Below are 57,671 nucleotides of genomic sequence, written 5' to 3'. Positions count from 1 at the left end.
CTGTCGTTTGGCATCCTGGTTGAAATCCCGGACGCCGAACACAGCAAATCGGTGCTCAAGGACATCCTGTTCACTGCATACAAGCTTGATCAGCAGGTGCGTTTCACCCCGGTGTCCGAGGAAGATTACCAACAGTGGGTGGCTGGCCAGGGCAAGAAGCGCCATATCGTGACGCTGTTGACTCGCAAGGTGACCGCCGAGCAATTGCAGCGCGTCAGTTCGATCACCGCCCAATACGGCCTGAATATCGACCATATCGACCGACTGTCCGGGCGCATGCCGCTGGATACTCCGGCCGATCAAGGCAAGGGCTGCATCGAATTTTCCGTGCGCGGCGAACCCGCCGATCCCCAGGCTTTGCGCGCCGAATTCCTCAGCGTGGCGCAGGAGCTGAACGTCGACATCGCCTTCCAGGAGGATTCGCTGTTTCGTCGCAACCGTCGCCTGGCGGTGTTCGACATGGACTCGACGTTGATCGAAGCCGAGGTCATCGATGAGTTGGCCAAGGCTGCCGGCGTCGGCGACAAGGTGTCGGCGATTACCGAGCGGGCGATGGCCGGCGAGCTGGATTTCCGCGCCAGCTTCAAGGAGCGCCTGGCGTTGCTCAAAGGCCTGGATGTCAGTGTGCTCGACTCGATCGGTGCCTCGTTGCGCCTGACCGAAGGCGCCGAAACCCTGTTTGCCGAACTCAAGCGCCTGGGCTACAAGACCGCCATCCTGTCCGGCGGCTTCACTTACTTCGCCAAGCAATTGCAGGCCAGGCTCGGCATCGACTACGTGTTCGCCAACGAACTGGAAGTGGTGGATGGCAAGGTCACCGGCGTGGCTGTCGAGCCGATCGTCGATGCCCAGCGCAAGGCGGACTTGCTGCGTGAGCTGGCCGCAAAGGAAGGCCTTCGCCTGGAGCAGACCATTGCGGTCGGTGACGGCGCCAACGACTTGCCGATGCTTGCGATCGCCGGGCTGGGCGTGGCGTTCCGTGCCAAACCGCTGGTCAAGCAATCAGCCAGGCAGGCCATTTCGACCCTGGGGTTGGATGGGGTGCTGTATTTGCTGGGCTTCAGGGATCGCGACGGACAGGTTTAGTTTGCAATAAGCCCTGTGGCGAGGGGATTTATCCCCGCTGGGTTGCGCAGCAACCCTAGATCAGGCACTGCGATGTATTGGTTGATCGGGGTGACTGCAATCGGGCTGCTACGCAGCCCAGCGGGGATAAATCCCCTCGCCACCAAAGGCTTGCATCACCCTAGAGAGACTTCCACAGCGAATCAAAATCGCCTTCCTTGTCACTGCCATCCCCGCCGGTGCCTGAGTCTTCGGGGTGATAGGCAAACTGATTGAAGCTGTGGGTGCTGGTCACGCGCCGATCCAGCGAGGCCCGTCTTTCCTGTCCGTTGGTATTGATCAATACCCGCTGGCCTTCCTGGAAGGGCAGGCGCGGAGCGATCATCGTGGGCGGCAGGTCGATCGCGCTGATTTCCGGCAGCAGCAACCCCCGCAGATAGTGGCCTTGCTCGTTCTGCTCGCGCGCCAATTGCACGCCGCAGGGCTGGGCATGGGGAGCTACCAGTTCAATGCCCATTTGCATCGCACCGTTGCGCACCTGCCGGATCCAGCGGACCACGGCGATACTCCAGGCCTGGTCGCTGGTGTCACGAATCCCGACCATCTCCCCGGCCTGCAATTGCTCCGGCACTTCCTTCGGCCAGCCGAGGCAGTACCCTCCCGGGCTGTGATTGATGATCGGCAGCTCAAAGGTCGGGAAATGATGCTGGTTGTCGGAACTGGCGCCGTCGTCATCGGCCGGGTTGACCGGATACTCGATTTCCTCGTAGGGCAAGAGGTCACTGTCGCCGGCTGGCGCGGCGTCGAACGCCTGGTTCCAGGTGTCGTTGGTTTTGGTCGGCGAGGCCTCGAATCGGGCCTTGCGCATGGCTGGGTTCTTCAGGATTTCGCTGAAGGAACGTTCGCCCCCAAGGTAATAGTGCAGCGCGCTCATGCCCACGCACAGGGTCAGCGTGCCGTTGCCTTCGGTGCGTTGGAAGCTGCGTTCGGCGGCTTCGCCCCAGGCCGCTTGCAGATGATGCAAGGTGTCGGCACTCATGCCGGCAGGTACCGCCAGGGACGAGTCGCCAGGTTGCGCCAGATGAGCGCTGATGGCTCGCACCAGAGGCTGTGGATCGAACCCTTGCAGGCTCGGTTGCTGTTCGGCGCGAAATTTGGAGCGATAGCGCGGCCCTACGTCCAGTTGTGGTGCGACGGCAAACAGACTGGCGGCGGTGACGGCCGGGTCGAGCTTGACGCTCTGGCTCCACGGCTCCAGCACCTCGGCCAGCCGTGCGATCTGGCTCTGGCGTAACTGGTTGCTGCGCGACGCGCCCAGCAGCAGGGCGACGACGTAGGTCTGCTCGGCATTCAATTGAGGGACCTGGCTGGCCAGCTCATCGCCAACGCTGAGGTGCTGCAATCGGTGCTGGCAGGCGATCCGGTACAGCTGGTGCAAATCGAGCCATAAACCTTCAGGCACGGGGCTGTATAGCTGGCTGGCTCGCAACAGCGTGCCGTCGAGGGCATGTATCGCCCGTTGCAGCGCTGTCGCCAGCAGGCGCGCCCGGTCCTTGGTGAATTTTGGCGAGATGCGCGCGACGATTTGTTTGTATCCCATCGCCAAATGAGTCTGCAGGGCCTGGCTCAGGTTGACGATCTTGCGCGAGCGCTCATCCAGCACGATGGCCTGTTGCAGGAAATGTCGCTCCAGGTGCTTGCAGACGTAATAAACCTCGGGCCGCAACAGTTCGAGCAGTTGCAGGCGATTTTCACTCGGGGTGAGCAACTGGTTCAGTTCACCGAGGGCCTGGTACAGCAGGCGCGCGGTTTCACCGATGTTGGCCTTGGGCAGGTTGCCGATCCAGCGCTTGAGGTCGCGTGGCGTGGCATCGCAGAAGGACAGGCGCGACTGGGTCGGTGTCGAGACGCGCAGTAACTGGAGAGGGCTGGTCTCATTCATGCCGTGGATGGGCTCCGGCGGGAAATGAAGGGAATGTTTCCAACTCTAGCAGGTGTGGGCAAAAGATCATGCTGCGGCGACACCTGGCGCCCGCGGCGTCCACACCGCCGCAGCGCCGCTCGGCCACGCTAGCTTTGCAGACGGCCCATTGACTGGGGATCGTAGGCTTTCATTTCGCCGACGCTGCGGGTGATATACAAGTGGTTGGCCGGGATACTTTTGTTGACGAAGGCGCCAGCGCCGACGATCACGTTGTCGCCCAGCTCCAGGTCATCTGAAATGATGCAGGCATGGGCATGTACCCTGACGCCGTCACCGATACGCAAGAGCGCAGCCTCGCTTTGGCCCTTGATGCCCAGCGTGCAGTTCTGCCAGATCTTGAAGTCTTTGCCGATAACGGCGTGCGAGGTGATAACGATTCCATTCGGGTGCGCGATCCACAGCCCTTCCCCAATGGTGGCGCCGAGCATGATCTCCACATTGAACTGGCGACTGATTCGCTCGTTCAGCAGTTTGCCGCGCCGTCTCCAGAATTTGCTGTCCTGCTGATGCATGGCATAGGCCAGGCGAAACCAGAACAGATAGCGGTACCGGTTGATGCGCTGGCACTTCTGGTAAAGCCGGCGCCATCTGAACGGTTTGTCCAGGCCACCAAGGATTTCGATATGCCAGTAACGTTTGGCTGATCGGAAAATATCAATGAGCATCGACAGCCTCTTTGCAAGACGCAGGGCCTGGTAAAAAACGCTGGGAAAGAATGATTCCGATAGGAAGCCAGAAGACGATCCAATAGACCCCGGGCCTGTTGAATACTGTGTGGTAGTCGAACATGGCCGTCACTATTCCGAAGATAAGCAGAGGAAAACCCGCCGAGCCTATTGGGTTTATCCAGGTTTTTCTGTCAACGGCGCAGATGAAAACATGGATAACGGCCAGTAACAGCAGCGCCGCCCCGACGACCCCGAACTCATAAAAGAACTGCAGGAACAGGTTGTGCACCTGGTTGTAGCATTGGGTTTCCAAAACGCAGATGTCAAAATTGCTCCCCGCGCCGGCCCCGAATAGCCAGAACTCTTCGATGCGGCTCAGCCAGCCAGCCCAGATCAGGTCGCGAAGGCTGAATCCACGACTTTGCTGATCGACAATGACTGGCCATAACCATGCAACTGCCACAAGAAAAAGAGCACCTGTGAGGTACAGCCATTTTCTTGTTCGTGGTGTGTGTTGGAACACCACGCTGGTGCAGATGGCCAGGCCATACCCAAGCCAGACGGCCCTTGAAAGGGTGCAGAACAGGTACAGCGACAGGCCTGCCACGCACGCCATGTAGAAGACTCTGAGCCATGTGCCGCAGGGTTTGGTCAACAGGAGGTGGAACCCGTAGATGCCAAAAAAACCGTAGTACAGCGCAGCGATGATCGGGTTCCTGAAGTTCGCATAGTCGCCATACCCCAGGTTGTACAAGCGCCCGCCCGTAAAAAAGATGTTCTGGTCTTGCTGTACGAAATGAATCACCAGGCCTGCGATTGCAAAGAGTCCTGCCACGGCGAAGGCAAACGTGAGGCTTTTTTCAAGCAGCCCCTCTCGAACCAGTATGTGGACCGTACCTAGGTACAAGGTCACGTAGAGCACGGTTTTGAACTGCGAAAAGGCGGATGTCGATGAGCCGGGGTTCAGGAGTGCGATCAGCAATGAGAAGGCCAGCATCAGCAGGACCGGCCAATAGCGTTTCTGCATCAGGCTTTGGCGCAGGCGTGCGTCGACAATGCACAAGAGCAATGCAGGCAGGAACAGGCTCAGGTTGGAAATCGTCGTGTAGGTGCTGCCGTCGGTGATGAAAAGTAGCCCTGTCAGGTGTACGGTGAATCCGATCATCAGAACTAGCACGGTGTATCTGGTAAAAACCGAACGTGTCATACCTATTCCAGGGGCAGTGAATGGGAGCCAGGGCTGAGTTTCCAAGGCGTGGGGGAGACCGCCGACGATGGCAGCGACTCACGTCGCTGCCTCGGTGGTCAAGCCTTGGGTAATGCCAGTCCTTGACCCATCTGCACCGGCGAGCCGGCTACCAGGTCTTCGGCCCACTTCACTTGATCCGGCCCGAACAGCACGATAGCGGTCGAACCCAGTTTGAAGCGGCCCAGCTCGGCGCCCTTCTCCAGGTGAATCGGCGCACGGGCGGCTTCGTCATAACGGAAGGTCTTGAGTTGGCGCTTGGGCGGTGTCACCAGGCCGGCCCAGACCGTCTCGATGGACGCCACGATCATTGCCCCCACCAGCACCACGGCCATCGGCCCGCGTTCGGTGTCGAAAATGCATGCTACGCGTTCGTTGCGGGCGAACAGCTCCGGAACGTTTTCGGCGGTGGTCTGGTTGACCGAGAAAATCCGTCCGGGGATGTAGACCATTTCCCGCAGCGTGCCGGCCAACGGCATGTGCACGCGGTGGTAATCCTTGGGCGACAGGTAAATCGTCGCGAAGTCACCGCCCATGAATGGCGCTGCGTTGGCCGCATCGCCGCCGAGCAGTTCCAGCACGCTGAAGCTGTGGCCCTTGGCCTGGAACACGCGGCCATGCTCGATCGGACCGAGCTGGCTGACGGCGCCGTCGGCGGGGCTGAGAATCGCGCCTGGGGTTTGATCCAGGGGGCGGGCACCGTCTTTCAGCGCGCGGGTGAAGAAGGCGTTGAAGTGCTCGTAGGCGCTCAGGTCTTCCACCAGGGCCTGGGACATATCCACCTGGTAGCGCTTGGCGAACCAGGCCGTAAAGGCGTTCTTGAACCAGCGCACGCGGCATTCGGCGATGCAGCCGGCGAGGCGCGACAGCAAGTGGTGCGGCAGCAGGTATTGGGAAAGGATGAACAAGCGGTTCTTCATTAAATGTCCTTAGGAATCTTCAAAGCTCGATCGGGGTGTCAGGGTGGTTGCCCCATTCGCCCCAGGAACCGGCGTAGCCTTTGACTCGCGGGTAACCGAGCGCCTTGGCCACCAGATAGGTAAAGCCAGAGCGGTGGTGAGTCTGGCAGTGGGTAATGATTTCCTTGTCGGGCGTAATGCCCAGCTGTTCGAGGATCTGGGGCATGTCCTTGCGAATGCGCAGGTTGCGCGTCGGGTCCATGCCGGCGGTCCATTCGAAGTTCACCGCGCCGGGAATGTGGCCGCCTCTGGCCGCGACGACTTTTTCGCCGGAGTACTCCAGCGGGCCGCGTGCATCCCAGATCGCCAGGTCGGCGGCGCCGAGACGGCCTTGCAGGTATTCGCGCGTGGCAGTGGGTTCGTCGTGCAGCACAAGGCTCACCGGGCCTGCGCCGGGCGCGGGCACTTCAGTGGATACTGGCAGGCCCTCATCCAGCCAGGACAGCAAGCCACCGTCGAGGTAGTGATAATTCGAATGGCCGATCACGTCCAACAGCCAGATGAAGCGCCCGGCCCAACCACCGCCTTCATCGTCATACACCACGTAGACGGCGTCGGGGTTGTGTCCGAGTTCGCCGAACAGCGCCTCAAGGTCGGCTTTTGCCGGCAACAGGCCTGGGGCCGGAGGCTGACCCAGTTGCGTGCGCTTGGGATCGACGAAGCGCGCGCCGGGGATGTGCCCGTTGCCGTAGCGGGCCGCGCTGGTGAGGTCCACCAGAATCAGCTCGGGAGCATCGAGGCGCGGGAGCAGTTCGCTCGGTTCGATTACCAGCGGCAAGCCAGAGAAGTCAGGCATGTGAGGTCTCCTGGGGCGCAAAGGGAAAGGATTGTAGCAAGTTCAGCGGCCGCGGTTCGTGAAGCTGTGCAGGGCGCGCTCGATGCACTGCACGGTTTTACCGAAAGCTTGTACCGTCACATCCGAAAATGGTCCGCCGCCCTGGTCTACCACCACCAGCATAATCACTCGACCGTTACAGGTCAGAGAGCGCAGCAGCAGGTGTTCGCCGCGAAACAGGCTGCGCAGGCCCGCTGGCAGCAATGCCGAATATTGGGCGTTGTTTTGCGGGGTCAGGCGAACCTGGGCCTGCTGGGCAAGTAATCGTTGCAGGATTTTGCTTTGGCTGATGGAGAAGCTCATGGCCGCCGCCTCCTTGGGCAAACCGGCAGTCTGATGCACGCGTACGCTGGTCTGGCTGCGGTCGGCCATCAAGATCATGACCCGGCGCATGCCACATGCCGCTAGCGCATCCCGGGCCGAGGTGGTCAGGTGCATGGCGTTGCGGAATGGGCTCGGTTCCACCAGCAACGCGGCGCATTGTTTGCGCCACTGGCTCAGGTCCTGGGCGCTGGGCGGGGCGGCGGGCAGCAAGCCTGGGTGGACCCGCTTGCTGCCCGGCGGCCAGATCAGCGCCACGGCGGGATGCCAGAGGTCCGGCATGGCGTGCTGGCGCGCGCTGTTGGCGGCCTGTTGGTGAAGCTGTTGCTGAATGTCGTCCATCGGCATCTGCAGATACAGGCTGGTCAGGTATTGCCAGCGGGCACTGTGCGGGCCGTCCCACGCCTGCTGTGCCGAAAGTGCCAGGCCGTTGGCCAGCAGCACGGTGTTGGCTGGCTGATTGAGCCAGCGCCGCAGGGTCGGGTCGTCGTCCAGGCGATTCTGTTGGCGCAGCGGATGCTCACTGTCGCGCGCAATGCGCAGCACTTTGACCAGTTCGCGACGCTCGTTGAGCAGCAGGCGATAGCCCTGCGCTACCCAGACCGGCAGGCGCCAGGTCTCCACCAATGCCAGGCAGATTTTCAGCAGGCTGACGCCGAACAGTTCACGCTCCACTTCGCCAGCTGGCTGGCCTTTATGAACGACGCGCAGCTCCCATTCCCCGAGCAATCGTGGATGAGTGAGGGCCAGCGGCCAGAGCGGTGACAGGAACAGCAGGCTGCCCCAATGGATGTCTTGCCACAGCCGCGCCAGGCGACTGGCAAAAAAACCGTTGGCCTGTTGCGTGGCGTGCTGGCTGATCAATTGCAACTGGCGCAGGGCCAAAGGGATCTGCTGCCCCGGCAGTGAGGGCAGGCGAGCGAGCAGTTCTTCGGTGCGCTTGAGGCCGAGGCGGTTGATCGCCACCTCAAGGTTTTCCGCCGGTTCCGCCAGGGTGCCGTGCGTGTGGTGGTTGGCTTCGCGGATGACGCTCAGGGCCAGCGCGGGGCTGTCCTGCATCAATTCGGCGATGTCACGCAGCGAGCGGCGACTGTCGCCAATCGCCTTGCAGACCAGGTCGTGGCTGGCCTGGGGCACCGGCAGGTGCACGCCCTCGAGCAGCTTTACCCAGCCTTCGAGGGTGGTCGGTCTTGGAGTTGGGACGTTCGTTTCGTTAGCCATGGTTGGACGTGATCATCGCATGGGGTATCTACGCCCGGAACGGGGCAAAATTGGCTTTTCGCCGGAACTGGCTATAGTCTGGCGCAGTTTTGCCGATAAGTAGAAGAAGAGATTTTTCAGCTTCCGAATATGACCTTGAACCCGACTTAAATAAGTACTTTCTATCTATGGCTAAAATTATCGGCATCATCGTCGTGTTCGCGAGCGTGCTCGGCGGATACGTGCTCTCCCATGGCAAGATTGCCGCCCTGGTCCAGCCTTTCGAGGTGTTGATCATCGGCGGTGCAGCCCTTGGTGCATTCCTGCAGGCCAACCCTGGCTATATGACAATGCATGTGCTCAAGAAATCCTTGAGCATGTTCGGCTCGCGTTTCAGCCACACCTTCTATCTCGAGGTGCTGGGGCTGGTCTACGAGATCCTCAACAAAAGCCGCCGCGAAGGCATGATGGCGATCGAGGGTGACATCGAAGACGCCGCCGCCAGCCCGATCTTCGCCAAGTACCCCTCGGTGCTGAAAGACGAGCGCATGACGGCGTTCATCTGTGACTACCTGCGCATCATGTCGTCCGGCAACATGGCCCCCCATGAGCTTGAAGGTTTGTTCGACATGGAGCTGTACAGCCTCAAGGAAGACCTTGAGCACCCGTCTCATGCAGTCAACGGCATCGCCGACGGCATGCCCGGCTTCGGTATCGTTGCGGCGGTATTGGGCATCGTGGTGACCATGGCATCCCTGGGTGAAGGCGATCAGGCGTCCATCGGCCTGCACGTGGGCGCGGCATTGGTGGGTACTTTCTTCGGTATCCTGGCGGCGTACGGTTTCTTCGGCCCGCTGGCCCATTCCCTGGCGCATGACGCCAAGGAAGAACTCAACGTCTATGAGGCCATCAAGGCTTCCCTGGTGGCTTCGGCCTCGGGCATGCCGCCGTCCCTGGCGGTGGAGTTCGGTCGCAAGGTCCTGTACCCGGCGCACCGTCCAAGCTTCGCCGAGCTGGAACAAGCGGTTCGCGGTCGCTAAGCCATGGAAAATAACCAGCCCATTATAGTCAAGCGCGTCAAGCGCATTGCCGGCGGGCACCATGGCGGCGCCTGGAAAATTGCCTTCGCCGACTTCGCCACGGCGATGATGGCGTTCTTCCTGGTGCTGTGGCTGCTGTCCACCGCGACCCCGGAACAGAAGATCGCCATCGCCGGTTACTTCAAGGATCCGATCGGTTTTTCCGAGAGCGGCACGCCCTACATCATCGACCTGGGCGGCTCGCCCGTCCTGGCGCCGGAAAATACCCTCAACCCCGAGGTCAAGTCCCAGCCTCAGCCTGACAAGGCGACTGTCGACGCCAATGAGGCCGAGGGCATGGCCGAGCAGGTCGAGCGCGAACGCCTGGAACTGCTCCTGCAGGAATTGCAGAACAAGGTTGAAGAGAATCCTGAACTACAGAAATTCAAGGACCAGATCCTTTTCGAGATCACACCGAACGGCCTGCGCATCCAGATCATGGACGCCGATAACCGTCCGATGTTCGACTCTGGCAGTGCGCGCCTGAAGCCGTATTTCGAAGACATCCTGCTGGCCATGGCCGATACCATCAAAGCGGTGCCGAACAAGATCAGCATCAGTGGCCACACCGATGCCAAGCCTTACGTCGGCAAAGGCGACTTCGGTAACTGGGAACTGTCGGCCAACCGGGCCAACGCGGCACGGCGTGCCTTGGTGGCGGGCAGCTATCCGGATGAGCAAGTGGCGCGGGTCGTCGGTTATGCGTCTTCGGCACTGTTCGATCGCAAGGATCCGTTCAACCCGGTCAACCGCCGCATCGACATCGTGGTGTTGACCAAGAAAGCCCAGAAAGCCATCGAAGGTTCGCAAACCGACGATCCGGCGCCAGACCCGGCTACGGGCGAGGGCGCGCCGGGTGAAGCGCCTGCATCGCCCGCCACGCCTGGCGCGGCTGCCGATCCGAACGCGCTGCCGGCGGACCAGCAACCAGTGCCGGCCCATGAGTTGCGCGAGCGCCTGAACCTGTTCGACGACGCCGCGCCGAAACCGGCGGAGCCGCCAGCGCAGTGACCTGACTGGCGATCGCAAACCTGTGGCGAGGGGATTTACTTGTGGCGAGGGGATTTATCCCCGCTGGGCTGCGTAGCAGCCCTGTTGTTCATCTACATGGAAAGGGGGGCGCTTCGCACCCCAGCGGGGATAAATCCCCTCGCCACAATCAGTAACTGCTTTCCGGCAAGCTCGCGATGATCGAACGGTAGCTGTTCATCCGTTGTTGATGCACGCGGCCTTCTTCCAGCGCCTTGAGCAAGGCACAACCGGGCTCGCGATCGTGCTTGCAGTCGCGGAAGCGGCAGGTGCCGATCAGGTCGTTGAACTCGATGAACCCGGCTTCGACATCGGCCCGGCTGACGTGGCCCAGGCCAAACTCGCGGATGCCCGGCGAGTCGATCAATTCACCGCCGCCGGGAAAATGGAACAGTCGCGCGGTGGTGGTGGTGTGGGTGCCTTGGCCGGACAGCTCGGACAACGGCCCGACGCGGGTCTCGACTTCCGGCAGCAGGCTGTTGACCAGCGATGACTTGCCGACGCCGGACTGGCCGACGAACACGCTGATGCGCCCGTCGAGTTGCTGCTGCAATTGCTCCATGCCGTTGCCGTGATGGGCCGAGACTTCCAGCACCGGGTAACCCAGATCCCGATAGACCGACAGCAGGGCGTTCAGCGCCGGGGCGTTGTGTTCGTCGATCAGGTCGAACTTGTTGAGCAACAGCAACGGGCGGATGCCGGCGTGTTCGGCCGCCACCAGGTAACGGTCGATCAGGTTGGCGTGGGGCTCGGGCAGCGGAGCGAAGACAATCACGATCATGTCGACGTTGGCCGCCACCGGCTTGAGCTGGCCCCGGCTGTCCGGGCGGCACAGCTCGGTGTGGCGCGGCAGTTGCGCGACGATCACGCCGATGCCCTGGTTGCCGGCCCGCCAGACCACCTGGTCGCCGGTCACCAGCGCCGGCAGATTGGCCCGCAAATGGCAGCGGAATACCTGACCGGCCAACTCGCCTTCCTGGGCCTCGACCTCGACCTGGACGCCGAAATGCGCGATCACCAGCCCGGTCTGCTCAGGGCCCAGGTCTCCGCCCTCCAGGGCCTCGACGGCACTGGATTCACGTTTGGCTGCGCGGGCGGCGCGCTCGCCCTGGATCTTTTCGATGCGCCAGTTCTGACGACGATTGAGTTGGCGTTTGGCCATGGGTGTTCCGTATGAAGAAATGCAGCGAATAGGGTAAAACGGCGGCGAGTTTAGCACGCCCGACCGGTTGCCTAGGCTAAACTGCGCAGCTAAGCCGAGGAGCTCCCCCATGCAAAACCCGCAGAACCTGATCTGGATCGACCTGGAAATGACCGGTCTGAACCCTGACACCGACGTCATCATCGAAATGGCCACCATCGTCACCGACAGCGACCTCAACACCCTGGCCGAGGGTCCGGTGATTGCGATCCACCACAGTGATGAGGTGCTCGCCGGCATGGACGAGTGGAACACCCGCCAGCACGGCGGCTCGGGCCTGACCCAACGGGTGCGCGAGAGCAGGATCAGCATGGCCGAGGCCGAAGCCCAGACCATCGCCTTCCTGGAACAATGGGTGCCAAGGGGCAAGTCGCCGATCTGTGGCAACAGCATTTGCCAGGACCGGCGCTTCCTTTATACCCACATGAAATCCCTGGAAAGCTATTTCCATTACCGCAACCTGGATGTCTCCACGCTCAAGGAGCTGGCCGCCCGCTGGGCGCCAGAAGTGCGAGACAGTTTCCAGAAGGGCAGCACCCACCTGGCCCTGGATGACATCCGCGAGTCCATCGCCGAGTTGCAGCATTATCGCAAGCACTTCATCAAGTTCTGACCGGCACCCAGCGACTGGCGAGATTGTTTTTGTGGCGAGGGAGCTTGCTCCCGCTGGCCTGCGAAGCAGGCCCCAGCAGTTTTCCAGGAAGACTCAATTGTCTGGTTTGCGACTGCTGCGCAGCCGAGCGGGAGCAAGCTCCCTCGCCACAGGGGATCCTCTCAGCCAGGGTCGGCGCCGCGCCCCCTTTTGGTGCCAGCCCAAACTGGCTAGACTGCGCGCCTTCCCGCAAGGACTGCCACCATGCTGCTGATGCTGTATCTGATCGCCATTACCGCCGAAGCCATGACCGGCGCCTTGTCTGCCGGGCGGCGTGGCATGGACTGGTTCGGCGTGGTGCTGATCGCCTGTATCACGGCGCTGGGTGGCGGCTCGGTGCGCGACGTGCTGCTGGGGCATTACCCACTGACCTGGGTCAAGCATCCGGAATACCTGGTGCTGACCACCGCGGCGGCCATGCTGACAGTATTCCTGGCACGCTGGATGCGTCACCTGCGCTCGTTGTTCCTGGTGCTCGATGCCGTTGGGCTGGTGGCGTTTACCTTGATCGGCTGCATGACCGCGCTGGAAATGGGCCATGGCATGTTGGTGGCCTCGGTCAGTGGGGTGATCACCGGGGTGTTTGGCGGCATTCTCCGGGATATCTTCTGTAACGATATCCCGCTGATTTTCCGTCGCGAACTCTATGCCAGCGTCTCGTTCGCCGCCGCGTGGTGCTACCTGCTGTGCGTCTACCTGCAATTGCCCAGCGAGCAGGCGATCCTGATCACCCTGTTCGGTGGTTTCCTGCTGCGGCTCCTGGCGATCCGGTTCCACTGGGAAATGCCCAAGTTCGTCTATAACGACGAAGTCTGACGCTCGGCATGTTGGCGCAGCGCCCATTGCACATGTTCCTGCACCAGGGCTGACGGATAGTCCTGTCGAGCCTTCAACGCCTCCAGCACGGGAATTGTCGTCGGCGCGTTGCCGAGTCCCACCGCCAGGTTACGCAGCCAGCGCTCATAACCGGCGCGGCGTAATGGCGAACCTTCGGTGCTGCTGAGAAACCTGTCCTCATCCCACATGAACAGCTCGGCCAGTTCGGCATTGTCCAGGTTGTGGCGTGGCTTGAAGTCGCCTTCCGCGGACGGCCGGGCGAAGCGATTCCAGGGACAGACGATCTGGCAGTCATCGCAACCGAACACCCGATTGCCGATCAGCGGCCGCAGCTCCTCGGGGATAGCGTTTTTCAGTTCGATCGTCAGGTAGGAAATGCAGCGTCGGGCATCCAGTACGTAAGGACCGACGAAAGCATTGGTCGGACAGATGTCCAGGCAGGCGGTGCATTTTCCGCAATGCTCGGTGCCATGGGGCGAGTCCACCGGCAGCGGCAGGTCGACGAAAAGCTCGCTGAGGAAAAAATAACTCCCGGCCTTGCGGTTCAACACCAGGGTATTTTTGCCGATCCAGCCCAGTCCAGCCTGTTCGGCGATGGCTTTTTCCAGTACCGGTGCGCTGTCGACGAACGCGCGATAGCCGAAGGGGCCGATGGCTGCCTGGATTTTTTCTGCCAATTGCTGCACGCGTTTACGGATCAATTTGTGGTAATCGCGGCCCAACGCATAACGCGAGACGTAGGCTTTTTCCGGTTCGCCAAGCAATTGCGCCATTCGGGTGTCGCCCGGCAGGTAGTCCATGCGCAGGGACACCACCCGCAGCGTGCCCGGAACCAGTTCTTCCGGGTGCGAGCGTTTGCTGCCGTGGGCGCCCATGTAATCCATTTCGCCGTGGTAGCCGGCTTCGAGCCAGCGTTGCAAGTGCTGCTCATGCTCGCCAAGGTCCAGGCCGCTGATGCCGACTTGCTGGAAACCCAGCTCGCGGCCCCACTCCTTGATGGATTGGGCGAGAGCGGGGAGGTCTGTGGGAATGGCAGGCATGAGGCGAGAGAAACCGGAGCTGAGATGCGTATAATTCTGCCAGACATCGGAGCCCGAAGACGCATGCCGCAGACTAAAGATGAATTTCCCGACGCGCTGTACAGTGCCGCGCAAGTCCGGGCCCTCGACGCGCAACTGATCGCGGCGGGTACCAGCGGCTTCGAATTGATGCAGCGCGCCGCCCGCGCCACCTGGCGAGCGATCGTCCGGCGCTGGCCTGAAGCCAGCGAGTTGACCGTATTCGCCGGCCATGGCAACAACGCTGGCGATGGCTACCTGGTGGCGACTTTGGCCCGGCGCGCCGGCTGGTCGGTCCGGGTACTGGCGGTAGGCGAGCCCCGGCGGTTGCTGGGGGATGCCGCCAATGCCCATGCCGAAGCCGTGGCGGTCGGTGTGCCGGTGGAACCCTGGTCGGATGATTGCGAATTGCGCGGTGTTCTGCTCGACGCGTTGCTCGGCACCGGGGCGAGCGGTGACGTTCGCGAACCGTATGTCCGGGCAATCGACACCATCAATGTCAGTGGGTTACCGGTCGCTGCGGTGGATATCCCTTCCGGGTTGTGTGCCGACACCGGTCGGGTGCTGGGTACCGCGGTGACGGCGGACCTGACCGTGACCTTTATTGGCCTGAAGCTTGGCCTGTTCACCGGCGATGCGGCGGATCGGGTGGGCGAGTTGGTATTCAACGACCTGCACGCGGACCCGGACATCGTTGACGCGGCGCCGGCCAACGCTCGATTGCTCTTGCCGCATAACCTGCCGCGTCTGCCGCCCCGTGCGCCTTCAGCCCACAAGGGCAAGTTTGGTCATGTGCTGTTGATTGGTGGCGACCGCGGTTTTGGCGGCGCCATCCAGTTGAGCGCCGAAAGCGCCTTGCGCAGCGGTGCGGGGATGGTTTCGATGGCGACCCGCAGCGAGCACGTGGCCGCCGCGCTGGTGCGTTTGCCCGAGGTGATGGTGCAAGGCACCCATTCGGCTAACCAGTTGATGGGGTTGCTCAAGCAGGCCAGCGTGCTGGTGGTGGGGCCGGGCCTGGGCCAGGCCGCTTGGGGGCGCAGCCTGTTGTCGGCGGCGGCCAATGCGTCGCTGCCGCAGGTGTGGGATGCCGATGCGCTGAATTTGTTGAGCCATGGCGTGGTCAGTCTGCCGGAACAGTGCATCATCACTCCGCATCCGGGCGAGGCCGCGCGGCTGCTGGGGATTTCCACCGTGCAGGTGCAGGCCGATCGTCCGGCGGCGGCCCACGCATTGAGCAAAAAATACCGAGCCTGCGTGATTCTCAAGGGCGCCGGTAGCCTGATCGCCAGTCCGGACGGGCGCCTGGCGGTTTGCGGCCAGGGGCATCCGGCGATGGCCACGGCGGGCCTGGGGGATGTGCTGGCTGGCGTGGCCGGCGCTTTGCTGGCCCAGGGAATGGAAGGATTCGAAGCCGCGTGCCTGGCCGTCTGGCTGCATGCCAATGCCGGGGTGCAGGTCGGTCGCTCGGGCCGCGGATTGGCCGCGACCGATCTGATTCCGGCCATTCGTCAGTTGTTGGAGGAGCATTCACCGTGTCTGTAGTAACCCTGTACGTGGCGGACGAACAAGCCATGACACAATTTGGCGCCCGCATCGCGCAGATCACCGCAGGCCGTGGTCTGATTTTTCTCGAAGGCGACCTTGGCGCGGGGAAAACCACCCTGTCCCGTGGCATCATTCGCGGCCTCGGGCATGTCGGCTCTGTCAAGAGCCCCACGTTCACGTTGGTCGAGCCCTACGAGATCGGTAATACCCGCGCCTTTCATTTCGACCTGTATCGACTGGTCGATCCTGAGGAGCTGGAGTTTCTCGGGATCCGTGATTATTTCGAAGATGACGCCTTGTGCCTGATCGAATGGCCTCAGAAGGGTGCAGGCTTTTTGCCAAAGCCCGACCTGACCATTACCATTGGCGCGCAGAACGGCGGGCGTTCGCTGAAACTGACGCCGCAAGGCTCGCGTGGCGAGTCGTGGTGTGCCGCTCTGGCACTGGAAAACTAATTGATGATGGGGTTTGGTATGCGCTTTCGCGCGGTGGTTGCTGTCGTAGGACTGTTGCTTACGGCACTGGCCGTCGATGCTGTGGCTGAGACAAAGGTCAACAGTGTTCGCCTCTGGCGGGCGCCGGACAACACCCGGCTGGTGTTCGACCTGACAGGCCCGGTGCAGCACAGCGTGTTCACCCTCGCGGCCCCGGATCGCCTGGTGATCGACATCAACGGTGCATCCCTGGGCGCGCCGCTGAACGTGCCCACGGCGAACACGCCGATTACCGCGATGCGTTCGGCCCAGCGCACGCCCACCGACCTGCGCGTGGTCATCGATCTGAAACAGGCCGTGACCCCGAAGAGTTTCACCCTCGCGCCCAATGCCCAGTACGGTAACCGGTTGGTGGTGGATCTGTTCGATAACCCGGCCGACGCCGCGCCTGCACCACCGCCCCCGACCAAGGTCGCGACGGTGCCTGCCGTGCCGGTCACACCCACCGAGCCTGCGCTCAAGCTGCCACCGGCGCCGGCCGGCAAACGCGACATCATCGTGGTCATCGATGCTGGCCACGGTGGCGAAGACCCCGGCGCCTCGGGCTCGCGCGGTCAGCGTGAGAAAGACGTGGTGCTGGCCATCGCCCGGGAGTTGCAGCGCCAGGTCAACGGCATGAAGGGCTTTCGCGCCGAGCTGACCCGCACCGGCGACTACTTCATTCCGTTGCGTGGCCGCACCGAGATCGCCCGCAAGAAAGGTGCAGACCTGTTCGTCTCGATCCACGCCGACGCCGCGCCTTCGAAGGCTGCGTTCGGCGCCTCGGTATTTGCCTTGTCCGATCGTGGCGCCACCTCCGAGACCGCGCGCTGGCTGGCCGACAGTGAAAACCGTTCCGACCTGATCGGCGGTGCCGGCAACGTCAGTCTCGACGACAAGGACCGGATGCTCGCGGGCGTGTTGCTGGATCTGTCGATGACCGCCTCGTTGACGTCAAGTCTGAACGTTGGGCAAAAGGTCCTGAGCAACATCGGCCGCGTTACCCCGTTGCACAAGCAACGCGTCGAACAGGCCGGATTCATGGTGCTCAAGTCGCCGGACATCCCGTCGATCCTCGTGGAAACCGGGTTCATCTCCAACGCCAACGAAGCCTCGAAACTGTCTTCCGCGAGCCATCAGCAGGCCCTGGCCCGTTCCATCAGCAGCGGTGTGCGGCAGTTCTTCCAGCAGAACCCGCCGCCGGGCACCTACATCGCCTGGCTGCGCGATTCGGGCAAGATTGCCCAGGGACCCAGGGATCATCGCGTCAGTCCTGGCGAAACCCTGGCGATGATCGCGGTGCGCTACCAGGTGTCGCCCGCTACCTTGCGCAGCGCCAATAACCTGCAGAGTGACGAGCTGAAGATCGGCCAGACCCTGACCATTCCCGGCAACGAAGTGGCGGTCAAGCAATGACGGATGAAGTGATTGGCGGCAACGCTCGCATCGAACTGCTCAGCCCGCGGCTGGCGAACCAGATCGCCGCCGGTGAGGTGGTCGAGCGCCCGGCGTCGGTGATCAAGGAGCTGCTGGAAAACAGCCTCGACTCCGGGGCCAAGCGCATCGATGTCGATGTCGAGCAGGGCGGCGTCAAGCTGCTGCGGGTGCGCGATGACGGTCGCGGCATTCCCGCTGACGACCTGCCGCTGGCGCTGGCTCGCCACGCCACCAGCAAGATCCGCGACCTGGAAGACCTTGAGCGGGTCATGAGCCTGGGGTTTCGTGGCGAGGCGCTGGCGTCCATCAGCTCGGTGTCGCGCCTGACGCTGACGTCCCGCACCCGCGATGCCGACCAGGCCTGGCAGGTCGAGACCGAAGGCCGCGACATGGCTTCTCGCGTCCAGCCCGCCGCGCATCCGGTGGGCACCTCGGTGGAGGTGCGCGACCTGTTCTTCAATACCCCGGCCCGGCGCAAGTTCCTCAAGGCCGAGAAGACTGAATTCGATCATTTGCAGGAAGTCATCAAGCGCCTGGCCCTGGCGCGTTTTGACGTGGCGTTCCATTTGCGCCACAACGGCAAGACCATCCTCAGCCTGCACGAGGCCCACGATGATGCGGCCCGCGCCCGGCGCGTGGGCGCGGTGTGCGGTGCGGGTTTCCTCGAGCAGGCATTGCCCATCGAGGTGGAGCGCAATGGCCTGCACCTGTGGGGCTGGGTCGGCTTGCCGACGTTCTCCCGCAGCCAGGCGGACTTGCAGTATTTCTATGTGAATGGCCGCGCGGTGCGCGACAAGCTCGTGGCCCACGCGGTGCGCCAGGCGTATCGCGATGTGCTGTTCAACGGCCGGCATCCGACCTTCGTGCTGTTTTTCGAGGTCGACCCTTCGGTGGTGGACGTCAACGTGCACCCGACCAAGCACGAAGTGCGGTTCCGTGACGGGCGCATGGTCCATGACTTCCTCTACGGCACTTTGCATCGCGCCCTGGGCGACGTGCGTCCCGAAGATCAATTGGCGGCCCCGGCGGCGGTGGCCGGCATGGTCCGGCCAAGCGGACTGGAAGCTGGCGAATTCGGTCCCCAGGGCGAAATGCGCCTTGCGGCCAACGCGCTGCTTGAGCAGCCTCAGCCCCAGCCGGTCTATAACACGGCCGGCAACGGTGCCGGCAGCGGCTATCAATACCAATACACACCGCGTCCTCAGTCGAATGTGCCGGCGGCGGAGGCCCAGGCCGCCTATCGCGAGTTTTTCAAGCCGCTGCCGGAGGCCGGTGCGGCGGCATTGCCCGATGGCCAGGGCGATATCCCGCCGCTAGGCTATGCCCTGGCGCAGCTCAAAGGCATCTACATCCTCTCGGAAAATGCCCAGGGCCTGGTCCTGGTGGACATGCATGCCGCCCACGAGCGGATCATGTACGAGCGGCTGAAGATCGCCATGTCCAGTGAGGGCTTGAGCGGCCAACCGCTGCTGGTGCCCGAGTCCCTGGCCGTCAGTCAGCGCGAAGCCGATTGCGCCGAAGAACATGTGAGCTGGTTCCAGCGCCTGGGCTTCGAGTTGCAGCGCCTGGGCCCGGAGACCCTGGCGATCCGGCAGATCCCGGCCTTGTTGAAACAGGCCGAGGCCAATCGCCTGGTCAGCGACGTGCTGGCCGACCTGATGGAGTACGGCACCAGTGACCGGATCCAGGCGCACCTGAACGAACTGCTCGGCACCATGGCCTGCCACGGCGCAATCCGCGCCAACCGGCGCCTGGCCCTGCCGGAAATGAACGGTCTGCTGCGGGACATGGAAAACACCGAGCGCAGCGGTCAATGCAACCATGGCCGGCCGACCTGGACCCAATTGGGCCTGGACGACCTGGACAAACTGTTCCTGCGCGGTCGCTGATGAGCCAGCTCCCTCCGGCGATCTTCCTGATGGGGCCGACGGCCGCCGGCAAGACCGACCTGGCCATCGAACTGACCAAGGTGCTGCCCTGCGAGTTGATCAGCGTCGACTCGGCGTTGGTCTATCGGGGCATGGACATCGGCACCGCCAAGCCATCGAAAGAACTGCTGGCTGAATTTCCCCACCGCCTGATCGATATCCTCGACCCGGCCGATGCCTACTCGGCGGCCGATTTCCGGCGTGATGCGCTCCAGGCCATGGCCGAGATCACCGCGCGGGGCAAGATTCCGCTGCTGGTGGGCGGCACCATGCTCTATTACAAGGCCTTGGTCGACGGGCTGGCGGACATGCCGGCGGCCGATCCCGAGGTGCGCGCGCAGATCGAAGAAGAGGCTGCGCGCCTTGGCTGGCAAGCGCTGCATGAGCAATTGGCGGCCATTGACCCGGAATCGGCGGCGCGTATCCACCCCAACGACCCGCAGCGGCTCAGCCGGGCGCTGGAGGTCTATCGGGTCAGCGGCCAGAGCATGACGGCCCTGCGCCAGCGACAATCTGCGCAAAGTACTGAAGCAGCCGCTTCGGGACTGCAACAATTGCCCTATACTGTCGCGAATCTGGCCATCGCTCCGGCGAACCGGCAAGTGTTGCATCAGCGTATTGAACAAAGATTCACATTGATGTTGGAACAGGGGTTCATAGACGAGGTCGTAGCCCTGCGTGAGCGAAGTGACCTGCACGCCGGGTTGCCGTCTATACGTGCGGTAGGTTATCGACAAGTCTGGGATTACCTGGACGGCAAGCTGACGTCAGCCGAGATGCGCGAGCGTGGGATTATCGCCACGCGCCAATTGGCGAAGCGCCAGTTCACCTGGTTGCGCAGCTGGACTGACTTGCACTGGCTCGACAGCCTTGATTGCGACAATCTGCCACGCGCCTTGAAATACCTCGGGACCATCTCCATATTGAGCTGAGTCCTTGCAATTGCCGTCTATCCTTGGGGGTGTGACGGCCCAAGCCATCTGATTCCGATTTTTATAATTGATCCTTAAAGGAGTGCGGCACATGTCAAAAGGGCATTCGCTACAAGACCCTTACTTGAACACTTTACGTAAAGAGAAAGTTGGGGTGTCCATCTATCTGGTCAACGGGATCAAACTGCAAGGCACGATCGAGTCTTTCGACCAGTTCGTCATCCTGCTGAAAAACACCGTCAGCCAGATGGTCTACAAACACGCTATCTCGACAGTGGTGCCGGTTCGTCCAATTCGTCTGCCTAGCGCAACCGAATCCGAAGGCGCTGACGCTGAGCCGGGTAACGCTTGATAGGAGCCTCCTTTGTTCTTTGAGCGCCACGGTGGTGGTGAGCGGACTATTCTCGTTCACTTGGAAGGACAGGACCCTGAGGCGCGCGAAGATCCGCAGGAGTTTCAGGAATTGGCAATTTCGGCCGGCGCCGAGACCGTCGCGTTTGTCAACGTGCCGCGTCATCGGCCAACCGCCAAATTCCTGATCGGCAGTGGCAAGGTCGAGGAGTTGCGCGATCTGGTCAAGGCCGAGCACATCGATCTGGTGATTTTCAACCACATCCTTACGCCCAGTCAGGAACGTAACCTCGAACGTGTCTTCGAGTGTCGCGTGATCGACCGCACCGGGCTGATTCTCGATATCTTTGCCCAACGCGCGCGTACCCATGAAGGCAAGCTCCAGGTCGAACTGGCCCAGCTTGAGCACATGAGCACACGGCTGGTTCGCGGCTGGACTCACCTCGAGCGCCAGAAAGGCGGTATCGGCCTGCGTGGCCCGGGTGAAACCCAGCTGGAAACCGACCGGCGCCTGCTGCGGGTTCGCCTGCGCCAGATCAAGGGGCGGCTGGAGAAGGTCCGCAGCCAGCGCGAGCAGTCGCGACGCGGCCGCAAGCGGGCGGACATCCCGACGGTTTCACTGGTGGGGTATACCAACGCCGGCAAATCGACGCTGTTCAATCACGTTACCCAGTCCGACGTCTACGCGGCCGACCAGTTGTTCGCCACGCTCGACCCGACCCTGCGCCGGCTCGACCTGGACGACCTCGGGCCGATCGTGCTGGCCGACACCGTGGGCTTCATCCGGCACTTGCCGCACAAGCTGGTCGAGGCTTTCCGGGCTACGCTCGAAGAGTCGAGCAACTCCGACCTGCTGCTGCATGTGATCGATGCCGCCGAGCCGGACCGGATGCTGCAGATCGAGCAGGTCATGGTGGTGCTGGGCGAGATCGGGGCGCAGGACTTGCCGATCCTCGAGGTATACAACAAACTCGATTTGCTCGAGGGCGTGGAACCGCAGATCCAGCGCGATGCCGACGGCAAGCCGCAGCGGGTCTGGCTGTCGGCGCGTGATGGCAGCGGCCTGGACCTGCTCAAGGAGGCCGTGGCGGAGCTGCTGGGCGACGACCTGTTTGTCGGCACCCTGAAGCTGCCACAGCATTTTGCCCGGCTGCGTGCCCAGTTCTTCGAGCTGGGGGCGGTGCAGAAAGAAGAACACGACGAAGACGGTGTCTGCCTGCTGGCCGTTCGCCTGCCTCGGTCGGAACTGAACCGGCTGGTCAGTCGTGAAGGGCTGCAACCGATGGAATTCATCGAGCAACACACTTTGCAATAAAAGCCTGAGAAAGCTGTGTCAGGCATTCTGTAGCATTGGCCGGCGCGCCGTGGGTGCGTCTTTGCTTTATCAGATGGAGAGCGCTATGGCTTGGAATGAGCCGGGTGGCAACTCGAACAACCAGGATCCCTGGGGCGGCAAGCGTCGTAACAACGGCGACCGCAAGGGACCACCGGATCTCGACGAGGCCTTCCGCAAGCTGCAGGAAAGCCTGAACGGTTTGTTCGGTGGTGGTAAGAAACGCGGTGACGAGGGCGGCAGCCGTGCGGGCAGAGGCGGTGGTTTCGGCCTGCTCGGCATCGGTCTTGTCGTGCTTGCGGCTGTCTGGCTGTACAGCGCGGTGTATGTCGTGGACGAGCAGGAGCAAGCCGTGGTGCTGCGCTTCGGCAAGTACTACGAAACCGTCGGCCCGGGCCTGAACATCTATTTCCCGCCGATCGACCAGAAGTACATGGAGAACGTCACGCGTGAGCGTGCCTACACCAAGCAGGGCCAGATGCTCACCGAAGACGAGAACATCGTCGAAGTGCCGCTGACCGTGCAGTACAAGATCACCAACCTGCAGGACTTCGTGCTGAACGTCGACCAGCCGGAAATCAGCCTGCAACACGCGACTGAAAGTGCCTTGCGCCATGTGGTGGGCTCCACCGCCATGGACCAGGTGCTGACTGAAGGCCGCGAGCTGATGGCCAGCGAAATCAAGGAGCGCCTGCAGCGTTTCCTCGACACCTATCGCACCGGTATCACCGTCACCCAGGTCAACGTGCAGAGCGCAGCGGCACCGCGTGAAGTCCAGGAAGCCTTCGACGACGTGATCCGTGCCCGTGAAGACGAGCAGCGTTCGCGCAACCAGGCCGAAACCTACGCCAACGGCGTCGTGCCGGAAGCTCGTGGCCAGGCCCAGCGCATCATCGAGGATGCCAACGGCTATCGCGACGAAGTGGTTTCCCGCGCCAAGGGTGAGGCTGATCGCTTCACCAAACTGGTGGCCGAGTATCGCAAGGCCCCTGAAGTGACCCGCCAGCGTCTGTACCTGGACACCATGCAGGAAGTCTTCAGCAACACCAGCAAGGTCCTCGTGACCGGCAACAAGAACGGCCAGAGCAATCTGCTGTACCTGCCGCTGGACAAGATGGTCGAGAGCGGTCGCAACACCAGCACGCCGTCAACCGGAGCGGCGGCAGCCGCCAGCAATGAAGCCAATGCCCGCGCGGCGGCGGACCTGCAGCAACAGCAAGCACGTACCAGGGAGAGTCGCTGATGAGCAATAAATCGCTGATCGCCCTTATTGTCGGTGTCGTCGTGGCGATCGCTGCCTGGAACTGCTTCTACATCGTGGCTCAGACCGAGCGTGCGGTGTTGCTGCAGTTCGGTCGCGTGGTCCAGGCTGATGTCCAGCCGGGGCTGCATGTGAAAGTGCCGTACGTCAACAAGGTGCGCAAGTTCGATGCCCGCCTGATGACGCTGGACGCGCCGACGCAGCGCTTCCTGACGCTGGAAAAGAAAGCCGTGATGGTCGATGCCTACGCCAAGTGGCGCGTGAAGGATGCCGAGCGCTTCTACACCGCGACGTCCGGCCTCAAGCAGATCGCTGACGAACGTCTGTCCCGTCGCCTGGAATCGGGCCTGCGTGACCAGTTCGGTAAGCGTACCCTGCATGAAGTGGTCTCCGGTGAGCGCGATGCGCTCATGTCCGACATCACCCGTTCGCTGAACACGATGGCGGAAAAAGAGCTGGGTATCGAAGTAGTCGATGTCCGCGTCAAGGCCATTGACCTGCCGAAGGAAGTGAACCGCAGCGTGTTCGAGCGCATGAGCACCGAACGTGAGCGTGAAGCCCGCGAGCACCGTGCCAAGGGTAACGAGCTGGCTGAAGGCATCCGTGCCGACGCCGATCGCCAACGCCGTGTGCTGCTGGCCGAAGCCTATCGTGAATCGGAAGAAGTCCGTGGTGATGGCGATGCCCAGGCTGCGGCGATCTACGCCAAGGCCTACGGCCAGGATCAGGAGTTCTACGCGTTCTATCGTAGCCTGCGGGCCTACCGTGAAAGCTTCGCGAACAAGTCCGACGTTCTGGTCCTGGACCCAAGCAGCGACTTTTTCCACTACCTGGAAAAAGCCAAGCCTTGATGCAACGTTGACCTGAAGCACTCCGCCCGGCGGCTAAAACGTCGGGCGGGGTGATCCTTTGGGAAAACGTGTGTATGATGCGGCAGCCGGGAAATTCCCGGCTTTTTTGCGTCTGCACGTTCGATTGTGGTGTTGGTTGCAGGCGTCGGGTGAAATGACCCGACAGGTTTTTCGAGGAAAATGCTTGGCGAGGCCGATTCAAGGCCATTCGTCACGTCGCCCTTGCGCGTGGTTTGCGGTTTTTCGCATGGCGCGGGCATTTTCTGCTTCACTCAAGGCCAGCCCGAAAGTTGGCCGCCCGGATCATAGGGGAATGGCGTAATGGCAACGGTAGACCGCTGGCTGCTGCCAGATGGCATCGAAGAAGTACTGCCACCGGAGGCCGCGCGTATCGAAGTAGCGCGTCGGCAGGTGTTGGATCTGTTCCAGAGCTGGGGTTACGAGTTTGTCGTGACCCCGCATATCGAGTACCTGGAATCCCTGCTGACCGGCGCGGGCCAGGACCTGGATCTGCGCACCTTCAAGGTCATCGATCCGCAGTCGGGTCGACAGATGGGCTTTAGGGCCGACATCACGCCACAAGTGGCGCGCATCGATGCCCACACCCTGCGTCGTGAAGGTCCGAGCCGCCTGTGCTATGCCGGCAGTGTCCTGCATGCCTTGCCGCGTGCCTTGTCGTCTTCGCGCAGCCCGATCCAGCTGGGCGCCGAGCTGTACGGCGACGCGAGCCCGAGCAGCGACGTGGAAGTCATCAGTCTGATGCTGGCCATGCTGCAACTGGCTGACGTGCCGGATGTCCACATGGACCTGGGCCATGTCGGCATCTACCGTGGCCTGGCGCGGGCGGCGGGGCTGTCCGGTGAAGTGGAGCAGCAGTTGTTCGATGCTTTGCAGCGCAAGGCCATCGACGAAGTCATCAGCCTGACCGAAGGCCTGCCGACACAATTGTCTGGCATGCTGCGGGCATTGGTGGACCTGTGTGGCGGCCGTGAAGTGCTGGGTGCCGCTCGCGAGCGTCTGGCCGGTGCGCCGGCCCCTGTGCTGGCGGCCCTTGATGACTTGTTGGCGATTGCCGAACGTCTGTCGGTGCGTTTCCCGGAGCTGCCGCTGTATTTCGACCTGGGTGAACTGCGCGGTTATCACTACCACACCGGCGTGGTATTCGCGGTGTTCGTACCGGGCGTTGGCCAGTCCATCGCCCAGGGCGGTCGCTACGACGACATCGGCGCCGATTTCGGTCGTGCCCGTCCGGCGACCGGCTTCTCTACCGATTTGAAAACCCTGGTGACCCTGGGGCGTGCTGAGATCGAGTTACCGTCTGGCGGTATCTGGATGCCTGACAGTACGGATGCGGCACTCTGGCAGATGGTCTGCCAGTTGCGCAGTGAGGGTCAGCGTGTCGTCCAGGCATTGCCTGGGCAACCTTTGGCCGCCGCCCGTGAAGCGGACTGCGACCGGCAATTGATTCAGCAGAACGGGCTTTGGCAAGTATTGCCGCTGGCTTCTTGAGTTTTCCTGCCGGCCATCGCCGGCACCAAGTTTGCGCGAATGAGGACAAGTGTTATGGGTAAGAATGTCGTAGTCCTGGGCACCCAGTGGGGTGATGAGGGCAAAGGCAAGATCGTTGATCTGCTGACCGAACATGCTGCCGCCGTAGTGCGCTACCAGGGTGGCCACAACGCAGGTCACACCTTGGTGATCGACGGTGAGAAAACCGTTCTGCACCTGATCCCCTCGGGCGTGCTGCGCGAAGGCGTGCAGTGCCTGATCGGCAACGGCGTGGTGGTTGCCCCCGACGCCCTGCTGCGGGAAATCATCAAGCTGGAAGAGAAGGGTGTACCGGTGCGCGAGCGCCTGCGCATCAGCCCGTCCTGCCCGCTGATCCTGTCCTACCACGTTGCGCTGGACCAGGCCCGTGAAAAGGCCCGTGGCGAGCTGAAGATCGGCACCACCGGTCGCGGCATCGGCCCGGCCTATGAAGACAAAGTCGCCCGTCGCGGCCTGCGCATTGGCGACCTGTTCCACCGCGAACGTTTTGCCGCCAAGCTGGGCGAGTTGCTGGACTACCACAACTTTGTCCTGGTCAATTACTACAAAGAGCCGGCCATCGACTTCCAGAAGACCCTGGACGAGTGCATGGAGTACGCCGAGCTGCTCAAGCCAATGATGCTCGACGTCACCGCCGAGCTGCACGAGCTGCGCCGCGCCGGCAAGGACATCATGTTCGAAGGCGCCCAGGGTTCGCTGCTGGACATCGACCACGGCACCTACCCGTACGTCACCAGCTCCAATACCACCGCTGGCGGCATCGCCACCGGTTCGGGTTTTGGCCCGATGTACCTGGACTACATTCTCGGCATCACCAAGGCCTACACCACCCGCGTCGGTTCGGGCCCGTTCCCGACCGAGCTGTTCGACGACGTCGGTGCCTTCCTGGCCAAGCGTGGCCACGAGTTCGGTGCCACCACCGGCCGTGCCCGTCGTTGCGGCTGGTTCGATGCCGTCATCCTGCGTCGCGCCATCGACGTCAACAGCATCTCGGGCCTGTGCCTGACCAAGCTGGACGTGCTGGACGGCCTGGAAACCATCAACATCTGCGTGGGCTACAAGAACCAGGACGGCGCCGTCATCGACGCACCGACCGATGCAGACAGCTACATTGGCCTGGAGCCGGTGTACGAGCAGATGCCAGGCTGGACCGAATCGACCGTGGGTGCCAAGACCCTGGAAGAGCTGCCCGTGGCGGCCCGCAACTACATCAAGCGCGTCGAAGAGCTGGTCGGTGCGCCGATCGACATTATTTCGACGGGGCCGGACCGCAACGAAACCATCGTTCTGCGTCATCCTTTCGCCTGATAAGTCGTTGATGTAACACACAAAGGACCCTCGTTTGGGTCCTTTGTCGTCTCTGTCTGTCAGACGGCACGACCTTTGCTTCGCACCCTTGATAATAAGTACTTCTTGTGAAGTGCCATCAATTTAATGGCGTTAGTAGAGGGATTCCCCTGTGTCGGCCGTTCTCTCACTGTTACAAAGCCGTTTGCTGCGGCCTGTTTTCGTTACGCTCGGTATCGCCCTTTTGGTGCAGGTACTGGTCGCCGTTGCGCTGACCCGAAGCACGGTCACCGCGCTGGAGGCCGACCTGAACGCGCGCCTGGGGGCTGACAGCCAGAAACTCGCCGGGGAGCTGGAGCAGGCCGGGCGTGAAGTCACCTCGAGCCTCGATAGCCTTTCCGCCAGCACCCGCCAACGGTTGAACGCCGGTTTGTCCTCGCGGCTGAAGGAAGAGCAGGCCCATCTGCGTGCGACTCTGGAAAAAGACCTGAGGGATTCCGCCAATGATATGGCGCAGCTTTTGGCCTCGGTCGCGCCTCGCGCCATGTGGGACAGCGACGTGCCGACCCTTTCCGAATTCGCCCGCCGCGCCCAGCGCAATCCCAACGTGTTGTTCGTCATCTATGACGACGCTGCCGGCGAACACCTGACTCGTTATCTGAACCGGGAAAACCCGATCAACAAGGCCCTCCTGGAAAAAGGCAAGGGCGAGCGGGCATTGGACAAGGTGCTGGACGCGGCGAAGAACGACCCGTCGGTCTATTACCTCGAAGCATCGATCAACCCCAACGGTGTGGAAATCGGCAAAGTGCTGATGGGCGTTTCCACCGCCTCGGTGGAAACCGATCTGAAAGCGCTGGACCAGCGCTTCTCCGCATTGATCGCCAGCAGCGACCAACTGGTCGGTGACAGCCTCAAGGGCGCAGCCGCCGACAGCGCCACCGCCATGCGTGGCCGCCTGGGCTCGGCGCAGGCAACCGCCACGCAAATGCAGACCAATACCGCCGCCACCGTGCAGGAGGCTGCGGGGACTTTGCGCTGGCGCATCGGTCTGGGCCTGGCGCTGGTCGGGTTCGGCGTGCTGGCATTGCTGGCCGTGGTGCTGGGGCGGCGGGTGGTCAATCGCTTGAAGCTGTTGATCGCAGCGATGAACGACCTGGCGGCAGGCGAGGGCGATCTGACCAAGCGTGTACAGATCAGCAGCAAGGATGAAATTGGCGAAATGGCTTCGGCGGTCAATCGTTTTGTCGACAAGTTGCAACCTATCGTGCGTGAAGCGGGTGACGTGGCCCAGCGCACCGGCCAGGAAATCGGTGCGATGACCCTGCGCAACTCCGGCGCCGACGCGGCGGCCGGCATGCAGCGCGACGAAGTGGCCGAGAGCCTGCGGGCGTTGTCGCAGATGGCTGATGAGGCGCAATCGGAAAGCCAGGCGATGCAGGCGGCCCTGCAGCAGGTGGTGGAGATCCGCCAGGCCACCGATGAAACGACCCGCACCGCGGCCAAGGTCGGCGGCTTGATCGAAGCGCTGGCCGGACAGGTCGACACCGGGGCGAAGGTCATCGAACGGCTGGCGCAGCAGAGCGAGCAGATCGAAGTGGTCCTGACGGTTATCCATGGCATCGCCGAGCAAACCAACCTGCTGGCGTTGAACGCGGCCATCGAGGCGGCGCGGGCAGGCGAAACCGGGCGCGGATTTGCGGTGGTGGCGGACGAGGTGCGGGCACTGGCGAGCAAGACCCAGAGTTCGACTGGCGACATCCAGGCGCATATCGTTGCCTTGCAACAAGGTGCGCGCGAAGCGGTGGCTGCGATTGGCCAGGCTGGACGACAAGCGAACGAGGGCCTGGCGGTGCTGCGAGACAGCGCACGGCTGCAGCAATCAGTGCAGGTTTCGGTCGAGCAGGTCCATGCGGCCATCGGCCTGGCGACCCAGGCAGCGGCGCATCAGGCCCAGGGCGCCCAAGCGGTGCGCGGACGGGTGGAAACCATCCACGCCCAGGCCGAAAAAGCCGCCCAGGCGGTGGTCGAGACCACTGCCAGCGGCAAGGTGTTGGACGGTCTGGCGGCGCAGTTGAAGGCGAGTCTGGGGCAGTTCAGGGCCTGATCGAGATTGCGGCTGGCCCTTCGCGAGCAGGCTCGCTCCCACAGGGGTTCTGGCGTGGCGTCTACAAGACCTGGCACCTGTGGGAGGGAGCGAGCCTGCTCGCGAAAGCGATTTCAGCGGCTCAGATACATCCGCGTCGTCAGCAAATAGACCGGCAACCCCGACACCAGGATAAGCAGCGCCGCGTAAGGCGCCGCTGCCGCAAACTCGACGTTCGAAGTGTGTGCCCAGACCGCTGTCGCGAGGGTATCGAGTCCAGTTGGGCTCAGCAGCAGCGTGGCGGTCAGTTCTTTCATCGCGTCCAGGAACACCAGCGCAAATGCTGCCCCCAGCGCCGGGAAGATAATCGGCAAGGTCACCCGGCAAAACGCACTGAAAGACGAAGCCCCCAGCGTGCGAGCCGCTTCTTCCAGCTGCGGCGCGGCCTTGTTCAGCGCCGTACGCACCGGCGCCTGGGCCAGCGGCAGGAACAGCAGCGCGTAGGCAATCAGCAGCAAACCCGAGGTCTGATAGAGCGCCGGCACATAGTGCAGCGCGAAATACACCAGGCTCAGGGCAATCACCAGGCCTGGCAGTGCATGCAGCAAATACGGCAGGCGTTCTGCCCATAGCGCCAGGCGCCCCTTGTGACGCACCACCAGCAGGCCGACCGGCACCGCGAGTACGAGGCAGAGCGCGGCGCCGCCCAGTGACAGCGCCAGGGATGACAGCAGGGCTTCGCCGATCTCGCCTACCGGGAAAGCGGCGGAAGTCCCCACCGCCAGCCAATACACCAGCATCCCCAGCGGAATACCGCTGCCAATGACCGTCAATGCCGCGCAATACAGCTGGCCGAGGAGCGCCCAGGGGCCGAGCCGTACCTGCTCCGCGCGGCGTGCCGCGCCTTGTCCGGTGCGTACATGGCGGCCCTTGCCGCGCACGCGCAATTCCAGCCACAACAGTGCCAGGCAGAGCACCAACAGCACCGCCGACAGCATGGCGGCATTGGCGTTGCTGAACTCCAGCTCGAATTGTTGGTAGATCGCGGTGGTAAACGTTTGCAGTCCGATGATCGACAACGCGCCGAACTCCACCAGCATGTGCAAGGCAATCAACAGTGAGCCGGCCAGCAGTGAAGGCCAGAGCAGTGGCAGGGTGACGCGAAAAAACACGCCCCAGCGATTTTGCCCCAGGGTTCGTGCGGACTCCTCGAGGGAGGGGTCGAGGTTGCGTAGCGTTGCCGCCACCGGCAGGAAAATCAGCGGATATTTGGACAGGGTCATGACCAGGATGGCCCCGCCCAGGCCCTCAAATTGCGCGCTGAGCGATACCCAGGTGAAGCTGCTGACAAACGCCGGCACCGCGAATGGCAGGCAGAGGATCACGCCCCAGACCCTGCGTCCCGGCAGGTTGCTGCGCTCCAAAAGCCAGGCCAGGGACAGGCCGATCACGCCACAGGCCAGCGTGACACCGATCATCAGCGCCAGGGTATTGCGCAGCAGGCCGAATACATAAGGCCGCCAGAGCAAGTGCAATGCTTCTGTCCAACCGGCCTGCCAGGCCTTCGCGATGACATACAGCAGTGGCAACGCGCTCAGCAGCACCAGCAGCAGAACCGGGAGCAGCAGGCCGATCGACGGGCGCTTGCGCCGGGGAATATAGCTCCCCGCGGCAGGGGGAGCGTTCAGCGACGGTGTCATCAGTTCAGGCCGACTTCACGTTCCAGTTCCAGGGCTTCTTCAGCATTGCCGAGGTCGGCCGGAGTGACTTTTGGCGGTTCAAGTTCACTGAACGGCTTGAGGCCGCGGTCCGACACCATGCCTTTGTGCAGAGGGTACTCGGCGGACGTCTGGGTGATCACGCGCTGGCCTTCTTCACTGGCCATGTAGGCGAGCAGTTGTTGGGCTTCCTTGGGGTGCTTGCTGGATTTCAGCGCGGCAGCGCTGGACACGGTCACCAGGCCACCGGCATCGCCACCGGTGAAATAGTGCAGCCGGGAATCGAGCTGGCCTTTCTCTCGCTGCAGCGCGAACCAGTAGTAATTATTCACCAGGACCGTCGCCACTTCGCCGTTTTCCACGGCCTTGAGGGCAACCATGTTGTTGCTGTAGACCTTGCCGAACGCGCGCAGCCCGGTGAGCCATTCCTCGGCGGCGTCCATCCCGTGCAACTTGATGATGGCGACGGCTTGCTCCTGGAACGCGCCGCTGGTTGGTACAAAGCCGACCTTGCCCTGCCATTGCGGCTGGGCGAAATCGAGGACGGTTTTCGGCAGATCTTTCTCGTCGATCAGTTTGGGGTTGTAGGCAACCACACGCACGCGGGCGGTCACGCCCATCCAGGTGCCATTGCTCGCAACATAATCCTTGGGTAGTACGTTGAGCGTGGCATCGTCGATCTTCGCCAGCAGCCCTTGCTCGCCGAGCTTGTTCAATGGCGGCGACTCTTCGGTGTAGATCACGTCGGCCGGGGAGCGCTCGCCTTCTTCGACGATCTGGCTGGCGAGCTGGTTGCTGCTGCCCTTGCGCACGTTGACGTGGATGCCGGTCTTGGCCTCAAAGGCCTTGGCCAGTTCATCGCCAACTTCTTTGTGCTGGCCGTTGTAGAGAGTCAGTTCCACCTTGTCGGCGGCTTGGGTGAGGGGCGTTGCGAGGGTCAGGCCGAGCAGGGTGCAGGTCAGGGCGCGGCGCAGGGTGGTTCGAAACATCATTCGCGGGGGTTCCTCACTGTCGTGTAGCAAAAACTTGTAACAATGATAAACGATATTGTTTCTCATGTGCGTTGTGGCGAGGGGATTTATCCCCGTTGGACTGCGCAGCGGCCCCCGGCCCGACAACTCGGTGCCAGTAAGATTGAGATCGTTGCTTTTGGGGCCGCTACGCAGCCTAGCGGGGATAAATCCCCTCGCCACAGAGGGAATTTCCGGATCCAGAAAACGCAAAAACCCGCTTTCGCGGGTTTCTGTGAGGTTCAAGGCATCTGACCTTGAAGCTTGAATTGGTGCCCAGAAGAAGACTCGAACTTCCACGACCTTGCGGTCACCAGCACCTGAAGCTGGCGTGTCTACCAATTTCACCATCTGGGCAGTATCTTCAGCGTTGCCGCTGTTGATGTCGCGCACTATACGGAGCGCGTTTTGATCTGTAAACCCCTGTTTTTGTTTTGGTAATTGCCAAAACGAAACGGCGGGGACAAAAATGCAAAAACCCGCTTTCGCGGGTTTCTGTAAAAGCTCGCAGATAGTATCTGCTGCTTGAAATTGGTGCCCAGAAGAAGACTCGAACTTCCACGACCTTGCGGTCACCAGCACCTGAAGCTGGCGTGTCTACCAATTTCACCATCTGGGCGATATCGTCAACGTGTGTGCGTCGTCGATGGCGCGCACTATACGGAGCGTGTTTTTAACTGTAAACCCCTCGGTGCAAAAAAAAAGCTAAATTTCACGAGCGGCGCAATCACAGGCTTCAAAGGCGTGTCAAAAGGCTTTAGAAAAGGCATCTGACGCTTGAAATTTCCCGTTTCATTACGCCTATGCCAAACTAACCCGCATATAGACAAGGTGAAAACTCTCTAATGGCCGATTGGCAGTCCCTCGATCCCGAGGCCGCTCGTGAAGCGGAAAAATATGAAAACCCTATTCCTAGCCGCGAACTGATCCTGGCGCATCTCGCCGATCGGGGTTCGCCTGCTAGCCGTGAGCAGTTGGTCGAAGAATTCGGTCTGACCACCGAGGACCAGCTCGAAGCCCTGCGCCGCCGTCTGCGCGCCATGGAGCGCGACGCTCAACTGATCTACACCCGCCGTGGCACTTATGCGCCGGTCGACAAGCTCGATCTGATCCTGGGGCGTATTGCCGGGCACCGCGACGGCTTCGGCTTCCTGATTCCGGATGACGGCAGTGACGACCTGTTCATGAGCCCGGCGCAGATGCGCCTGGTGTTCGACGGCGATCGCGCCTTGGCCCGTGTCTCCGGCCTGGATCGCCGCGGGCGTCGTGAGGGTGTGATCGTCGAAGTGGTGTCCCGTGCCCACGAGACCATTGTCGGTCGTTATTTCGAAGAAGGCGGCATCGGTTTTGTCGTTGCCGACAACCCGAAGATCCAGCAGGAAGTGCTGGTGACGCCGGGCCGCAACGCCAACGCCCAGGTCGGTCAGTTCGTCGAGGTGAAAATCACCCACTGGCCAACCCCGCGCTTCCAGCCACAAGGCGACGTGGTCGAAGTGGTCGGCAACTACATGGCCCCGGGCATGGAAATCGACGTTGCCCTGCGCACCTATGACATCCCCCACGTCTGGCCTGAGGCGGTGCTCAAGGAAGCTGCCAAGCTCAAGCCGGAAGTCGAAGAGAAGGACAAAGAGAAGCGCATCGACCTGCGCCATCTGCCTTTCGTTACGATTGACGGTGAAGACGCCCGGGACTTCGACGACGCGGTCTACTGCGAAGCCAAGCCAGGCAAGTTGCGCTTGTTCTCCGGCGGCTGGAAGTTGTACGTGGCGATTGCCGACGTTTCCAGCTACGTAAAGCTCGGCTCGGCACTGGATGCCGAGGCCCAGGTGCGCGGCAACTCGGTGTATTTCCCCGAGCGCGTCGTGCCGATGCTGCCCGAGCAGTTGTCCAACGGCCTGTGTTCGCTCAATCCCCAGGTCGATCGCCTGGCCATGGTTTGCGAGATGGATATCTCCAAATCCGGCGAGATGACCAACTACTGCTTCTATGAAGCGGTGATCCATTCCCATGCCCGCCTGACCTACAACAAGGTCAGTGCGATGCTGGAAACGCCGAAACTCGCCGAATCGCGCAAGCTGCGCGGCGAATACACCGACGTCGTGCCGCACCTCAAGCAGCTTTATGCGCTGTACAAGGTATTGCTGGCGGCGCGTCACGTGCGGGGCGCGATCGATTTCGAAACCCAGGAAACCCGGATCATCTTCGGTACCGAGCGCAAGATCGCCGAGATCCGTCCGACGATTCGCAACGACGCCCACAAGCTGATCGAGGAATGCATGCTGGCGGCCAACGTGGCCACTGCCGAATTCCTCAAGAAGCATGAGATTCCTGCGTTGTACCGCGTCCACGACGGTCCGCCGCCGGAGCGTCTGGAAAAATTGCGGGCATTCCTGGGCGAGCTTGGCCTGTCGTTGCACAAGGGCAAGGAAGGTCCGTCGCCGAAGGATTACCAGGCCTTGCTGGCAAGCATCAAGGATCGTCCGGATTTCCACCTGATCCAGACCGTGATGCTGCGTTCGCTGAGCCAGGCGGTGTACAGCGCCGACAACCAGGGCCACTTCGGCCTGAATTACGAAGCCTACACCCACTTTACCTCGCCGATCCGTCGCTACCCCGACCTGCTCACGCACCGGGCGATTCGCAGCGTGATCCACTCGAAGATGGACACCCCGCACGTCAAGCGTGCCGGCGCGATGACCATCCCCAAGGCGCGTATCTACCCGTACGACGAGGCGGCCCTGGAGCAGCTCGGCGAGCAATGCTCGATGAGCGAGCGGCGTGCCGACGAAGCGACCCGCGACGTGGTGAACTGGCTCAAGTGCGAGTACATGAAGGATCGCGTGGGTGAGTCTTTCCCGGGCGTGATCACCGCCGTGACCGGTTTTGGCCTGTTCGTCGAGCTGACCGATATCTACGTCGAAGGCCTGGTGCATGTCACCGCGCTGCCGGGCGACTACTACCACTTCGATCCTGTGCACCACCGCCTGGCGGGCGAGCGCACCGGTCGCAGCTTCCGTCTTGGCGATACCGTCGAAGTGCGGGTGATGCGCGTCGATCTGGACGAGCGCAAGATCGACTTCGAAATGGCGGAAAAAACCATCAGCGCGCCGATCGGTCGCAAGAAGCGCGGCACCGAAACGGCTGCGCCAGCAACCAAGACCGCCGCCGAGCCTGCCCCCGCCAAGTCGGGGCGCCGCGGTTCGGCCAAGGAGAAGGCCGTCGAGGCCTATCGCCCGAGCGATGCGGCGGCGAAAAATGCCGAGTTGCGCAAAAGCCGTGAAATGAAACAGGCGTTGCTGGCCGAAGCCAAGAACGGTGGTAAAGCGGCGTCTGGGGGAAAGACCGGAAGGTCGGCCCCGGACAAGGCGACCAGCAAGCCGAGCAAGCACCGTAAAGGTCCGCCGAAAGCGGGCTCGTCCCCAGCCAAGAATGGTGGGGCGCGTAAACCCAAGGGCAAGTCATGAGTCAGCTGGAAAAGATCTACGGCGTGCATGCCGTGGAGGCGCTGTTGCGTCACCACCCCAAGCGGGTCAAGCAGATCTGGTTGGCGGAAGGGCGTAGCGATCCGCGCGTCCAGACGTTGGTCGAGCTGGCGGGCGAGAATCGCGTAGCGGTCGGCCAGGCCGAGCGGCGTGAAATGGACGCCTGGGTCGAAGGCGTGCACCAGGGCGTCGTGGCCGAAGTCAGTCCGAGCCAGGTCTGGGGCGAGGCGATGCTCGACGAGCTGCTCGATCGCACCGAGGGCGCGCCCTTGCTGCTGGTGCTGGACGGCGTGACCGACCCGCACAACCTCGGCGCCTGCCTGCGTTCGGCGGATGCCGCCGGGGCGTTGGCGGTGATCGTGCCAAAAGACAAGTCGGCCACCCTGACCCCGGTAGTGCGTAAAGTCGCCTGCGGCGCGGCGGAAGTGATCCCGCTGGTGGCCGTGACCAACCTGGCGCGCACCCTGGAAAAACTCCAGCAGCGCGGCTTGTGGGTCGTCGGCACGGCGGGCGAGGCCGAGGTCAGCATCTATGACCAGGACCTGACCGGCCCGACCATCCTGATCATGGGCGCCGAAGGCAAGGGCATGCGCCGCCTGACCCGCGAGCATTGCGACTACCTGGTCAAGCTGCCAATGGCCGGCAGTGTCAGCAGTCTCAACGTCTCGGTTGCCACCGGCGTGTGCCTGTTCGAAGCCCAGCGCCAGCGTGGGGCCAAGGCTGCTGCCAAAAAAACCTGACCGCAGTACACCCTTGTGTGAGCGAGCCTGCTCGCGAAAGCGGACTGACATTCGATAACTATGTTGAATGGCGCACCGCTTTCGCGAGCAGGCTCGCTCCCACATTGGTCTGTGTGTAACTGAAAGCGATGGCTGTTCAAATAATCGCCAATTGCCTTGCGCCGCCCTCGACCCTTCTCTACAATTGCGCCCCTTGCTGTGATGGCAGGCACTTATGTGTCTAGCGTCCTCAAGTCCATAAGTGTCATTCACTCCTTGTCTGACCGTTTTTGAGCGGCAGGCTACAACCCGTAAGGAGCATTCATGCGTCATTACGAAATCATCTTTTTGGTCCACCCGGATCAAAGCGAGCAAGTCGGCGGCATGGTTGAGCGTTACACCAAGCTGATCGAAGAAGACGGCGGCAAAATCCACCGTCTGGAAGATTGGGGCCGTCGTCAACTGGCCTACGCAATCAACAATGTTCACAAGGCTCACTACGTGATGCTGAACGTTGAGTGCACCGGCAAGGCCCTGGCCGAGCTGGAAGACAACTTCCGCTACAACGATGCAGTGATCCGTAACCTGGTCATCCGTCGCGAAGAAGCCGTCACCGGCCAATCCGAGATGCTCAAGGCTGAAGAAAACCGCAGTGAGCGCCGTGAGCGTCGCGACCGTCCTGAGCACTCTGACAGCGCCGATGGCGATGACAGCGATAGCGACAGCGACAACAGCGATAACGCTGACGAGTAATCCACGGACCTTTTAAGGAGCCAATCACATGGCACGTTTCTTCCGTCGTCGTAAATTCTGCCGCTTCACCGCTGAAGACGTGAAAGAGATCGATTACAAAGATCTCAACACTCTGAAAGCCTACGTATCCGAGACCGGCAAAATCGTTCCAAGCCGTATCACCGGTACCAAAGCACGTTATCAGCGTCAGCTGGCCACCGCTATCAAGCGCGCCCGCTTCCTGGCCCTGCTGGCCTACACCGACAGCCACGGCCGCTGAGACCGGGCAGTCGATACGTAGCAAAGGATTGAATGCATGCGCGCCTTAGCTGAGTTCATCATGCGCGGTCGTATGCAGGCCACTCTCGTAGTGGCTGGATGCGCGGCATTGCCGTTGTTGTATTGGTTGGGTGCTGCCGCGGTGAGTCTCGTACTCCTGCGGCGCGGATTGAGGGACGCCCTTGGCGTTCTTGCTCTGGGACTGCTGCCGGCCTTGCTCTGGTGGTTGTATTCTGCTGACCCGCGGGCACTGATGGTGCTGCTGGGGTCTTCGGCGCTGGCGTTGGTGTTGCGCGCCAGCGAATCCTGGAACCGCGTGCTGCTGGTCAGCATAGCGATGGGAGTGGTGTTTTCAGTGGTGCTCGGGGTGGCTTTCGCACCCCAGATCGAGATGCTCTCGCAGGCTTTGATAAAAATCCTGCCCGAGGCCCTCGGTGATCTCTACCAACAGATGTCGGCAGAGGAGCAGGCGCGTTTCGCGTCCCTGATCGCACCGGTCCTGACCGGCCTGATTGCGGCCTTGTTGCAAATCGTCAGTGTGCTGAGCCTGATTATCGGGCGCTACTGGCAAGCGTTGTTGTACAACCCGGGTGGTTTTGGTCGCGAATTTCGCGCCATTCGTTTCCCGCTCGGGCTGGCGATGTTACTGCTGGCGGGCATGCTCCTGGGGCCGAATTTCGGTCCGCAGATGGCCATGCTCACGCCGTTGTGCAGTGTACCGCTGGTGTTTGCCGCCCTGGCCCTGATTCACGGGCTTGTGGCGCAAAAGCGACTGGCCAGGTTCTGGCTGGTCGGGTTGTACGTCACGTTGTTGCTGTTCATGCAGCTGATCTATCCGTTGCTGGTGGTCCTGGCCATCGTCGACAGCCTGATTGATTTTCGCGGTCGTATGGCGCCGAAAGACGCCGACAACGCGAACGGTGAAGGTTAAAAGTTAGAGGATTTTCACATGCAACTGATCCTTCTGGAAAAAATCGCCAACCTGGGCAACCTGGGCGACAAAGTAAACGTTAAGGCCGGTTACGGCCGTAACTACCTGCTGCCTTTCGGCAAAGCCACCGCTGCGACCGCTGCCAACCTGGCTGCGTTCGAAGAGCGTCGCGCTGAGCTGGAAAAAGCCGCCGCAGACCGTAAGGCATCGGCTGAAAGCCGTGCTGCCCAACTGGCCGAGCTGGAAGTGACCATCACTGCCACCGCTGGCGACGAAGGCAAGCTGTTCGGTTCGATCGGTACTCACGACATCGCTGACGCACTGACCGCCTCCGGCGTTGAAGTTGCGAAAAGCGAAGTTCGTCTGCCGAACGGCACCATCCGCAACGTAGGTGAATTCGACGTAGCCGTGCACCTGCACGCCGAAGTTGAAGCCACCGTACGCGTTGTCGTGGTAGCAGCCTAAGCAACACCTGTCGGTTGGCACCCTCGGGCGCCAACCGGTAACATCGGGCACGATCCTGTCTACAGGTCGTGCCCTTTGTCTTTCTGCAAGTCCTGATTTCCATACCCCCTGCTTTACCTGAAGAATCAAGTGGCCATGAACGAAATCACCGCTCCCGAGCAATACGATCTGCAAACCGCTGCCCTGAAGGTGCCTCCGCATTCCATCGAGGCCGAACAGGCCGTGCTCGGTGGCCTGATGCTGGACAACAACGCCTGGGAACGCGTGCTCGATCAAGTTTCCGACGGCGATTTCTACCGGCATGACCACCGCCTGATTTTCCGAGCGATCGCCAGGCTCGCCGATCAGAACATGCCGATCGACGTCGTCACCCTGGCCGAGCAATTGGACAAGGAGGGGCAGACGTCCCAGGTCGGCGGCCTCGGTTACCTGGGCGAACTGGCGAAAAACACCCCGTCGGTCGCCAACATCAAGGCCTATGCCCAGATCGTTCGCGAGCGGGCAACCTTGCGTCAGCTGATCGGCATCAGCACCGAAATCGCCGACAGCGCCTTCAACCCGGAAGGCCGAACCGCCGCCGAAATTCTTGACGAGGCCGAGCGGCAGATTTTCCAGATCGCCGAGGCCCGGCCGAAAACCGGCGGCCCGGTGAGCGTCAATGACCTGTTGACCAAGGCCATCGATCGCATCGACACCTTGTTCAACACCGACAACGCCATTACCGGCCTGTCCACCGGCTATACCGACCTCGACGAGAAGACCAGCGGCTTGCAACCGTCCGACCTGATCATCGTTGCCGGCCGTCCGTCCATGGGTAAGACCACCTTTGCGATGAACCTGGTGGAAAACGCCGTGCTGCGCAGCGACAAGGCGGTGCTGGTGTACTCCCTCGAGATGCCAGGCGAATCGCTGATCATGCGTATGCTGTCGTCCCTGGGTCGTATCGACCAGACCAAGGTCCGTTCCGGCCAACTGGAAGACGACGACTGGCCGCGCCTGACCTCGGCGGTCAACCTGCTCAACGACCGCAAGCTGTTCATCGACGATACTGCCGGTATCAGCCCGTCGGAAATGCGCGCCCGAACCCGTCGCCTGGTGCGTGAGCACGGTGATATCGCGATGATCATGATCGACTACCTGCAATTGATGCAGATTCCCGGTTCCAGCGGCGACAACCGGACCAACGAGATTTCCGAAATCTCGCGTTCCCTCAAGGCCCTGGCCAAGGAATTCAACTGCCCGGTAGTAGCGTTGTCCCAGTTGAACCGTTCCCTGGAACAGCGCCCGAACAAGCGCCCGGTGAACTCCGACTTGCGTGAATCCGGAGCGATCGAGCAGGACGCCGACGTCATCATGTTCGTCTACCGTGACGAGGTGTATCACCCTGAGACGGAACACAAGGGTATCGCCGAAATCATCATCGGCAAGCAGCGGAACGGCCCGATCGGCTTCATCCGCCTGGCGTTTATCGGCAAATACACGCGCTTCGAAAACCTGGCGCCGGGTAGCTACAATTTTGATGATGATGAGTAAACCTGTTCGCTCAATCCGCCTTTGTGGCGAGGGAGCTTGCTCCCGCTGGGCTGCGTAGCAGGCCCCAGTTTGCACATGTAATCCAAGTGTGTGGGGGATCCGGCTGCTACGCAGCCGGGCGGGAGCAAGCTCCCTCGCCACAATTGGTTAAATTTTGTGCTATATTCCGCGCCCGCGTTTTTTCATCTTCCATACCGGTCATCGACATGCAAGCAGCCAAGCCATTATTCGACTATCCCAAGTACTGGGCCGAATGTTTCGGACCGGCGCCGTTCCTGCCGATGAGCAGGGAGGAGATGGATCAGCTCGGCTGGGATTCGTGCGACATCATCATCGTGACCGGTGATGCCTACGTCGATCATCCGTCGTTCGGCATGGCGATCATTGGCCGCCTGCTGGAAGCCCAGGGCTTTCGCGTCGGCATCATTGCCCAGCCGAACTGGCAGTCCAAAGACGACTTCATGAAGCTCGGCGAGCCCAACCTGTTCTTCGGTGTCGCGGCCGGCAACATGGACTCGATGATCAACCGCTACACCGCCGACAAGAAAATCCGTTCCGATGACGCCTACACGCCGGGTGGCCTGGCGGGCAAGCGGCCGGACCGTGCGAGCCTGGTCTATAGCCAGCGTTGCAAGGAAGCCTACAAACACGTGCCGATCGTCCTCGGCGGTATCGAAGCGTCCCTGCGCCGCATCGCCCACTACGATTACTGGCAGGACCGTGTGCGCAACTCGATCCTGATCGACGCCTGCGCCGACATCCTGCTCTACGGCAACGCCGAGCGGGCGATTGTCGAAGTGGCCCAGCGCCTGTCCTACGGCCACAAGATCGAAGACATCACCGACGTGCGCGGCACCGCATTCATTCGCCGCGACACGCCGCAAGGCTGGTACGAAGTCGATTCCACGCGCATCGACCGTCCGGGCAAGATCGACAAGATCATCAACCCGTACGTGAATACCCAGGACACCGCTGCCTGCGCCATCGAGCAGGAAAAGGGCCCGGTCGATGACCCGAGCGAAGCCAAAGTCGTACAGATCCTGGCGAGCCCGAGGATGACCCGCGACAAGACCGTGATTCGCCTGCCATCGGTAGAGAAGGTGCGCAACGACGCGGTGCTGTATGCCCACGCCAACCGTGTATTGCACCTGGAAACCAACCCGGGCAACGCCCGTGCCCTGGTGCAGAAACACGGCGAAGTCGACGTCTGGTTCAACCCGCCGCCCATTCCGATGACAACCGAGGAAATGGACTACGTGTTTGGCATGCCTTACGCGCGTGTCCCGCATCCGGCGTATGGCAAGGAAAAAATCCCTGCTTACGAGATGATCCGTTTCTCGGTGAACATCATGCGCGGCTGCTTCGGCGGGTGCACCTTCTGCTCGATCACCGAGCACGAAGGCCGGATCATCCAGAATCGCTCGGAAGAGTCGATCATTCGCGAGATCGAAGAGATCCGCGACAAGGTCCCTGGTTTTACCGGGGTCATTTCCGACCTCGGCGGCCCGACCGCGAACATGTACCGCATCGCCTGCAAGAGCCCGGAAATCGAATCCGCGTGCCGCAAGCCGTCCTGCGTGTTCCCCGGCATCTGCCCGAACCTCAATACCGACCACTCATCGCTGATCCAGCTGTACCGCAGCGCCCGGGCGTTGCCTGGGGTGAAGAAGATCCTCATTGCCTCCGGCCTGCGTTACGACCTGGCGGTCGAGTCGCCGGAGTACGTCAAGGAGCTGGTGACCCACCACGTCGGCGGTTACCTGAAGATCGCCCCGGAGCACACCGAGGAAGGCCCGCTCAACCAGATGATGAAGCCGGGCATCGGCAGCTATGACAAATTCAAGCGGATGTTCGAGAAGTACACCAAGGAAGCCGGGAAAGAGCAGTACCTGATTCCGTATTTCATCGCGGCTCACCCGGGCACTACCGACGAAGACATGATGAACCTGGCGCTGTGGCTCAAGGGCAACGGCTTCCGGGCCGACCAGGTGCAGGCGTTCTATCCGTCGCCGATGGCCACGGCCACCGCGATGTACCATTCGGGCAAGAACCCGCTGCGCAAGGTCACCTACAAGAGCGACGCGGTGACCATCGTCAAGAGCGAAGAGCAACGCCGCCTGCACAAGGCGTTCCTGCGTTATCACGACCCGAAAGGCTGGCCGATGCTGCGCGAAGCACTGACCCGCATGGGCCGCGCCGACCTGATCGGGCCGGGCAAGCATCAGCTGATTCCGCTGCACCAGCCTGCCACCGACAGCTACCAGAGCGCCCGTCGCAAGAACTCGACCCCGGCTGGCAGCCATAAGGTGGGCAAGGAGACTACCAAGATCCTGACCCAGCACACCGGCCTGCCGCCGCGGGCCAGTGACGGCGGCAATGCCTGGGATAAACGCGAGCAAGCCAAGGCCGCTGCGTTCGCCCGTAATCAGCAGGCTGCCAAGGAGCGCAAGGATGCGGCCAAGGGCAAGGGGCCGAAGCCTGCGCGCAAGCCGGTTGTGCCGCGCTGATCGCCCCGCCACCTCGCAAAACGCCAGCCTTAAGTGCTGGCGTTTTGCTTTCTAGCGGCGGTGCTGGCCGTTTGTTATCGTGGCGACCGCCAACGGCGTAACGGCGGATGCATAGCGTTTGTGGCGAGGGAGCTTGCTCCCGCTGGGCTGCGAAGCGGCCCCAAACAATCCCATGCAATGTTCCCCGGCAGACCGTGCCGTCCGGTTTACGACGGCTTCGCCGCCGAGCGGGAGCAAGCTCCCTCGCCACAGGTGTTCAATGTAGATAAAGGCCCACTTTCCGATTCTCAAGGACGATTCACATGAGTACCCCTTTGCCGGGCATCGGCATGGACAACAGCATCTCCCAGCGAATGGCTCGCCAACGCATCGAAAGCCAGATCAACCTGCCACGGTTGTTCGCCGCCATTGACGCCGATCCCGGCATCGTCGGTGCCGGGGTGGTGTATATCGATGCTGAGTTCAATGTAGTGACTTTGCGTGAGTTCAAGCCGATTTGCAGCATCAAGCCAAAGCGAATCATTTTGCGCGAGGCGCAGAAATATATTGCGCCGGCTCAGTTTGCTCAGCAGGTGCAGGACAATCCACGGGAATCACGACTGGTTGGCGAAGCGATCAATACCTCGTTGTCTTGCGCAGGGGCCGTTATCGGTTGGGTAGTGGTACTCAGCGGCTCCGTTGCTATTCCATTCTCAGCGGGAGCAAGCACTGCGATCGCTGTTCTGGGTTACACCGCCGCTGCGGCCAGCACGGCGCAGTGTTTTACCAGCGGTTATCGCATGCGCAATGAAATGGTTAACCCCGCCCGAAATGATCAGCTCGATAGTGAAGAGTGGTACCAGTACACCATGATCGCATTGGACGCTGCGTCGTTGGTTGGGGTTGGAGCATCGTCGCTGACGACGCTCAAACTGGTTAGATTGAACAAAGCTGCGACGGGCAAAAGTGTGCGGGAAGTACTTCGGGGATTGAATCGTCAGGAGCGAGCCAAACTCACCAAAGAATTGCTGAGTATCAATGACCCGCGCTTGACCTCCAAATTGCTCAAATTGAAGCAACTGTCTGGCGAGCTACCCAAGCGTTTTACGTCTACTCAAATCAGGCATGCCACGGTCACGCAGATTCGGGATGCTTTGGGAGCTGCCATCGGCTTCACCGGAAGCGCGATTTCTGGGAATGTCCGGACTATTGCTGTAGGGCTGTATGAGGAGATTGAGGAGTGAGTAGCCAGCCCAGCATCCGCCAATTTCTGTCGCAATATTTTCCGGTCTTCATGGGCGCGATATTCGCATCGATTTTTTCTTTGGTTTTTGCTGTTCCACTGTTTTTTGATAGCTATTTTGGGACGCTATCAATGGCGGATAACGTGAAGTGGTCTTTTTGGGGGGGCATCACGCTTACGCTTGTTGTGGTGCATTGCAACTTCATGATCGCGCGCGGACGTCCATTCTGGGTATGGCCGTTGGTAGGGATGTCTGGGTTGTGTTTTTTATGTGTATTACCCACTATCGAATATCGAGCTGATTCGCTGATCTACAGTTTGAGTTTGTTTTTTCCATTGGTTGCTGTGTTGCTGCTCAACAGCAGGCGCCACCGCGAAATGCGCCAGAAGCTGATGGAAGTCCGTTATCTGCGCGAAGCCGCAATCGCCAAGCACAAAGCCCGATAGGCATTGCCCGGTGGCCGTGTCGCTATTCCCAAATACAGGAGGCTTTGGGTGGCTCCCGACGAGGCCTGCGTGATGCTGCGAGCATTTCCCGTCAAGGCGCGCGCTATCGTTGTCAGCTTTTATGAGATTGCGCCATGATCGGCGGCGGATCATTGAAGCAGTTCCTGGCCCGTTATTTTCCGGTGTTCATGGGGACGATCTTCCTCGGCTGCTTTTCCGGGGCCGCGCTGCTCGTTTTGTCCGGAGCTACTTATTGGCGTGCCTTGGAGCCTTCAGTCAGGAGCAACTATGTTGGTCTCGGCACTTTGGCTCTGGTGAGTGTCCTGGTCTTGGGCAATCTCCTGATTGCACGCGGGCGCGCTTGGGCAATCTGGGGTGTGGCGGGTTATTTCCTAGCCTGTCTGGCGACGGCGGTGCCGACGTTTGCCTATCGACCGCACCAAGGCGTGTACATCTTCGCTGTGCTGTTACCGCTACTGGGACTGCTCCTGATCAACAGCAAACGCCACCGGGAAATGCGCCGCAAGCTCGTCGAAATCCGCCACCAGCGCGAGCGCATCATCCAATCCGCCAAGGCCTCGCGCCCGCGCCGTTGAGTCGATTTGCTACCGCCCACGCCGCATTTATGTGCGGCCTTTGCAGATCAATACAGGCATCGCGCGGTTTTAGTGCTCTACTGCCCTGAGTAGACGTAGAAAGTGTCCGACCTGCCTGCATGGCATAAGTCTTGCGCCGCTTTCGATAACGCCCAGGCTCCGCAGGAGGCACGCCGTGTCGATCCATGTCGCTTTGCACCATGTCACACATTATCGCTACGAGCGCGCTGTCGAACTCGGTCCACAGATCGTGCGCCTGCGCCCGGCCGCCCATAGCCGTACGCGCATTCTTTCGTATGCGCTCAAAGTCTCGCCCGATCAGCATTTCATCAATTGGCAACAAGATCCCCAGGGCAATTACCTGGCGCGGCTGGTGTTCCCGGAAAAGACCGATGAGCTGCGGGTCGAGGTCGATCTGGTCGCCGAGATGGCGGTGTTCAATCCATTCGACTTTTTCCTCGAGCCCTACGCCGAGAAGATTCCGTTTGCCTACGCGGCCGACGAGAAACATGAACTGATGCCCTATCTGGAAAAGCTGCCGCTGACGCCGAGATTCAAGGCTTATCTGGACGGCATCGACCGCACGCCGCTGCCGGCGGTGGACTTCCTGGTGGCGTTGAACCAGCGCCTGAGCGAAGACATCGGTTACCTGATCCGCATGGAGCCCGGCGTACAGACGCCGGAGCACACCCTGGAGCACGCCTCCGGTTCCTGCCGGGATTCGGCCTGGCTGCTGGTGCAACTGTTGCGTCATCTGGGCCTGGCAGCGCGGTTTGTCTCCGGTTACCTGATCCAGCTGACCGCCGATGTGAAAAGCCTCGACGGCCCGTCCGGTACGGAAGTGGACTTCACCGACCTGCACGCCTGGTGCGAGGTGTACCTGCCCGGCGCCGGCTGGATCGGCCTGGACGCCACGTCCGGGTTGTTCGCCGGTGAAGGGCATATTCCCTTGGCGTGTAGTCCCGATCCGTCCTCGGCAGCGCCGATCAGCGGCCTGGTGGAACCTTGCGAGTGCCAGTTCAGCCACGAAATGTCCGTCGAGCGAATCTGGGAGGCGCCACGGGTCACCAAGCCATACACCGAAGAGCAATGGCAGGCGATCCAGGCGTTGGGCCAGCAGATCGACGGCGACCTGCTGGAGGGCGACGTGCGCCTGACCATGGGCGGCGAGCCGACCTTCGTTTCCATCGACGACCCGGACGGCGCCGAGTGGAATACCGCAGCGCTCGGCCCGGACAAGCGTCGCCTCTCCGCCGAGTTGTTCCAGCGCATGCGCAAGCACTACGCGCCCGAGGGGCTGGTGCACTTCGGCCAGGGCAAGTGGTACCCCGGCGAGCAATTGCCGCGGTGGTCGCTCAACTGTTATTGGCGGCGTGACGGCGTGCCGATCTGGCGCGACAACGCGCTGATCGCCGACGAACAACAGGACTACGGCGCCGATGGCGAACTGGCCGGGCGTTTCCTGGCGAGTGTCGCCGAACGCCTGAATATCCCTGCGCGGTTCGTCTTCGCGGCCTACGAGGATAATTTCCATTACCTCTGGCGCGAGGGCAATTTGCCTTCGAACGTGACAGCCGAGGACCCTCGGCTCGAGGATCCCCTGGAGCGGGCGCGGTTGCGCAAGGTCTTCAGCCAGGGCCTGGACAAAGTGGTCGGCCAGGTCCTGCCGCTGGCGCGCACCGCCAAGGGCGATCAATGGCAAAGCGGCCGCTGGTATTTGCGCGACAACCATTGTCGGCTGGTGCCGGGCGATTCGCCGCTGGGCTATCGCCTGCCGCTGGCGTCGCAGCCATGGGTGACCGCAGCCGAGTATCCCTTCATCCATCCCACCGACCCGAACCAGGACTTGCCCGAGTTGCCTGGCACCGAGCAACTCACCCATCACGGCGAGCCGGCCCTGGAACAGGAGCGCGCGCCGAAGATCGACGAATCGGCCGATTGGCTGACGCGCACCGCGTTCTGTGCCGAGGCCAGGGACGGGCGGCTCTATCTGTTCATGCCGCCGCTGGAGCGGGTCGAGGATTACCTGGAACTGGTCAGTGCCATCGAGGCGACAGCCGAAGAACTGGGCTGCCCTGTGCTGCTGGAAGGCTACGAGCCGCCGAGCGATCCGCGCCTGAGCAATTTTCGCATCACGCCTGACCCGGGCGTCATCGAGGTCAACGTGCAACCGTCGGCGACCTGGGATGAGCTGGTCGAGCGCACCGAGTTTCTTTACGAGCAGGCGCGGCTGAACCGGCTGACCACCGAAAAATTCATGATCGACGGTCGACACACCGGCACCGGCGGCGGTAACCATTTCGTCCTGGGCGGCGCGACGCCGGCTGACTCGCCGTTCCTGCGTCGTCCCGACTTGCTGCGCAGCCTGATCAGCTACTGGCATAACCATCCGTCGTTGTCCTACCTGTTTTCCGGACTGTTCATCGGCCCGACATCCCAGGCGCCCCGCGTGGACGAGGCGCGCAACGACGCGTTATATGAACTGGAGATCGCCTTCGCGCAAATGCCCGAGCCTGGCGAAGCGTGTCCGCCTTGGCTGGTAGACCGATTGCTGCGCAACCTGTTGATCGACGTGACCGGCAATACCCACCGCGCCGAGTTCTGCATCGACAAGCTCTATTCACCGGACGGCGCCACCGGGCGTCTCGGCTTGCTGGAGCTGCGCGCTTTCGAAATGCCGCCCCACGCCCGCATGAGCCTGGCCCAGCAGTTGCTGCTGCGGGCGCTGGTGGCGCGGTTCTGGCGTGAACCCTACGCGCCGGCGAAACTGGCGCGCTGGGGTACCGAGCTGCACGATCGCTTCTTGCTGCCGCATTTCATCGAGCAGGATTTTGCCGATGTCATCGACGATCTCAATGTCGCCGGTTATCCGCTGCAGGCCGAGTGGTTCGCCGCGCACCTGGAGTTCCGCTTCCCCAAGGTTGGCGATTACGCGGTCAATGGTATCGAGCTGCAGTTGCGTCAGGCCCTGGAACCCTGGCATGTGCTGGGAGAGGAGGGCACGGCGGGCGGCACCGTACGCTACGTGGACTCGTCCCTGGAGCGCTTGCAGGTCAAGCTCAGCGGCCTGGCGCCACAACGTTATCTGCTGACTTGCAACGGCGTACCGGTGCCCTTGCAACCCACCGGCCGAGTCGGTGAGTTCGTCGCCGGGGTACGTTTCCGCGCCTGGCAACCGGCCAATTGCCTGCAACCGACCATCCCGGTCCATGCGCCGCTGGTATTCGATGTGCTCGACACCTGGATGCAACGTTCGCTGGGCGGCTGTCAGTACCACGTGGCGCATCCGGGTGGGCGCAACTATGACAGCCTGCCGGTCAACGCCAACGAAGCGGAGAGCCGGCGGATGGCGCGTTTCTTCCGGATCGGACACACGCCTGGGAAACTTCCGATACCGAAGCTGGCAACGGATGACGAATTTCCCTTCACACTCGATCTGCGACGGTTCCAAGGGGTATTGAAGCGATAGATTTACCCTGTGGCGAGGGAGCTTGCTCCCGCTCGGTTGCGCAGCGACCGTAAAATTCCGGGGCCGCTGCGCAGCCCAGCGGGAGCAAGCTCGCTCGCCACGACTGTTGCCCCTGAGGCCTCTTGCCGGATTCAGCTCAAACATACCTATCCGGGTGTCATCTGCCTGCGCTAGTCTCACCTTTCATTGCCGTCCTGCCGAGCTTTCCATGCCTGACCTGCTTGACCGTTACCCGTTGACGACGGGCACCTATCACGAATTGCTGGATGACAGCGGTGCGGTGCGTGCGCATTGGCGGCGGCTGTTCGACCAATTGCAGCGCAGCACGCCGGCTCAGTTGATCCAGCGCCAGGCATTGCTCGCCCGGCAGATCCAGGAAAATGGCGTCACCTATAACGTCTATGCAGACCCCAAGGGAGCTGATCGGCCCTGGGAGCTGGACCTGCTGCCCCATGTCATCGACGCTCGGGAGTGGACGCAACTGTCGGCCGGCATTGCCCAGCGGGCACGCTTGCTCAATGCCGTGCTGGCCGACCTGTACGGGCCGCAGCGGCTGATCAGCGAGGGGCTGTTGCCGGCGGAGCTGGTGTTCGGGCACAACAATTTCCTTTGGCCCTGCCAGGGCATCACACCGCCAGACGGCAACTTCCTGCACTTGTATGCCGTGGATCTGGCGCGCGCGCCCGATGGCCGTTGGTGGGTGACTGCGGATCGGACCCAGGCGCCCTCGGGCGCCGGTTATGCGTTGGAAAATCGCACCATCGTGTCGCGGGCCTTTCCCGACCTTTATCGCGACCTCAAGGTGCAACACCTGTCCGGTTTCTTCCGTACGTTGCAAGAAACCCTGGCGCGACAGGCTCCCAGCAACGGCGAGCCGCCGCTGGTGGTACTGCTGACGCCCGGTCGGTTCAACGAAAGCTACTTCGAACACCTCTACCTGGCGCGGCAACTCGGCTACCCGCTGGTGGAAGGCGGCGACCTGACCGTCCGCGACGCCACGGTCTATCTGAAGACGCTCAGCGGGCTGCGTCGGGTCCACGCGATCATGCGTCGGCTCGATGATGATTTCTGCGACCCGCTGGAGCTGCGCACCGATTCAGCCCTGGGCGTGCCCGGATTGCTGGAGGCGGTGCGTCAGGGGCGGGTGCTGGTGGCCAACGCACTGGGTAGCGGGGTCCTGGAGTCTCCCGGGCTCTTGGGGTTCCTGCCGAAAATCAGCCAGTTTCTTTTCGGTGAAGAGCTGATGCTGCCCTCCATCGCCACCTGGTGGTGCGGAGAGCCGCCGGTGCTGGCCCAGGCCCTGGAGAAACTGCCGCAGTTGTTGATCAAGCCGGCGTTTCCGTCCCAGAGCTTCACGCCGGTATTCGGTCGGGACCTGGACGAAGACCAGCGCGCTCAATTGGCCGCACGCATGCAGGCGCGGCCCTATGCCTATGTTGCTCAGGAACTGGCGCAACTGTCCCAGGCGCCGGTATGGCAGGCCGAAGATGGCCAGGTCCAGCCTCGAGCCATTGGCATGCGGGTTTATGCGGTGTCCGGCAAAGACGATTATCGGGTGCTGCCGGGAGGCCTGACCCGCGTGGCCGCCGAGGCTGATGCCGAAGTGGTGTCGATGCAGCGCGGTGGCGCCAGCAAGGACACCTGGGTGCTGGGCGAGCAGGCGCCCGGCGGTGAGCAATGGAAGGCCCAGCGAACCGTGGGCGTGCATGATCTGGTGCGCCGCGATCCCTATCTGCCGTCTCGTGTGGTGGAAAACCTGTTCTGGTTTGGCCGCTACTGCGAACGTTGCGACGACAGCGCCCGTCTGCTGCGGATCATGCTGGCGCGCTATGTCGATGGCGATGATCCGCAAGCCTTGCAATCGGCGGTCGCCCTGGGCGAGAGCCTGATGTTGTTGCCGGAGGAGGGCGAGTTGCCCGAGCGCCTGCTGGCGGCCATGCTCGGGGATGACTGGTCGTTCAGCCTGCGCTCCAATCTGCAGCGCTTGCAGTGGGCGGCCTCGCAGGTCCGTGGCAAGCTGTCCCGGGAGAACTGGCAGGCACTGGTGGAACTGCAACGCGAAGCCGTGGAACTGGAAACCAGCGAGCCGGACTTCGGTGAGTTGCTGGATTTTCTCAATCGACTGGTAATGTCCCTGGCCGCATTGTCCGGGTTCGCCCTGGACGACATGACCCGCGACGAGGGCTGGCGTTTCCTGATGATCGGCCGGCGCCTGGAGCGTCTGCAATTTCTCAGCAGCAGCCTGGCGGCATTCCTGCGCGGCGAGGCGGTTTTCGATCAGGCCGGGCTGGAATGGTTGCTGGAGTTGGGCAACAGCAGCATCACCTACCGTTCGCGATACCTGGCGGTGGCGCAGCTGATCCCGGTGCTCGATCTTCTGTTGCTGGACGAGCAGAACCCTCACGCGGTGCTCTTCCAGTTGAAACTGGTGGCGCGCACCGTCAAGCGCTTGAACGACGATTTTGGCGCGCCGAGAGAAACCGCCCTGCCGGAACTGGTGGCGCGACTGTCGCGCTTTGACCTGCGCTGCCTGGAGAGTTTTTTGTTTGGCGAAGCCAGCCTGCGCGCGGCGCTCGACGGTTTGGCCGATCTGCTGCAGGAAGTCGCCGATGTCAGCGGGCAGGTGTCCGATCGCCTGGCCTTGCGCCATTTCGCCCATGTTGACGACGTCAGCCAGCGCACGGTATCCGTCTGATGAATGCCCGTTACCAGATCCTTCACGACACCCACTATCACTACGACAGCCCGGTGTCCCTCGCCCAGCAACTGGCGCATCTATGGCCGCGGCCCTGTGAATGGCAGCGCTGTACCGAGCGACAACTGACCATCAGCCCGGAGCCCACGACCCGTCGCGATGAACAGGATGTGTTCGGCAATCCGCTGACCCGCCTGGCCTTCGAGCGGCCCCACGATGAGCTGCTGGTCAATGCCCGCCTGAGCGTCGAGGTGCAGGCGCGCCCGTCACTGGATTTCAGTTCATCGCCCGCCTGGGAATCCACTCGTCATGCATTGACCTACAGCGGTCGACCGCTGGCGGCGCAGTTGCTGGATGCCTGCCGCTATCGTTTCGAGTCACCCTATGTGCACCTCAAGCGCAGCTTCGTCGAGTTTTCCGAAAGTTGTTTCCCGGTCGGTCGTCCGTTGATGCTCGGCGTCCAGGCATTGATGGAAAAAATCTTCGAGGAGTTCACTTTCGACGCGGAGGCCACCCAGGTCGCGACACCGCTGGTGGAAGTGCTGGAGCGACGCCGGGGCGTCTGCCAGGATTTTGCCCACCTGATGCTGGCCTGCGTGCGTTCTCGCGGATTGGCGGCGCGTTACGTCAGCGGTTATCTGCTGACCCAGCCACCCCCCGGCCAGGCTCGATTGATTGGTGCAGACGCTTCTCATGCGTGGATCTCAGTGTTTTGCCCGGTGCTGGGGTGGGTGGATTTCGATCCGACCAACAACGTGCAACCGTCCCTGGAGCACATCACCCTGGCCTGGGGCCGGGATTTTTCCGATGTGTCGCCTTTGCGCGGGGTGATCCTGGGGGGCGGTACCCATGATCCGGAAGTACGGGTGACGGTGATGCCGTTGGAGTCGTGAGTGTAGTGGGACCAATGTGGGAGCGAGCTTGCTCGCGATAGCGCAGGTTCAGTCAGCCTCGATGTGACTGATACGCCGCTATCGCGAGCAAGCTCGCTCCCACAGGGTTTGTATTTAATTGAGAGGAAAATGCATGTTCCCGGTTTCCATCAAAGGCGTACTACAGTCTCCCGACGGCCTGGTCGTGCTGATGCTCAACGAGCGGGACGAATGGGAACTGCCCGGTGGGCGGATCGAGCTGGGCGAAACGCCGCCGCAATGCCTGGCACGGGAAATCGCCGAGGAGCTGGCGGTCGAGGTCAGCGTGGGCGAACCGCTGGATTCGTATCTGTTCGAGGTGATTCCCGGCAAACACGTGTTCATCTCCACTTACCGCTGCCAGTTGCTGGGCGGTTTCGTGCCTACGATCAGTCATGAGCACAAGGAGATCGGGCTGTTCGAGCCAAGCCAGTTACCAGCGAACCTGCCTGCTGGTTATCGCTTGTCGATTATCAACGCGCTGGGGTTGTGAGGGCCGGCAGCGAGGCTGCCGGCCCTGGACACAAAACCGTGGGGCCGGATCGGATCATCGGGCCCTGGAGGAGTCAGGCGTCGGGGGCCTGGTCTTTCGGTGCATCTGGATCATCGTCTGCCGCCACTTCACCTTCCGCATCGGGGTTCAGTGCTGCTTCATCGGCGGTGGCTTTCTTGCGTTGGAGCTTTTCCTCTTTCTTCTGCTCCTTGGCCAGGTCTCTCTGACGTTTGGCGAAGGAATAATTGGGTTTGGCCATGGGCGATCCTCTGGGGTCGAAGGTGAGGTTGAGCGGCGCGTATTCTGCCCTGTATCGGGGTCGAGCCGTTAGCTGGGTTTTTGCTCGGCCCATTTCGGTGGCACCGAGGGTTGCCATTCATCCAGCGCATCGAGCAGGTCATGGGCCGAGTCGCTCACTTGCAGCATGTCACGATGCGGCGCGCGGACGAAGCCTTCACCGACGATGTGATCGAGAAAACCGGTGAGTTTGCTGTAGAAACCATTCACTTCCAGCAGCCCCAGCGGTTTAGCGTGGCTTTACTCCGTGATCGCTAACCGGTCCAGAGTAAAGCCTGCCCCTTGTGGCGCAAAGAATTAAACCTCGCGCCGGGGTTTTTCGTAGGTGCCGCTGGCGCCGCAGGCGTAGGCGGCGAGCAGGCTGCATAACAGGCTGTTGAGGTTCATGACGGTTGCTCCAGAGAGGTGATGGAGCCGATCGTAACGGGCGAGTCATACTTGTGGCTGGTTGATTCTGTCCATCAGGCTGATAGTCTTAAGTTGTATACAATCTTTGACACAGGTCATAGGAACTTGCTGGAAAATCAGGCAGTCTTCCCCTTGACGGAATTTTGTTAACCATGCCTTGGAGATTCATGATGTTCGCCAAACTTGTAGCAGTATCCCTGTTGACGCTGGCCAGCAGCCAACTGATGGCAGCGGAATGCAAGACCACCATCGATTCCACCGATCAGATGTCCTTCAGTACCAAGGCCATCGAAATCGACAAGAGCTGCAAGACCTTCACCGTTGAGCTGACTCATTCCGGCAACCTGCCAAAAAACGTCATGGGTCATAACTGGGTGCTGAGCAAAGAGGCTGACATGCAGCCGATCGCCACTGACGGTCTGGCCGCCGGTATCGACAAGAGCTACCTGAAGGACGGTGACACTCGCGTCATCGCCCACACCAAAATCATCGGCGCCAAGGAAACCGACTCGGTGACCTTTGATGTTTCGAAATTGAGTGCTTCCGAGAAGTACGGTTTCTTCTGCTCGTTCCCGGGCCACATCTCGATGATGAAAGGCACGGTTACCCTGAAGTAATCAAATTTCAGGCACAAAAAAAAAGCGCCCCAAGCAGGGCGCTTTTTTCATGCCGGGCAAACAACCCGCTCCCACAGGTGATATCAGACCACCGCGGTGATTACGGCGCGTACGGCATCACTCGCTTGTGCTCGGTCTTGCGGTAGGTGTCGCAAATGATCCTGGCCGCCTCTTCGCGAATCGGTTGGCCATGCAGGAAGGCGTCGATCTCGCCGTAGGTCACGCCATGGGCGGCTTCATCCGGCTTGCCTGGCGACAGGTCTTCCAGGTCAGCGGTGGGGACTTTTTCCACCAGCGACTCTGGCGCGCCGAAATCCCGGGCGATGGCCCTGACCTGGTTTTTCACCAGGCCGCTCAGCGGGGCCAGGTCGCAGGCGCCGTCACCGAACTTGGTGAAGAAACCCATGACCGCTTCGGCCGCGTGGTCGGTGCCGATCACCAGGCCTTGCTCCGCGCCGGCGATGGTGTATTGCGCCACCATGCGCATCCGCGCCTTGGTATTGCCCAACACGAAATCCCGCGAACCTGGCGCCTTGCCTTCGAATGCCAGGACTTCCTTCGCCAGTGCCTTGACCGCCGGACCGATGTTGACGGTATGGCGCTCGTCCGGCTCGATGAAATCGACGCAGGCCTGGGCTTCGTGCTCATCGAACTGGGTTTCGTACGGCAGGCGCACGGCGATGAACCGGTACGCCGAATTGCCGGTTTTTTCCCGCAGCTCGCGCACGGCACGTTGGGCCAGCAGGCCGGCGGTCAACGAGTCGACCCCACCGCTGATTCCCAGCACCAGGCTCTTGAGACCCGAGTTGACGAGGCAGTCCTGAATGAAGCTCACCCGGCGCGCGATTTCGGCCTTGAGGGCGGCGTCATCGGCGAATGGTGGCTGGACCTTGAGCTGTTCAGCAATCTCACGCTGTACGGCTTGCATGAATTCACTCCTTGCTTGATGTGCCGGAAAGGGCGGCAGGTACTTGGAAAACATGTCGCATATAGGCGACGAAATTCGGATCCTTGCAGTGGGTCTTGCCGGGCTCGTCTGAAATCTTGGCCACGGGTTGCCCGTCACAGCTGATCATTTTAAGCACGATGCTCATCGGCTCCACGCCTGGAATGTCGCAAGTCAGGTTGGTCCCGATACCGAAGCTCACATTAATGCGACCACGCAAGGCGCGGAAAATATCCAGGCATTTGGGCAACGTCAGGCTGTCGGAGAACACCAGTGTCTTGCTCATCGGGTCGATGCCCAGTTTGTGGTAGTGGGCAATGGCTTTTTCAGCCCAGATGACCGGGTCCCCCGAATCATGACGCAAACCGTCGAACAGCTTGGCGAAGAACAGATCGAAGTCCTTCAGGAAAGCATCCATGGTGATGCAGTCGGTCAGTGCGATGCCCAGCAGGCCTCGGTATTCGCGAACCCAGCAGTCGAGCGCGGCGATCTGGCTGTCGATCAGGCGCGGGCCCAGTTGCTGGTGGGCCATGATCCATTCGTGGGCCATGGTGCCCAAGGGCTTCATGTCCAGTTCTCGGGACAGGTGCACATTGCTGGTGCCGACGAAGCGGCCGGGGAAGTCGTGCTTGAGCACGTTCACCACTTCTTCCTGGACACGGTAGGAAAACCGCCGGCGAGTACCGAAGTCGGCCACTTGCAGTTCGGACAATTCGTCGGCACTGGCGTTGGCCGTCAGCCAGTCGAACTTGCGATAAAGCTGCTCTCGCGCCTGTTCCAGGACGACTTCACGGTAGCGATAACGGTTGCGCACCTCGCTGACGATGGCCAGCAGCGGGACTTCGAACAGGATGACGTGCAGCCAGGGCCCGCGCAGACGGATAAACAGCTCGCCGTTATCGATGCCGGTGTGCACATAGCGCAGGTTGAAGCGAAACAAGCCCAGGAAGCGCAGGAAATCCGGCTTGAGGAAGCTGATGCGCTCGAGGAAACCCAGCTGGTCGGCGCTCAGGCTCAGTTCGGCCAGGCGTTCGATCTGGAAACGAATTTCCGCGAGGTAAGGGCGCAGGTCTTCGCTGTTGCGGCAACGAAACTCCCATTCCACCTCGACGTTGGGGTAGTTGTGCAGCACCGCCTGCATCATCGTCAGCTTGTAGAAGTCGGTGTCGAGCAGGTTCTGCACGATGCGATCGGCAAACACGCTCTCGCTCATAATGGGAATCTCCAGACGGGTGCTGCGGCGTGCGGCAGTCGTGTTGAAAGGTCTAGTGGCGCATAACCGGGATGGTTATTGCCAGTATTTTTTAGCGTTCGCAGGTCTTTTGTGGCGAGGGAGCTTGCTCCCGCTCGGCTGCGAAGCCGACGCAGAATTTTTCATCTGACAGAATTTTTAGGGCCGCTGCGCAGCCCAGCGGGAGCAAGCTCCCTCGCCACGGGGGCAACCGTCGCTATAGCGGCGCATCAGGGCTAGCGATCTGCTCCAGCATCCATTCCACGAACAACCGCACCTTGGGCACTTCCGCCGAATGTTCCGGGTACGCCAGGTAGTAGGCATTGGTACTGGGCATCGGATGTTGCCAAGGGATGACCAGCTTGCCGTCAGCCAGTTCTTCCTCCACCAGGAATCTTGGCAGCAGGGCCACGCCACAGCCGACCTGGGCGGCGCGGATGCACATGTAAAACGTCTCGAAGCGTGGTCCGTGATAGCTGTGTTCGGTGTGGTAACCCTGATGGTCGAACCAGTCGTGCCATGCCTGGGGCCGGGAGGCGTTCTGCAGTAGCACCAGCCCGGTCAGTTGCGTGGGATCGGTGAAAGGCTCGTCCGGCAGGCTGCCGGGTGCGCAGACCGGCACCAGTTCTTCGCCGAACAGCTTCAGGGATTCGGTGCCCGGCCGCGAGCCCTGGCCGAAATAGAAGGCCAGGTCACTGCGTCCCTGCTGCAGGTCGTCGGCCTCCTGCTCGCTGCACAGGTCCAGATGAATGCTGGGATGGCGCAGGCGCCAGCCTTTGAGCCGCGGGACCAGCCAGCGGGCGCCGAAGGTCGGAGGCGTAGAAACTCGCAGGACTTCGGTGTCGCCACCGTAGGAACGCAGGTAATGGGTCGACATCTCTACCTGGGAAAGGATTTTTCGCACCTCCCCCAGATACAGATCCCCGGCGGGCGTCAGTTGCAAGCGTCGGCGAACGCGGCGAAACAGCAGGTGTTGCAGCAATTCTTCAAGCTGCGCGACCTGTTTGCTGACAGCGCTCTGGGTCAGGTTCAATTCTTCGGCGGCGCGGGTGAAGCTCAGGTGACGGGTCACCGCTTCGAAGCACTGCAACGCGGTGATCGACGGCAAATAACGCTTATTGAGCATGATGGAGCCTTATTTTTGTCGCTCTGCTTTTGTGCTGAAGAGTCTGCTTGAGTGGCAGCATGAATAAACGGAATGATATCTCGCTTAAAGGTCGTTTGTTGGCAAGTCTCGGGCCAGCTACAACTACAGGTCTGATCAGCCGTGATTGCCCGGCTGCCAAATCTTTGTCTTTCGCATGAGGATTTACCCATGGTTGCTGCATTGCTTGATCGTCTGGGCGTCAACCCGGCCCTGTACCAGAACGGCAAACAGCCCGTGCATTCGCCCATCGACGGCAGTCGCATCGGCGCGGTGAACTGGGAAGGCGCCGCTGAAGTCGAGCAACAGGTCAGCCGTGCCGAACATGCCTTCGATTTGTGGCGCAAGGTGCCGGCGCCCCGTCGCGGCGAACTGGTGCGTCAGTTTGGCGACCTGCTACGCGAATACAAGGCCGACCTCGGCGAACTGGTGTCGTGGGAAGCCGGCAAGATCACTCAGGAAGGCCTGGGTGAAGTGCAGGAGATGATCGACATCTGTGATTTCGCCGTCGGTCTGTCCCGCCAGTTGTATGGCCTGACCATCGCCTCCGAGCGTCCGGGCCATCACATGCGCGAAACCTGGCACCCGCTGGGGGTGGTCGGGGTGATCAGCGCCTTCAACTTCCCGGTCGCGGTGTGGGCATGGAACACCAC

48 protein-coding genes, 2 tRNA genes and 1 pseudogene (2 of these 51 running past the window's edge) are annotated in these 57,671 nt (G+C 61.6%); 34 read left to right on the top strand and 17 right to left on the bottom strand.

Annotated elements, in window-relative coordinates:
• Positions 1-1,086, top strand: the 3' portion of a protein-coding gene (gene serB / locus PSH78_RS23875) for a phosphoserine phosphatase SerB (protein WP_305497223.1). Its footprint begins 129 nt before the window's first position; 1,086 of the gene's 1,215 nt are visible here — the last part of the coding sequence; its start codon lies off the left edge, out of view; it ends in the stop codon at positions 1,084-1,086.
• A 160-nt stretch (positions 1,087-1,246) separates the two neighbouring features.
• Here serB and PSH78_RS23870 read toward each other — a convergent pair whose 3' ends face one another.
• From PSH78_RS23870 to PSH78_RS23845, 6 genes are all read right to left on the bottom strand, one after another.
• The gene (locus tag PSH78_RS23870) at positions 1,247-3,007 is read right to left on the bottom strand and encodes a molecular chaperone (protein ID WP_305497222.1); all 1,761 of its coding nucleotides are present in this window, start codon (positions 3,005-3,007) and stop codon (positions 1,247-1,249) included.
• A 128-nt stretch (positions 3,008-3,135) separates the two neighbouring features.
• A complete protein-coding gene (locus PSH78_RS23865) occupies positions 3,136-3,714 on the bottom strand; it encodes a serine acetyltransferase (protein WP_305497220.1) in 579 nt (192 codons plus the stop codon).
• On the bottom strand, positions 3,704-4,924 hold the full coding sequence (locus tag PSH78_RS23860) for an O-antigen ligase (RefSeq protein WP_305497219.1): 1,221 nt from the start codon (positions 4,922-4,924) through the stop codon (positions 3,704-3,706). The genes PSH78_RS23865 and PSH78_RS23860 overlap by 11 nt, the downstream gene beginning before the upstream one ends.
• Before the next feature lie 98 nt (positions 4,925-5,022).
• A complete protein-coding gene (gene asd, locus PSH78_RS23855; protein ID WP_305497218.1) occupies positions 5,023-5,883 on the bottom strand; it encodes an archaetidylserine decarboxylase in 861 nt (286 codons plus the stop codon).
• Positions 5,884-5,902: 19 nt separating this feature from the next.
• Complete coding sequence (locus PSH78_RS23850; protein ID WP_305497217.1) at positions 5,903-6,718, bottom strand: rhodanese-like domain-containing protein; 816 nt, start codon at positions 6,716-6,718, stop codon at positions 5,903-5,905.
• Positions 6,719-6,760: 42 nt separating this feature from the next.
• The gene (locus tag PSH78_RS23845; RefSeq protein WP_305497216.1) at positions 6,761-8,299 is read right to left on the bottom strand and encodes an HDOD domain-containing protein; all 1,539 of its coding nucleotides are present in this window, start codon (positions 8,297-8,299) and stop codon (positions 6,761-6,763) included.
• Between the two features lie 167 nt (positions 8,300-8,466).
• On the opposite strand from PSH78_RS23845, the gene motA reads away from it, so the two are divergent.
• Together motA and motB are read left to right on the top strand one after the other, a co-directional pair.
• Complete coding sequence (gene motA, locus PSH78_RS23840) at positions 8,467-9,318, top strand: flagellar motor stator protein MotA (protein WP_305497215.1); 852 nt, start codon at positions 8,467-8,469, stop codon at positions 9,316-9,318.
• A gap of 3 nt (positions 9,319-9,321) precedes the next feature.
• Positions 9,322-10,368, top strand: a complete 1,047-nt coding sequence (gene motB, locus PSH78_RS23835; RefSeq protein ID WP_305497213.1) for a flagellar motor protein MotB — start codon at positions 9,322-9,324, stop codon at positions 10,366-10,368.
• A 148-nt stretch (positions 10,369-10,516) separates the two neighbouring features.
• On the opposite strand, the gene rsgA is transcribed toward motB, so the two are convergent.
• Complete coding sequence (rsgA, locus tag PSH78_RS23830; protein WP_217861119.1) at positions 10,517-11,548, bottom strand: small ribosomal subunit biogenesis GTPase RsgA; 1,032 nt, start codon at positions 11,546-11,548, stop codon at positions 10,517-10,519.
• A 109-nt stretch (positions 11,549-11,657) separates the two neighbouring features.
• Between rsgA and orn the strand changes: the two genes are divergently transcribed.
• A complete protein-coding gene (gene orn, locus PSH78_RS23825; RefSeq protein ID WP_305497212.1) occupies positions 11,658-12,200 on the top strand; it encodes an oligoribonuclease in 543 nt (180 codons plus the stop codon).
• 243 nt (positions 12,201-12,443) lie between these two features.
• Positions 12,444-13,055, top strand: a complete 612-nt coding sequence (locus tag PSH78_RS23820; RefSeq protein ID WP_305497211.1) for a trimeric intracellular cation channel family protein — start codon at positions 12,444-12,446, stop codon at positions 13,053-13,055.
• Here PSH78_RS23820 and queG read toward each other — a convergent pair.
• Positions 13,037-14,116, bottom strand: a complete 1,080-nt coding sequence (gene queG / locus PSH78_RS23815; protein WP_305497210.1) for a tRNA epoxyqueuosine(34) reductase QueG — start codon at positions 14,114-14,116, stop codon at positions 13,037-13,039. The genes PSH78_RS23820 and queG overlap by 19 nt on opposite strands.
• 63 nt (positions 14,117-14,179) lie before the next feature.
• Here queG and PSH78_RS23810 point away from each other — a divergent pair, with 63 nt between their 5' ends.
• The 12 genes from PSH78_RS23810 (at position 14,180) to PSH78_RS23755 (ending at position 29,187) form a co-directional block, all read left to right on the top strand.
• A complete protein-coding gene (locus PSH78_RS23810; RefSeq protein ID WP_305497207.1) occupies positions 14,180-15,676 on the top strand; it encodes an NAD(P)H-hydrate dehydratase in 1,497 nt (498 codons plus the stop codon).
• Positions 15,667-16,134, top strand: coding sequence for a tRNA (adenosine(37)-N6)-threonylcarbamoyltransferase complex ATPase subunit type 1 TsaE (tsaE, locus tag PSH78_RS23805; protein WP_305497205.1), 468 nt, complete (start codon positions 15,667-15,669; stop codon positions 16,132-16,134). The genes PSH78_RS23810 and tsaE overlap by 10 nt, the downstream gene beginning before the upstream one ends.
• A gap of 3 nt (positions 16,135-16,137) precedes the next feature.
• Positions 16,138-17,568, top strand: coding sequence for an N-acetylmuramoyl-L-alanine amidase (locus tag PSH78_RS23800; RefSeq protein WP_370871022.1), 1,431 nt, complete (start codon positions 16,138-16,140; stop codon positions 17,566-17,568).
• Positions 17,565-19,478, top strand: a complete 1,914-nt coding sequence (mutL, locus tag PSH78_RS23795; protein ID WP_305497202.1) for a DNA mismatch repair endonuclease MutL — start codon at positions 17,565-17,567, stop codon at positions 19,476-19,478. The genes PSH78_RS23800 and mutL overlap by 4 nt, the downstream gene beginning before the upstream one ends.
• Positions 19,478-20,449, top strand: a complete 972-nt coding sequence (miaA, locus tag PSH78_RS23790) for a tRNA (adenosine(37)-N6)-dimethylallyltransferase MiaA (RefSeq protein ID WP_305497200.1) — start codon at positions 19,478-19,480, stop codon at positions 20,447-20,449. Before mutL ends, miaA begins: the two co-directional genes overlap by 1 nt.
• Positions 20,450-20,540: 91 nt before the next feature.
• Positions 20,541-20,801, top strand: a complete 261-nt coding sequence (gene hfq, locus PSH78_RS23785; RefSeq protein WP_058546527.1) for an RNA chaperone Hfq — start codon at positions 20,541-20,543, stop codon at positions 20,799-20,801.
• A 12-nt stretch (positions 20,802-20,813) separates the two neighbouring features.
• Positions 20,814-22,115, top strand: a complete 1,302-nt coding sequence (gene hflX, locus PSH78_RS23780; protein ID WP_305497198.1) for a ribosome rescue GTPase HflX — start codon at positions 20,814-20,816, stop codon at positions 22,113-22,115.
• An 85-nt stretch (positions 22,116-22,200) separates the two neighbouring features.
• Positions 22,201-23,376 carry an FtsH protease activity modulator HflK gene (gene hflK, locus PSH78_RS23775; protein WP_305497196.1) on the top strand — a complete coding sequence of 392 codons (1,176 nt, stop codon included), beginning with the start codon at positions 22,201-22,203 and terminating at the stop codon, positions 23,374-23,376.
• A complete protein-coding gene (hflC, locus tag PSH78_RS23770; RefSeq protein WP_305497195.1) occupies positions 23,376-24,245 on the top strand; it encodes a protease modulator HflC in 870 nt (289 codons plus the stop codon). Before hflK ends, hflC begins: the two co-directional genes overlap by 1 nt.
• 321 nt (positions 24,246-24,566) lie before the next feature.
• Positions 24,567-25,754, top strand: coding sequence for an ATP phosphoribosyltransferase regulatory subunit (locus PSH78_RS23765; RefSeq protein WP_305497194.1), 1,188 nt, complete (start codon positions 24,567-24,569; stop codon positions 25,752-25,754).
• A gap of 54 nt (positions 25,755-25,808) precedes the next feature.
• Positions 25,809-27,101, top strand: coding sequence for an adenylosuccinate synthase (locus tag PSH78_RS23760; RefSeq protein ID WP_003186407.1), 1,293 nt, complete (start codon positions 25,809-25,811; stop codon positions 27,099-27,101).
• 151 nt (positions 27,102-27,252) lie between these two features.
• Positions 27,253-29,187, top strand: a complete 1,935-nt coding sequence (locus PSH78_RS23755; RefSeq protein WP_305497193.1) for a methyl-accepting chemotaxis protein — start codon at positions 27,253-27,255, stop codon at positions 29,185-29,187.
• A gap of 113 nt (positions 29,188-29,300) precedes the next feature.
• Here PSH78_RS23755 and PSH78_RS23750 read toward each other — a convergent pair whose 3' ends face one another.
• The 4 genes from PSH78_RS23750 to PSH78_RS23735 all read right to left on the bottom strand — a co-directional run bounded on the left by PSH78_RS23750 (position 29,301) and on the right by PSH78_RS23735 (position 32,513).
• Positions 29,301-30,866 (bottom strand): iron ABC transporter permease, encoded by a 1,566-nt coding sequence (locus PSH78_RS23750; RefSeq protein WP_305497190.1) that lies wholly within the window; start codon positions 30,864-30,866, stop codon positions 29,301-29,303.
• Positions 30,866-31,876 carry an extracellular solute-binding protein gene (locus tag PSH78_RS23745; protein ID WP_305497188.1) on the bottom strand — a complete coding sequence of 337 codons (1,011 nt, stop codon included), beginning with the start codon at positions 31,874-31,876 and terminating at the stop codon, positions 30,866-30,868. Before PSH78_RS23745 ends, PSH78_RS23750 begins: the two co-directional genes overlap by 1 nt.
• A gap of 288 nt (positions 31,877-32,164) precedes the next feature.
• Positions 32,165-32,251 (bottom strand) — tRNA-Leu (locus PSH78_RS23740).
• A 175-nt stretch (positions 32,252-32,426) separates the two neighbouring features.
• A tRNA-Leu gene (locus tag PSH78_RS23735) sits at positions 32,427-32,513 on the bottom strand.
• Between the two features lie 226 nt (positions 32,514-32,739).
• Between PSH78_RS23735 and rnr the strand changes: the two genes are divergently transcribed.
• The 15 genes from rnr (at position 32,740) to PSH78_RS23660 (ending at position 52,375) form a co-directional block, all read left to right on the top strand.
• Positions 32,740-35,358 (top strand): ribonuclease R, encoded by a 2,619-nt coding sequence (gene rnr, locus PSH78_RS23730; protein ID WP_305497185.1) that lies wholly within the window; start codon positions 32,740-32,742, stop codon positions 35,356-35,358.
• Positions 35,355-36,116 carry a 23S rRNA (guanosine(2251)-2'-O)-methyltransferase RlmB gene (gene rlmB / locus PSH78_RS23725; RefSeq protein ID WP_305497183.1) on the top strand — a complete coding sequence of 254 codons (762 nt, stop codon included), beginning with the start codon at positions 35,355-35,357 and terminating at the stop codon, positions 36,114-36,116. Before rnr ends, rlmB begins: the two co-directional genes overlap by 4 nt.
• Before the next feature lie 303 nt (positions 36,117-36,419).
• On the top strand, positions 36,420-36,848 hold the full coding sequence (rpsF, locus tag PSH78_RS23720) for a 30S ribosomal protein S6 (RefSeq protein WP_003186395.1): 429 nt from the start codon (positions 36,420-36,422) through the stop codon (positions 36,846-36,848).
• A 28-nt stretch (positions 36,849-36,876) separates the two neighbouring features.
• The gene (gene rpsR / locus PSH78_RS23715; RefSeq protein ID WP_002551829.1) at positions 36,877-37,107 is read left to right on the top strand and encodes a 30S ribosomal protein S18; all 231 of its coding nucleotides are present in this window, start codon (positions 36,877-36,879) and stop codon (positions 37,105-37,107) included.
• Between the two features lie 36 nt (positions 37,108-37,143).
• On the top strand, positions 37,144-38,037 hold the full coding sequence (locus PSH78_RS23710) for a hypothetical protein (RefSeq protein WP_305497181.1): 894 nt from the start codon (positions 37,144-37,146) through the stop codon (positions 38,035-38,037).
• An 18-nt stretch (positions 38,038-38,055) separates the two neighbouring features.
• Positions 38,056-38,502 carry a 50S ribosomal protein L9 gene (rplI, locus tag PSH78_RS23705; RefSeq protein ID WP_003186385.1) on the top strand — a complete coding sequence of 149 codons (447 nt, stop codon included), beginning with the start codon at positions 38,056-38,058 and terminating at the stop codon, positions 38,500-38,502.
• Between the two features lie 135 nt (positions 38,503-38,637).
• Positions 38,638-40,035, top strand: a complete 1,398-nt coding sequence (gene dnaB, locus PSH78_RS23700) for a replicative DNA helicase (RefSeq protein WP_305497179.1) — start codon at positions 38,638-38,640, stop codon at positions 40,033-40,035.
• A gap of 206 nt (positions 40,036-40,241) precedes the next feature.
• Positions 40,242-42,542 (top strand): YgiQ family radical SAM protein, encoded by a 2,301-nt coding sequence (locus PSH78_RS23695; RefSeq protein ID WP_305497177.1) that lies wholly within the window; start codon positions 40,242-40,244, stop codon positions 42,540-42,542.
• A 302-nt stretch (positions 42,543-42,844) separates the two neighbouring features.
• Positions 42,845-43,765 carry an NAD synthetase gene (locus PSH78_RS23690; protein ID WP_305497176.1) on the top strand — a complete coding sequence of 307 codons (921 nt, stop codon included), beginning with the start codon at positions 42,845-42,847 and terminating at the stop codon, positions 43,763-43,765.
• Positions 43,762-44,211, top strand: coding sequence for a hypothetical protein (locus PSH78_RS23685; RefSeq protein ID WP_305497175.1), 450 nt, complete (start codon positions 43,762-43,764; stop codon positions 44,209-44,211). Before PSH78_RS23690 ends, PSH78_RS23685 begins: the two co-directional genes overlap by 4 nt.
• 134 nt (positions 44,212-44,345) lie before the next feature.
• Positions 44,346-44,807, top strand: coding sequence for a hypothetical protein (locus tag PSH78_RS23680; RefSeq protein ID WP_305497173.1), 462 nt, complete (start codon positions 44,346-44,348; stop codon positions 44,805-44,807).
• Positions 44,808-44,982: 175 nt separating this feature from the next.
• Positions 44,983-48,276 (top strand): DUF2126 domain-containing protein, encoded by a 3,294-nt coding sequence (locus PSH78_RS23675; RefSeq protein ID WP_305497171.1) that lies wholly within the window; start codon positions 44,983-44,985, stop codon positions 48,274-48,276.
• Positions 48,277-48,484: 208 nt separating this feature from the next.
• Positions 48,485-50,971, top strand: a complete 2,487-nt coding sequence (locus PSH78_RS23670) for a circularly permuted type 2 ATP-grasp protein (RefSeq protein WP_305497170.1) — start codon at positions 48,485-48,487, stop codon at positions 50,969-50,971.
• Positions 50,971-51,864 (top strand): transglutaminase family protein, encoded by an 894-nt coding sequence (locus PSH78_RS23665; protein ID WP_305497169.1) that lies wholly within the window; start codon positions 50,971-50,973, stop codon positions 51,862-51,864. The genes PSH78_RS23670 and PSH78_RS23665 overlap by 1 nt, the downstream gene beginning before the upstream one ends.
• 133 nt (positions 51,865-51,997) lie before the next feature.
• Positions 51,998-52,375 (top strand): NUDIX domain-containing protein, encoded by a 378-nt coding sequence (locus tag PSH78_RS23660; protein WP_305497168.1) that lies wholly within the window; start codon positions 51,998-52,000, stop codon positions 52,373-52,375.
• Between the two features lie 73 nt (positions 52,376-52,448).
• Here PSH78_RS23660 and PSH78_RS23655 read toward each other — a convergent pair whose 3' ends face one another.
• Positions 52,449-52,634 (bottom strand): hypothetical protein, encoded by a 186-nt coding sequence (locus PSH78_RS23655; RefSeq protein ID WP_305497166.1) that lies wholly within the window; start codon positions 52,632-52,634, stop codon positions 52,449-52,451.
• Between the two features lie 68 nt (positions 52,635-52,702).
• Positions 52,703-52,909, bottom strand: a pseudogene (locus PSH78_RS23650) (LOG family protein); the annotation flags it as partial.
• A 341-nt stretch (positions 52,910-53,250) separates the two neighbouring features.
• Between PSH78_RS23650 and azu the strand changes: the two are divergent.
• Entirely contained in the window at positions 53,251-53,697 is a 447-nt protein-coding gene (gene azu / locus PSH78_RS23645; RefSeq protein WP_305497164.1) for an azurin, read from the top strand.
• A 100-nt stretch (positions 53,698-53,797) separates the two neighbouring features.
• Here the strand turns inward: azu and nadE are convergent, their stop codons facing one another.
• From nadE to PSH78_RS23630, 3 genes are all read right to left on the bottom strand, one after another.
• On the bottom strand, positions 53,798-54,625 hold the full coding sequence (gene nadE / locus PSH78_RS23640) for an ammonia-dependent NAD(+) synthetase (protein ID WP_305497162.1): 828 nt from the start codon (positions 54,623-54,625) through the stop codon (positions 53,798-53,800).
• Positions 54,626-54,629: 4 nt separating this feature from the next.
• On the bottom strand, positions 54,630-55,856 hold the full coding sequence (pncB, locus tag PSH78_RS23635; RefSeq protein ID WP_305497159.1) for a nicotinate phosphoribosyltransferase: 1,227 nt from the start codon (positions 55,854-55,856) through the stop codon (positions 54,630-54,632).
• A gap of 235 nt (positions 55,857-56,091) precedes the next feature.
• Positions 56,092-57,000 (bottom strand): LysR family transcriptional regulator, encoded by a 909-nt coding sequence (locus PSH78_RS23630; RefSeq protein WP_305497157.1) that lies wholly within the window; start codon positions 56,998-57,000, stop codon positions 56,092-56,094.
• A gap of 189 nt (positions 57,001-57,189) precedes the next feature.
• Here PSH78_RS23630 and PSH78_RS23625 point away from each other — a divergent pair, with 189 nt between their 5' ends.
• On the top strand, positions 57,190-57,671 hold the start of the coding sequence (locus PSH78_RS23625) for an aldehyde dehydrogenase family protein (RefSeq protein WP_305497156.1). 1,009 nt of this gene lie beyond the right edge of the window; 482 of the gene's 1,491 nt are visible here — the first part of the coding sequence; the start codon lies at positions 57,190-57,192; its stop codon lies beyond the right edge, outside the window.

Source organism: Pseudomonas sp. FP198 (assembly GCF_030687895.1).
Lineage (GTDB): Bacteria > Pseudomonadota > Gammaproteobacteria > Pseudomonadales > Pseudomonadaceae > Aquipseudomonas.
This window is presented reverse-complemented; position numbering and strand designations above follow the sequence as displayed.

Excerpts from the sequence above, each read along its gene's own strand:
- PSH78_RS23870 (WP_305497222.1), bottom strand. The coding sequence starts at position 3,007 with ATGAATGAGACCAGCCCTCTCCAGTTACTGCGCGTCTCGACACCGACC.
- PSH78_RS23865 (WP_305497220.1), bottom strand. The coding sequence starts at position 3,714 with ATGCTCATTGATATTTTCCGATCAGCCAAACGTTACTGGCATATCGAA.
- PSH78_RS23860 (WP_305497219.1), bottom strand. The coding sequence starts at position 4,924 with ATGACACGTTCGGTTTTTACCAGATACACCGTGCTAGTTCTGATGATC.
- asd (WP_305497218.1), bottom strand. The coding sequence starts at position 5,883 with ATGAAGAACCGCTTGTTCATCCTTTCCCAATACCTGCTGCCGCACCAC.
- PSH78_RS23850 (WP_305497217.1), bottom strand. The coding sequence starts at position 6,718 with ATGCCTGACTTCTCTGGCTTGCCGCTGGTAATCGAACCGAGCGAACTG.
- PSH78_RS23845 (WP_305497216.1), bottom strand. The coding sequence starts at position 8,299 with ATGGCTAACGAAACGAACGTCCCAACTCCAAGACCGACCACCCTCGAA.
- motA (WP_305497215.1), top strand. The coding sequence starts at position 8,467 with ATGGCTAAAATTATCGGCATCATCGTCGTGTTCGCGAGCGTGCTCGGC.
- motB (WP_305497213.1), top strand. The coding sequence starts at position 9,322 with ATGGAAAATAACCAGCCCATTATAGTCAAGCGCGTCAAGCGCATTGCC.
- rsgA (WP_217861119.1), bottom strand. The coding sequence starts at position 11,548 with ATGGCCAAACGCCAACTCAATCGTCGTCAGAACTGGCGCATCGAAAAG.
- orn (WP_305497212.1), top strand. The coding sequence starts at position 11,658 with ATGCAAAACCCGCAGAACCTGATCTGGATCGACCTGGAAATGACCGGT.
- PSH78_RS23820 (WP_305497211.1), top strand. The coding sequence starts at position 12,444 with ATGCTGCTGATGCTGTATCTGATCGCCATTACCGCCGAAGCCATGACC.
- queG (WP_305497210.1), bottom strand. The coding sequence starts at position 14,116 with ATGCCTGCCATTCCCACAGACCTCCCCGCTCTCGCCCAATCCATCAAG.
- PSH78_RS23810 (WP_305497207.1), top strand. The coding sequence starts at position 14,180 with ATGCCGCAGACTAAAGATGAATTTCCCGACGCGCTGTACAGTGCCGCG.
- PSH78_RS23800 (WP_370871022.1), top strand. The coding sequence starts at position 16,138 with ATGATGGGGTTTGGTATGCGCTTTCGCGCGGTGGTTGCTGTCGTAGGA.
- mutL (WP_305497202.1), top strand. The coding sequence starts at position 17,565 with ATGACGGATGAAGTGATTGGCGGCAACGCTCGCATCGAACTGCTCAGC.
- miaA (WP_305497200.1), top strand. The coding sequence starts at position 19,478 with ATGAGCCAGCTCCCTCCGGCGATCTTCCTGATGGGGCCGACGGCCGCC.
- hfq (WP_058546527.1), top strand. The coding sequence starts at position 20,541 with ATGTCAAAAGGGCATTCGCTACAAGACCCTTACTTGAACACTTTACGT.
- hflK (WP_305497196.1), top strand. The coding sequence starts at position 22,201 with ATGGCTTGGAATGAGCCGGGTGGCAACTCGAACAACCAGGATCCCTGG.
- hflC (WP_305497195.1), top strand. The coding sequence starts at position 23,376 with ATGAGCAATAAATCGCTGATCGCCCTTATTGTCGGTGTCGTCGTGGCG.
- PSH78_RS23765 (WP_305497194.1), top strand. The coding sequence starts at position 24,567 with ATGGCAACGGTAGACCGCTGGCTGCTGCCAGATGGCATCGAAGAAGTA.
- PSH78_RS23760 (WP_003186407.1), top strand. The coding sequence starts at position 25,809 with ATGGGTAAGAATGTCGTAGTCCTGGGCACCCAGTGGGGTGATGAGGGC.
- PSH78_RS23750 (WP_305497190.1), bottom strand. The coding sequence starts at position 30,866 with ATGACACCGTCGCTGAACGCTCCCCCTGCCGCGGGGAGCTATATTCCC.
- PSH78_RS23745 (WP_305497188.1), bottom strand. The coding sequence starts at position 31,876 with ATGATGTTTCGAACCACCCTGCGCCGCGCCCTGACCTGCACCCTGCTC.
- rnr (WP_305497185.1), top strand. The coding sequence starts at position 32,740 with ATGGCCGATTGGCAGTCCCTCGATCCCGAGGCCGCTCGTGAAGCGGAA.
- rlmB (WP_305497183.1), top strand. The coding sequence starts at position 35,355 with ATGAGTCAGCTGGAAAAGATCTACGGCGTGCATGCCGTGGAGGCGCTG.
- rpsF (WP_003186395.1), top strand. The coding sequence starts at position 36,420 with ATGCGTCATTACGAAATCATCTTTTTGGTCCACCCGGATCAAAGCGAG.
- rpsR (WP_002551829.1), top strand. The coding sequence starts at position 36,877 with ATGGCACGTTTCTTCCGTCGTCGTAAATTCTGCCGCTTCACCGCTGAA.
- PSH78_RS23710 (WP_305497181.1), top strand. The coding sequence starts at position 37,144 with ATGCGCGCCTTAGCTGAGTTCATCATGCGCGGTCGTATGCAGGCCACT.
- rplI (WP_003186385.1), top strand. The coding sequence starts at position 38,056 with ATGCAACTGATCCTTCTGGAAAAAATCGCCAACCTGGGCAACCTGGGC.
- dnaB (WP_305497179.1), top strand. The coding sequence starts at position 38,638 with ATGAACGAAATCACCGCTCCCGAGCAATACGATCTGCAAACCGCTGCC.
- PSH78_RS23695 (WP_305497177.1), top strand. The coding sequence starts at position 40,242 with ATGCAAGCAGCCAAGCCATTATTCGACTATCCCAAGTACTGGGCCGAA.
- PSH78_RS23690 (WP_305497176.1), top strand. The coding sequence starts at position 42,845 with ATGAGTACCCCTTTGCCGGGCATCGGCATGGACAACAGCATCTCCCAG.
- PSH78_RS23680 (WP_305497173.1), top strand. The coding sequence starts at position 44,346 with ATGATCGGCGGCGGATCATTGAAGCAGTTCCTGGCCCGTTATTTTCCG.
- PSH78_RS23670 (WP_305497170.1), top strand. The coding sequence starts at position 48,485 with ATGCCTGACCTGCTTGACCGTTACCCGTTGACGACGGGCACCTATCAC.
- PSH78_RS23665 (WP_305497169.1), top strand. The coding sequence starts at position 50,971 with ATGAATGCCCGTTACCAGATCCTTCACGACACCCACTATCACTACGAC.
- PSH78_RS23660 (WP_305497168.1), top strand. The coding sequence starts at position 51,998 with ATGTTCCCGGTTTCCATCAAAGGCGTACTACAGTCTCCCGACGGCCTG.
- PSH78_RS23655 (WP_305497166.1), bottom strand. The coding sequence starts at position 52,634 with ATGGCCAAACCCAATTATTCCTTCGCCAAACGTCAGAGAGACCTGGCC.
- azu (WP_305497164.1), top strand. The coding sequence starts at position 53,251 with ATGTTCGCCAAACTTGTAGCAGTATCCCTGTTGACGCTGGCCAGCAGC.
- nadE (WP_305497162.1), bottom strand. The coding sequence starts at position 54,625 with ATGCAAGCCGTACAGCGTGAGATTGCTGAACAGCTCAAGGTCCAGCCA.
- pncB (WP_305497159.1), bottom strand. The coding sequence starts at position 55,856 with ATGAGCGAGAGCGTGTTTGCCGATCGCATCGTGCAGAACCTGCTCGAC.
- PSH78_RS23630 (WP_305497157.1), bottom strand. The coding sequence starts at position 57,000 with ATGCTCAATAAGCGTTATTTGCCGTCGATCACCGCGTTGCAGTGCTTC.